Source organism: Vibrio sp. 070316B, assembly GCF_013114115.1.
GTDB classification, from domain to species: domain Bacteria; phylum Pseudomonadota; class Gammaproteobacteria; order Enterobacterales; family Vibrionaceae; genus Vibrio; species Vibrio chagasii_B.
This window is the reverse complement of record NZ_VTYC01000028.1, coordinates 1-57,671: the sequence shown is the minus strand read 5'-3', so window position 1 is coordinate 57,671 and position 57,671 is coordinate 1. Positions and strand designations below refer to the sequence as shown.

At 44.6% G+C, this 57,671-nt stretch carries 32 protein-coding genes and 1 pseudogene (1 of these 33 running past the window's edge); 17 read left to right on the top strand and 16 right to left on the bottom strand.

Annotated features, from left to right (window positions below; genetic code table 11):
* The 6 genes in view from F0251_RS18635 to F0251_RS18610 are tightly spaced (at most 3 nt apart) and all read right to left on the bottom strand, a layout consistent with a single transcriptional unit that may run on beyond the window.
* Positions 1 to 831 carry the beginning of an ATP-binding cassette domain-containing protein gene (locus F0251_RS18635; RefSeq protein WP_171731562.1) on the bottom strand. Its footprint begins 1,308 nt before the window's first position, so the window shows 831 of its 2,139 coding nt (coding positions 1–831); the start codon lies at positions 829 to 831; its stop codon lies off the left edge, out of view.
* Positions 828 to 2,414, bottom strand: a complete 1,587-nt coding sequence (locus tag F0251_RS18630; RefSeq protein WP_171731561.1) for an ATP-binding cassette domain-containing protein — start codon at positions 2,412 to 2,414, stop codon at positions 828 to 830. The genes F0251_RS18635 and F0251_RS18630 overlap by 4 nt, the downstream gene beginning before the upstream one ends.
* Positions 2,404 to 3,828: a TolC family protein gene (locus tag F0251_RS18625; RefSeq protein WP_171731560.1), complete on the bottom strand. Its 1,425-nt coding sequence runs from the start codon at positions 3,826 to 3,828 to the stop codon at positions 2,404 to 2,406. The genes F0251_RS18630 and F0251_RS18625 overlap by 11 nt, the downstream gene beginning before the upstream one ends.
* Positions 3,803 to 6,034, bottom strand: a complete 2,232-nt coding sequence (locus tag F0251_RS18620; protein WP_171731559.1) for a response regulator — start codon at positions 6,032 to 6,034, stop codon at positions 3,803 to 3,805. The genes F0251_RS18625 and F0251_RS18620 overlap by 26 nt, the downstream gene beginning before the upstream one ends.
* Positions 6,035 to 6,037: 3 nt before the next feature.
* Positions 6,038 to 7,387, bottom strand: coding sequence for an HlyD family type I secretion periplasmic adaptor subunit (locus tag F0251_RS18615; protein ID WP_171731558.1), 1,350 nt, complete (start codon positions 7,385 to 7,387; stop codon positions 6,038 to 6,040).
* Between the two features lie 3 nt (positions 7,388 to 7,390).
* Positions 7,391 to 7,753, bottom strand: coding sequence for a hypothetical protein (locus tag F0251_RS18610; protein WP_171731557.1), 363 nt, complete (start codon positions 7,751 to 7,753; stop codon positions 7,391 to 7,393).
* Between the two features lie 184 nt (positions 7,754 to 7,937).
* Here F0251_RS18610 and F0251_RS18605 point away from each other — a divergent pair, with 184 nt between their 5' ends.
* Positions 7,938 to 28,310: a tandem-95 repeat protein gene (locus F0251_RS18605; protein WP_171731556.1), complete on the top strand. Its 20,373-nt coding sequence runs from the start codon at positions 7,938 to 7,940 to the stop codon at positions 28,308 to 28,310.
* Positions 28,311 to 28,503: 193 nt separating this feature from the next.
* The gene (locus F0251_RS18600; RefSeq protein ID WP_171731555.1) at positions 28,504 to 28,857 is read left to right on the top strand and encodes a hypothetical protein; all 354 of its coding nucleotides are present in this window, start codon (positions 28,504 to 28,506) and stop codon (positions 28,855 to 28,857) included.
* Between the two features lie 100 nt (positions 28,858 to 28,957).
* Here the strand turns inward: F0251_RS18600 and F0251_RS18595 are convergent, their stop codons facing one another.
* The 5 genes from F0251_RS18595 to F0251_RS18575 form a co-directional block, all read right to left on the bottom strand.
* Positions 28,958 to 29,854 (bottom strand): RNA polymerase sigma factor RpoD/SigA, encoded by an 897-nt coding sequence (locus F0251_RS18595; protein ID WP_171731554.1) that lies wholly within the window; start codon positions 29,852 to 29,854, stop codon positions 28,958 to 28,960.
* 403 nt (positions 29,855 to 30,257) lie between these two features.
* Positions 30,258 to 30,590 (bottom strand): Hpt domain-containing protein, encoded by a 333-nt coding sequence (locus tag F0251_RS18590; RefSeq protein ID WP_171731553.1) that lies wholly within the window; start codon positions 30,588 to 30,590, stop codon positions 30,258 to 30,260.
* Positions 30,584 to 32,173, bottom strand: a complete 1,590-nt coding sequence (locus F0251_RS18585) for a response regulator (RefSeq protein WP_171731552.1) — start codon at positions 32,171 to 32,173, stop codon at positions 30,584 to 30,586. Before F0251_RS18585 ends, F0251_RS18590 begins: the two co-directional genes overlap by 7 nt.
* A 270-nt stretch (positions 32,174 to 32,443) precedes the next feature.
* Positions 32,444 to 33,994 carry a DHA2 family efflux MFS transporter permease subunit gene (locus F0251_RS18580; RefSeq protein WP_061031019.1) on the bottom strand — a complete coding sequence of 517 codons (1,551 nt, stop codon included), beginning with the start codon at positions 33,992 to 33,994 and terminating at the stop codon, positions 32,444 to 32,446.
* Between the two features lie 3 nt (positions 33,995 to 33,997).
* Positions 33,998 to 35,062 (bottom strand): HlyD family secretion protein, encoded by a 1,065-nt coding sequence (locus tag F0251_RS18575; protein WP_171731551.1) that lies wholly within the window; start codon positions 35,060 to 35,062, stop codon positions 33,998 to 34,000.
* 127 nt (positions 35,063 to 35,189) lie between these two features.
* Here F0251_RS18575 and F0251_RS18570 point away from each other — a divergent pair, with 127 nt between their 5' ends.
* Entirely contained in the window at positions 35,190 to 36,092 is a 903-nt protein-coding gene (locus tag F0251_RS18570) for a LysR family transcriptional regulator (protein WP_171731550.1), read from the top strand.
* Positions 36,093 to 36,133: 41 nt separating this feature from the next.
* Here F0251_RS18570 and F0251_RS18565 read toward each other — a convergent pair whose 3' ends face one another.
* The 4 genes from F0251_RS18565 to F0251_RS18550 all read right to left on the bottom strand — a co-directional run bounded on the left by F0251_RS18565 (position 36,134) and on the right by F0251_RS18550 (position 41,450).
* Entirely contained in the window at positions 36,134 to 38,455 is a 2,322-nt protein-coding gene (locus F0251_RS18565; protein WP_171731549.1) for a glycoside hydrolase, read from the bottom strand.
* Between the two features lie 142 nt (positions 38,456 to 38,597).
* Positions 38,598 to 39,416 carry a DUF2861 family protein gene (locus F0251_RS18560; RefSeq protein WP_171731548.1) on the bottom strand — a complete coding sequence of 273 codons (819 nt, stop codon included), beginning with the start codon at positions 39,414 to 39,416 and terminating at the stop codon, positions 38,598 to 38,600.
* On the bottom strand, positions 39,413 to 40,063 hold the full coding sequence (locus tag F0251_RS18555) for a response regulator transcription factor (RefSeq protein WP_171731547.1): 651 nt from the start codon (positions 40,061 to 40,063) through the stop codon (positions 39,413 to 39,415). Before F0251_RS18555 ends, F0251_RS18560 begins: the two co-directional genes overlap by 4 nt.
* Positions 40,041 to 41,450, bottom strand: a complete 1,410-nt coding sequence (locus tag F0251_RS18550) for a DUF3404 domain-containing protein (RefSeq protein ID WP_171731546.1) — start codon at positions 41,448 to 41,450, stop codon at positions 40,041 to 40,043. Before F0251_RS18550 ends, F0251_RS18555 begins: the two co-directional genes overlap by 23 nt.
* Before the next feature lie 275 nt (positions 41,451 to 41,725).
* On the opposite strand from F0251_RS18550, the gene F0251_RS18545 reads away from it, so the two are divergent.
* The 12 genes and pseudogenes from F0251_RS18545 (at position 41,726) to F0251_RS18490 (ending at position 54,083) form a co-directional block, all read left to right on the top strand.
* Positions 41,726 to 42,259 (top strand): YbhB/YbcL family Raf kinase inhibitor-like protein, encoded by a 534-nt coding sequence (locus tag F0251_RS18545; protein ID WP_105058141.1) that lies wholly within the window; start codon positions 41,726 to 41,728, stop codon positions 42,257 to 42,259.
* Between the two features lie 34 nt (positions 42,260 to 42,293).
* Positions 42,294 to 43,079 carry a helix-turn-helix transcriptional regulator gene (locus F0251_RS18540; RefSeq protein ID WP_171731545.1) on the top strand — a complete coding sequence of 262 codons (786 nt, stop codon included), beginning with the start codon at positions 42,294 to 42,296 and terminating at the stop codon, positions 43,077 to 43,079.
* A 133-nt stretch (positions 43,080 to 43,212) separates the two neighbouring features.
* On the top strand, positions 43,213 to 44,544 hold the full coding sequence (locus F0251_RS18535) for a D-serine ammonia-lyase (protein ID WP_171731544.1): 1,332 nt from the start codon (positions 43,213 to 43,215) through the stop codon (positions 44,542 to 44,544).
* Between the two features lie 159 nt (positions 44,545 to 44,703).
* Positions 44,704 to 45,507 (top strand): annotated as a pseudogene (locus F0251_RS18530) (hypothetical protein).
* A 230-nt stretch (positions 45,508 to 45,737) separates the two neighbouring features.
* Positions 45,738 to 46,760 (top strand): tryptophan--tRNA ligase, encoded by a 1,023-nt coding sequence (trpS, locus tag F0251_RS18525; RefSeq protein ID WP_171731543.1) that lies wholly within the window; start codon positions 45,738 to 45,740, stop codon positions 46,758 to 46,760.
* Between the two features lie 214 nt (positions 46,761 to 46,974).
* A complete protein-coding gene (locus F0251_RS18520; protein ID WP_128164175.1) occupies positions 46,975 to 47,331 on the top strand; it encodes a hypothetical protein in 357 nt (118 codons plus the stop codon).
* Positions 47,332 to 47,731: 400 nt separating this feature from the next.
* A complete protein-coding gene (locus F0251_RS18515) occupies positions 47,732 to 49,786 on the top strand; it encodes a M4 family metallopeptidase (RefSeq protein ID WP_171731542.1) in 2,055 nt (684 codons plus the stop codon).
* Positions 49,787 to 49,985: 199 nt separating this feature from the next.
* On the top strand, positions 49,986 to 50,363 hold the full coding sequence (locus F0251_RS18510) for a VOC family protein (RefSeq protein ID WP_128164177.1): 378 nt from the start codon (positions 49,986 to 49,988) through the stop codon (positions 50,361 to 50,363).
* A gap of 201 nt (positions 50,364 to 50,564) precedes the next feature.
* Complete coding sequence (locus F0251_RS18505) at positions 50,565 to 51,035, top strand: hypothetical protein (RefSeq protein WP_128164179.1); 471 nt, start codon at positions 50,565 to 50,567, stop codon at positions 51,033 to 51,035.
* A 372-nt stretch (positions 51,036 to 51,407) separates the two neighbouring features.
* Positions 51,408 to 52,268 (top strand): delta-class carbonic anhydrase, encoded by an 861-nt coding sequence (locus F0251_RS18500; protein WP_171731541.1) that lies wholly within the window; start codon positions 51,408 to 51,410, stop codon positions 52,266 to 52,268.
* A 255-nt stretch (positions 52,269 to 52,523) separates the two neighbouring features.
* Positions 52,524 to 53,150 carry a LysE family translocator gene (locus F0251_RS18495; protein ID WP_171731540.1) on the top strand — a complete coding sequence of 209 codons (627 nt, stop codon included), beginning with the start codon at positions 52,524 to 52,526 and terminating at the stop codon, positions 53,148 to 53,150.
* Positions 53,151 to 53,540: 390 nt separating this feature from the next.
* Complete coding sequence (locus F0251_RS18490) at positions 53,541 to 54,083, top strand: MSHA biogenesis protein MshA (RefSeq protein WP_216610961.1); 543 nt, start codon at positions 53,541 to 53,543, stop codon at positions 54,081 to 54,083.
* 94 nt (positions 54,084 to 54,177) lie between these two features.
* Here F0251_RS18490 and F0251_RS18485 read toward each other — a convergent pair whose 3' ends face one another.
* Positions 54,178 to 55,560 (bottom strand): MATE family efflux transporter, encoded by a 1,383-nt coding sequence (locus tag F0251_RS18485; protein WP_171731538.1) that lies wholly within the window; start codon positions 55,558 to 55,560, stop codon positions 54,178 to 54,180.
* A 941-nt stretch (positions 55,561 to 56,501) separates the two neighbouring features.
* Here F0251_RS18485 and F0251_RS18480 point away from each other — a divergent pair.
* Together F0251_RS18480 and F0251_RS18470 are read left to right on the top strand one after the other, a co-directional pair.
* A complete protein-coding gene (locus F0251_RS18480) occupies positions 56,502 to 56,831 on the top strand; it encodes a hypothetical protein (protein ID WP_011080397.1) in 330 nt (109 codons plus the stop codon).
* A 145-nt stretch (positions 56,832 to 56,976) separates the two neighbouring features.
* A complete protein-coding gene (locus F0251_RS18470; protein WP_171731537.1) occupies positions 56,977 to 57,549 on the top strand; it encodes a hypothetical protein in 573 nt (190 codons plus the stop codon).
* The last annotated feature ends 122 nt before the right edge of the window (positions 57,550 to 57,671 follow it).

Genomic DNA, 57,671 nt, shown 5'->3' with positions numbered 1-57,671 from the left:
AAACGTATCGATATCTTTTAAACGAGCGAGTTGAGATGAGACGCCGGCGGTTGAGGTCATCGCGTAGGGCAGCCATAACAACTTCGATATCACCGCTTGCGATATATGCACCGCAAGATCTTTCCCTGAAGTGGCGATGATGTTGACCCGCATCTTCTTGAAGAAGTATTCAGAGAACCCAACAATCACGGCAAACAGGGTCAACCAATAGAGGGTAGCTTCAGAACTAGACGTCAAGGCGAAGTTATACACACTCATGATGAAGAAGGGTTGAAGTGCACCTAAAATACTGATCACAAAGCTCAATATGATTAGGCTCTTGAGTTCGTTGTTGTATCGATAGAACGCGTATTTAATCCAGTTACTTCTGTCTTGTGATTCTGGTGGTGGCTCTCGGAATAGGCGCGAGTACTCACTGATGGAAATCAGCAAGCAAGGCTTTTTACACATCGGATATTCGATGGTGTTGTTGTTTGTGTAATCAAACAGCATTAACTTGCCATCTTTGGTACCAAGAAAGATAGCGCTAAGGTTTTCAATCTCGATAAAACATGGATGTGGGTGTTTATCGATGTTCTTGAGTGTTTTTAACTTGGTGACATCGCAGCGGTAGCCCAGGCGCTCTATGGTGGCGGTAAAACTGTCGCTGTCTTTTGGTTTGGGAATGAATGCATCACTGAGTATCGCTGGCGTGCCTTCCCATTCGAGGGCTATTAAGGTGTAGGCCAAGCCCCGAATTAGAGGTGATTGACCATAACGCTCGTCATAACCACTGGCTTCAAAATCGAGTACTCGCTGCGGAACATTGTTGAAATCAACTAGGATACTCATTGGTCACCTCCTGTAAGTTTTACGCGCTTGAGGCGGTGATTCAGTTTGTCCATTTTGTTGCTGGCGATGATGAAGATCTTATCGTTTGCACGGTAAGCGGTACTGGTGAGCACTAAGCGGGCGAACTCATCGTCGTAGACACAATCGATGTCATCAAATATTAAGACACGTTTGCTTGCCAATAACGCACGAACCAACAATAGGGCGTATCCCACTTGGCGTGAGAACGGGTTTCTCATGTGGCCCTTGAGTTCGGTATAAAAGCCAGCAGGCAGCCCATCGATTTGTGCCTTAATGTTCATGGTTTCGCACAAAGCAAAGGCTGTGTTATTTAAGCTTGGGCGGAAACAGGTCAGGTTATCAATAATGGTGCCTTCTACGAAGGAGCTGGTCTTATCAACCATCAATACGCTGTTACGCCAAACGTTGTAGTTCAGCTCATCTAATGGTGTGTCGTTGATCATTATCTCTAATTTGCTGTCACTGTTTTGCCGAGTGATACAGTTCGCTAAGTGCGTTTTACCTGCGCCACTTTTCCCTGTCAGTAAATACGCTTGACCGCGCTCAAACTCGATGCGTTGTTTGTCTGAGTATTTAACCGATATCCGCTCAACTTCTGTCGTCTCATGCTGCTGTTCAACAGAGGCTGCGAGCTCAAGCAGTTCTGCAATACGCTGAATGTGGAGCTTGTTGAGCTCCCAGCGACTCGCAGTTCGCATCACCTGTTGGTAAGGGGCGAAGTAACGGTTAGTCAGCATGATGATTGCCGCCATGATGCCTTGGCTTGATTCCATGTTGATTACGGCTGTCGCCAAAACAACTACCACACAAGCGATAGAGAGCTGTTGAATGAGCGCTAATATCAAACTGAAGTTAGATTCAATCTGCTCGTATTTAATGTTCTCGACTTCACGCTCTTCGACCATTTGTGTCATCAAGCTTTCTACGCGGTACTCCATATTTCGCGCTTTGATATCCAGCGGGCTTGATATGATTTCAATGATTTTAGATGTGGTTAAGCCTTCGATGTCCGACTTGTTTTGCAAGCTACCAATTTTCTGTTTAGAAAGACTCCAGGCGAATATAGCCAAGATCAGCGAGGCAATGAGAAGGGTGATACCTGCCCATATGTTGATTAATCCTATGATAAGAATGGTCAGTACACTTACTGCAAGGTTGATGAGCGCTCTAACCGATTCCCCGCCAAAGAAGGTTTTTAGTTCGGGGATAGTGGCGATGCGTTCGAGATATTCCCCTGGCTCTAGACGACGAAATTTTGATATTTCAGCTAAACAGATGGATTGGAATACCTTGTTGGTTAGGTTTGTCTCAAACTGCCTCATGATGACGGAGGAAATTTTCTCCTCCTGATTTTTTAGGTGGTAGTCGAGGAATATCGAAATCAAAATGATCGCGAACAGCAAGAAAAGGGTGTCTTGTGCTTGGTTCGGCAATACTCGGTCAAAAATGATCAGAATCGAGAAGGGCAGTACCAAACCAAATAGTGTTGAGATAATGGTAGAGAAAGTGAGATAGCACTTATCAGCCATATTGATTTTCTGAGAAAACTGCTCAGTTTGCATTGCGACCTCCTTTCTTTAGCGACTCGGTTGAGAGAAGGTGTTTCGGCACTAAATCTTGGTTATCACGTCCTTCGATGTCGCTCATTAATTGCATAATGCTCTCAATAGACTGAATCGACAGTACGCCTTTAATTTGTTCAAGCTTGATCGTCTCAATGATGTAGTCGTAACGTGCACTTTCGTAGTCTCGCAACGCACTAAACAGTTTGCTTTCTGCGGCGAGTAAATCGGTGATAGTACGCGTGCCTAGTTGATATGCGCGTTGAATCCCTTTGTAAGAGGCATAGTTGGCACGAATGATGTTTTCATAACTGCTGATCGACTGAGAAAAGTCGTTAATGTTAAGAACTGATGTGTTCACGCTATTACGAGTGGTGTAGAGCGAGTCTTGATAAAGCAACTCTGTGCGCTCGATGGCCGTCGATGATTTTTGATAACCATAGTAGTCCGAGCCACCCGATAGGATAGGTACGGCTAGGTTTAGTCCAACACTGGTTGAGTTACTTTCACCAGTGGCAGTGATGTCTGTTTTGTCGTAGTTATTGGCATCGTCATGGCGGTAACTGGCTGAAAGAGAAACGGTTGGTAAAAAGTTGGACCCACTCTCTTTTAAGCTACGACGGCTTCGTTCGACGTTTTTCTTAGCGACCAGTAGATCGTTATTGAGTTTTAGCGCTTGGTCCATAATTGAGCGTTGTTCTGTCTCACTTATCTCTTTTAGTGGAACACTTTCGTAGATGTCTTGTGACGGAGTAATAGGGTACTGAATCTGAATCGATAACCCGTTAAGAATAACGCGTCGGTCTTTTTGGAGCGTTCTTAATCGGTTAGCGACTCCTTCTTTTTGTGCAATAACCTCATACAGCTCACTGGCTGCGGTGTTGCCTAGCTCTACGTTACGTCGCATTTGATGCTCTCGCGTTTCAGATGATTTAAGTTCAACTAGGGTCGCTTTGATTTGCGCATTGTTTTTTAGGTATTCAAAATACTGAGACCCGATTTCTGAAATGGTGCTTTGAATTTTGTTTTCGTGCTTAATTTCTTCGATATTGAAGTCGAGCTTTGCGGTGCCGTATTTGAAAATGTCACCAAGGTTAAATATCGATTGAGAAAGGGAAAGGCTATAGCTGTTAGAGTTATAGCTAGAGGTTTCATCAGGAGCTCCCGATAACAAGGTCTCGTTTTCATTCCATGTGGTATCGGCGGCACCGTTTAACGAAGGGAGAAACTTAGAACGACTAATACCAATATTGTATTCGTTTTCTTCTACGCCTTTGTCGCTGGCTCTTAGGGATAGACTGTTTTGCAGGCCGAGCTCTACCGCCTCAAGCAGGGTAGTTGCCATTGCCGAAGGAGTCGTGCTGATTGCAAGTGCAGCAATAATGCTGCTAGTTAAGCTTTTGTACCGCCACATACTTGTTGATCACCTTGATGATTTCATCGCTCTTGTAAGGTTTGCTGATCACGTAATCCATCCCTGCTTCTATACACGCTTGATGTTCATTACTGCTGGTCAATGCGGTTGCACCAATGATGGTACAAGGGTTTTTCTCGTTTTCTTGTTCAAATTGACGAATGCGTTTGGTTGCTTCAATGCCACCCATGCCCGGCATAATGCAGTCCATGAAGATGATGTCAGAACGCTTGTCCATGAAGTGCTTAACCGCATCGGCACCATCGCCAACCGTATCCGGTTCGTATTCTTGTTTTGTTAGAATTCGTTTGAGAAGAATTTGCTGAACTCGATCATCTTCCACGATTAGGAATGAGCTGTTTTCCATCTGTTCTTCCGAGGCTTCTGCTTCCATGATGGCAAGTAGGTTCGGAATGAATTCATACGGAATAGCAGGAGAGTTGATGATCTTGTCGACAAAACTGTGACACTCTTGTGCATGTTGAGTATTCGTGACAGACAGTAGTAGCTTGGTGTTCGGGTGGTTCTTGAGTTGAGATTTCACCGTTTTGCTCAATGACGGTAGCTTGTTAGGTTCAAAGGTGTCAGTCAGCATAATTGCGTCATAGTCACCAAAGGTTTTAGCTGCTGAGAACAGTTCGTTTGCAGTGCGAACTTCGGTGATATCTAGTCCTAAATTTACGAGCATCTTTTTCATCACATCAATACGAACTTGAGTGTTAGCACATAGCAATAAGCGCTTGCCATCGAAGCGAGTTTTCTCTGTATGGAAGTTTTTTGCTTTGAGATCTAGTTCAATCTGAAAGCGCTCTTGTGCTCCAGATTGGAACCAATGGCTTTCATAATAGCCATAGTCTTTTAGCACGCTCTTAGCCAAGTCATCGGTGTTGGTTGTGTGGTCTTTATGAGCACTCCAGTGGAGTTTGTTTAACTTTGCCACCGATACATCAAGGGTAGAGAGAAAGTTGAGGTTAATCGTGACGCGCGTGTTTTCCATATCGGATGCTGCGCCAGATTCAATGGTCACGAATAACTTCTTGTTTGATTTAAGTTGAATGGCGTTTGAAAGCTGTAGAAACAGAATCCAGAACAAGCTGGTGGATTGACCTTCAACGCGATTGGGTAAATTGTCGGAAATGAAGCAGTCGAGCTGCCCCTCATTACGTTGTACTTTTGCGCTGATATGTATCATCAACTCAGACAGTACATTCAATAGCGAAAACTCTTTCGATTTACTTTCTGTCCCTTGAGAGATCAGACGGTTGTAGTTTTCAGCCAGCTCAGAAAGGGTATTGGAAGCTGAGGTAATGTCTTTCGCCATTAACACGCCACTTTCATTCGTTTCTTGAACCAGGTATTGGACACCGCCGTTGATGGTGTTGGTAATACCGCGGATTTCATAACCGATGAGCGCATACAGCTGTTTATAGAGGTCGTTATTGCGTTTTTGATCTTCCAATTTGCTGAAGATCAACTTGAGGTGAGAGTATATTTGTCGCTGTTTAGGGTTGATGCTCACTTCGTTGAGAAGCTCTTCAAGTCTTTGTAAATCTAGCTGCTTTAACTCCTGGTATAGCGCATCAAATTCATAGTCTATGACTCGTTCATTTGTGCTGGATTTTTTAAGCTTAAATATCGCCACTAAATTGGACAACACGCTAATTACAGCCAAAACAGCTACCACCATGAATAACCACACGAAAAACCCATTTTTCTCAGCCATTAGGTCACTTGCATGGTTGTTAAACATGGTGCGATAGTTATCGTCCATCTGTAGGTAGTTGTTAGTCAGTGAAAGGTACAAGTCGAGTACGTCATTACGAGCTTTTGGGCTGTCAGAAAAGCGGTTAATCGCCAATTCAAGTTGTGTATATTCGGTCGCACCAACCAAACTAAATTCAGTTTTATTCAGAGAAGCCAAAGAACGAAACTCGTCAATCTCACTCTTCAGGTTGGATAGGCTTAAATCACTCTCGCTACAGTTATCTGCCTTTAAGCAGCGCTGTAAGGTTTGTATGCCTAATTCAATGGTTTGGTTCAGCTCTTGGGCTTTAGTAAGGAGTGGGGCATTTTGTACTTGTGATACCGAGTCAACCTTTGACCAAGAGAAATACAAATAAAAGGCAAGCGCAGCTAATACCACACTAAAGAGTATGCTTAGGCGCAGCGCTGGGACCGATATATTGTATGATGGCTTTCCGCTCATTCACTACCTCTCATCGAATGCATCTTCGATGGCTGACATTACAGGCTTGGCTGCATATTCGATGACTCGGCGTGAGCCTGTTTTGACATCGGCAGTAAATTCCATATAAGGGGATAGTTTGTATTGTGTGCCTCCTCGCTCTAGAAAATTTTGGCTTATTTCAATCTCTGCCAAATAGAACTCAGCGTCTTCCTCTTCGTAAGACGATCGACTGATAGAGGCAATGGTCCCCTCTACAAAGCCATACTTGGCAAAGTTATACGTATCCATTTTCACTTTCACTGCTTGGCCGATCTCTACAAACCCCATGTCTTTACGAGGGATTTTTGCTTCGCCGTGAAGGGAGTTATTGATCGGTGCGATATCAGCGATACTTTCGCCCGGAGGAATAACCGCCGAGCGGAAGTTAAAGTGCAATTTATCGACCACGCCATCAACTGGTGAATAAACGACTAGGCGGTCAACTTTGTCTGAGTGCTGAGGTTGTAGGATTCGTTTCAGCTTGAGATCTTTGTTCGCTTGAATGATTTGTGCTTGATACTCTGAATTTCGATTCTCAACTAAATCACGATGTTGCTTTTCTAGTTTGTCGAGTTGGAATCGCTCGTTCATTACCGACTCATCCAGATTCTCTATTTCACGCACCATATTGGACTCTTGAACCTGCATATTGAGAACATCTACGTAAGAAGCCATTTCTTCTTTATAGAGGGTGTTTTTGATATTGAGCTGTTTACGAATCAAAGAAAGTTGATTCTCTGAACTTTTACGGCGCTTTAGCATGGAGCTGATAAGGGAGTTTTTGTGCTTTATATCATGAGTGATGAGCTCTTCATTTGAGCGATTTTTAGAGAACTCTTGTCGCCAAGTGTTCATGTTGGTTTGCACTTGTTCAGGATACTGCTCAATGAAAGCGGTGAAGTCGGGCTCCACCATATCGCGCAAGCTTTCGTAACGAATCTTGTCTAGTTCAAGTTGGATTATCTCTGTGTTCACCGTATCGAGCTGAGTATTGCGGTCGAGTGAACGTATTCTCGCGATGGGTTGCCCTTCATAAACGACTTCACCTTTTCTTACGAGCAACTCTTCTAGAATCCCACCTTCTAGGTGTTGAACTTTTTCTACATCAGATTCCAAAAGCAGTTCACCACGAACAGAAACCACAATGTCTATGCGTGCTTGCGATGCCACAGCAACTGCAATCAGTGCCAGCATGAATATAATAAGCAGTGTTTTGTGAACACTAGTCATTGCACTTGCTAGCACTATTGTGTCGTCTGCTGTGACCTTAGTGGCTTCTGTATTAGAAACAAGGGCCTTTCTAAGGTGATGCTCAATTTGATTATTGCTCATGACCTACCTCGATACCTTGTCATCTGGGACGGCTTCTAGCTCTAACAAATGATTTATTTGTCGATTAACGTTTAGCAATTCAGCTTTTATATCCTTTATAAGTTCTTCCGGAGCAGGGAATTCGTGTTTACTTAAATGTTCCAGCTTCGCCATCTTAGGCGGTAAATCTTGGTCGCATAGCAGGGCTAAGATTGTCTTCAACTTTCTCGAGTAGTGGTTAAGCTCATCGAAACGATGACCTTTATGAAGCTGCTCGATGTTTGCTGCTGCGCCAGAAAAGTCCTTGTAAAAATCTCCCAACAGCAATTGAAGACCTTTGTGGTTGTTGTCGATTGAACGCAACAAATCTGTCATGTCTATCATCATTCCACTGCCTTAATTGCTTTAATGACAATAACTAAGGATCTTTAAAGGAGGATTTCAAATTTTTTTTGTATCTTTATTTGTAAAAATAAAATTATGAAAAATGTTGTATAAAAATTTGGTTTTCCGAAATGGTGTCCTTTAATGCCTGTAAACGATCAGTTAGCTAGTAGCAACGGAGGCTGTAATGGCAGGCGAAAATAACCAAAATAACCAAAACGAAGATCTCAATGATGCTGTCGAACAAACGGACACGAATGATGCTGGTACTCCCTCTCAGCAGCAGAACCAACAGAATCAACAGAATACGATCGCGTCAACAATAGCGACTGGTGCTGAAAACACGGATGTAGCTGACGAAGTTAACCAAGCTCTAGCAGATAACCCAAGTGGCGCTGGTAACGAAGAAGAGGCTTCAGCTTCCGGTGGTGCTGTTCAAGAAGAAACGCCTGAAGGTGGCAGCGATTCTGATGATGCACAGTCGAATGTGGTTGGCGGCGCAGCTTCTGATGCGGGGGCTGGAGAAGCGGCGGGTAGTGGTGGCGGTTCTGGTGCTGGAGCTCAAGCTGTAGGTGGTGAAAGCAATGAAGCTTCAGATGGCGGTGCAACTGCAGAAGGTAATGAAGAGCAGGGGCAGGCAGCGAGAACATCAGCATCACCAAGTGCAGATTCATCCGAAGCACCAGAACAACCAGTTGATGACGGCCTTGATTCACAGACAGTAGAAGAAACGTTTGCTGTTGATGTTCAAGCTTCAGATGAAGAGACCATTAGTGAAGTTGAAGACGACTTTGATTCAGAAACGGTAAGCGAAACCTTCAAAATCAAAGTAGAAGGTGAGAATGACGCACCAGAAGTAGAGCAAGATCTTGCTTACATCATGGATGAAGATGGCTCCATAACGTTCACTCAAGAACAACTACTCGAATACGCAAGTGATGTCGATGGAGATGACCTAGTTGCATCAAACGTTCAAGTTGGTGCTGATGCTACCGTTCAGGATAATGGTGATGGTACTTTTACCGTTGTTCCTTTCGCAGATTTCAACGGTGAGCTTGACCTAACATTTGATATCAGTGATGGCCAAGAAACCATTAGCAGCGCAATTGATCTAACGGTTCGTCCAATAAATGATGCGCCAGTTCCCGAAGATAAAACGTTCGAGATCGAAGAAGATGGCACACTTATCTTCACTGATGCAGACCTACTAGCAGGTGCGACGGATATTGAAGGCGACAACCTTACTGTTGAAGGTGTGACCTACGATGGCGGCGACGGTATTCTTACTGACAATGGTAATGGTACATACACCTTTGCACCGAACGAGAACTTCAATGGTGACGTCAACTTTAGCTTTGATGTGTCGGATGGCACAGACACAGTGTCTGCCAACATCGATGTCAGCGTAACAGCTGTCGATGATTCGCCAGTATCAGGCGACCTAGCATACTCAATTGATGAAGACGGTTCGATTCGTTTAAGCCAAGAACAGCTGCTATCCCAAGCTTCTGACGTAGAGGGGGATGATCTAACTGCTATCAGCCTAACGGTTGATGGGGATGCAACAGTTGTTCAGAATGATGACGGCAGCTTCACCATCACACCGGATGAGAACTTTAACGGTGACATCGACATCAGCTTTGATATATCTGATGGCACCAACACCGTTCAAGCGTCTGCCGACCTAACAGTTAACCCAGTTAACGATCTGCCAGTGCCTCAAGACCAACAATTCAGCGTAGAAGAAGACGGTACACTTGTCTTTACCGATGCAGACCTACTAAACGGTGCAACTGATGTTGAGGGAGATAACTTAACTGTTGAAGGGATCTCTTATGAAGGCACTGATGGCGTACTGACCGATAATGGTGATGGCTCTTATAGCTTTGCGCCAAATGAGAACTTCAATGGCGATGTGAGCTTCAGCTTCGATGTATCGGATGGTACCGATACGGTATCAGCGAACATTGATGTTACCGTGACTCCTGAAAACGATCCGCCTGTGGCAGGGTCTACGTCATACACGGTTAACGAAGATAACTCGATTACTATCTCTGATGCGCAGCTGTTGGCAACATCTTCAGATATTGAAGGCGATGTATCGATAGATAGTGTTACTTACTCTGGTGGTGACGGTGTCCTTGAAATTAATGGTAACGGCACGTATACCTTCTCTCCAAACGAGAACTTTAGCGGTGAGATTGCACTTGATGTTGTGGTTGCCGATGAAGACGGCGCAACCGATGCAACAACGGCTGGGATCACCGTTCTAGAAGTAAATGATCCACCTGTAGCTGGTCCAACGTCGTACACGATTGATGAAGATTCAGTTCTAACATTCAGTGAATCACAAGTACTACTGAACGCTTCGGATGTGGAAGGCGATGTCGAGCTTGTTGGCATTAGCTACGACGGCCCAGATGGTATCTTCTCTGTAAATGGCGACGGCACTTGCAGCTTTGCACCAAATGAGAACTTCAATGGTCAAGTTCAACTTGATGTCACTATACGAGATGAAGACGGTGCAGAAGTCGAAACCGTTATTAATGTAGACGTATTGCCAATTAATGATGCTCCGGTGTCAGGTGATTTGGCATATAACGTAAACGAAGATGGCTCAATCACCTTGAGTCAGGAACAATTACTGTCTCAAGCATCTGACGTAGATGGCGATGACCTAACGGCGAGTGACCTAACGGTTGATGGTAACGCAACGGTAACGGCCAATGATGATGGCAGCTTCACAATTGTTCCTGACGCGAACTTTAACGGTGACATTGATATCCAATTCAATATCACTGATGGCACAGATACCGTTCAAGCCACAGCGGATTTGACTGTTAATCCAGTTAACGACCTACCGGTTCCTCAAGATCAACAATTTAGTATTGAAGAAGACGGTACCCTGCAATTCACAGATGCAGACTTACTGTCTGGCGCAACTGATGTGGATGGCGATGACCTCACAGTAGAAGGCATCAGCTACACAGGTGGTGATGGTGTACTTACCGACCACGGTGACGGTACTTATACTTTCGCACCAAACGAAAACTTTAATGGTGATGTGAACTTCAGCTTCGATGTATCTGATGGCACCGAAACCGTTAGCGCAAATATCGATGTCAGTGTCACTCCTGAGAATGATCCGCCTGTCGCTGGTTCAACCTCGTACATGGTTAATGAAGACAATGCGATCACCATTTCTGATGAGCAATTGTTAGCAAACTCTTCGGACGTTGAAGGTGCGGTGTCGGTTGATACTGTGACCTACAGTGGCACCGATGGTGTGTTCCAAGATAACGGCGACGGCAGTTACACCTTCCTTCCTAATGAAAACTTCAGCGGTGATATCAGCCTTGATGTGATTGTTGCAGATGAAGAGGGTGCAATTGATGAAACCACAGCTGGCATTACCGTTCTAGAAGTGAATGATCCACCAGTTGCGGGTCCAACGTCTTACACCATTGATGAAGATTCTGTTCTAACGTTCAGTGAATCTCAGATCCTTGTGAATGCTTCAGACGTTGAAGGTGACGTTGAGCTTGTCGGTATCAACTACGACGGGTCAGACGGTATATTCACTGTCAATGGTGATGGCACATGTAGCTTCGCACCAAATGAAAACTTCAATGGTCAGGTTCAACTTGATGTTACGATTCAAGATGAAAGTGGCGCTACCGTTGAAACGCACATCAACGTTGATGTACTGCCAATTAACGATCCACCAGTATCCGGTGACTTGGCTTACACCATCAACGAAGACAGTTCAATTACGCTGACACAAGATCAATTGCTAGCGCGAGCAGGCGATATTGATAGCGATAATCTTGAAGCGATAAACTTATCGACGGATGAAAACGCGACTATCCAGCAAAACGAGGATGGTAGCTATACCATTACTCCTGACGCTGATTACAACGGCGACCTAGACCTAAGCTTCGATATCATTGATAACGATGGTGGTGAGGTTCAAGTTGGTCTCGATATCACTGTCAATCCACTGAACGACTTGCCACAAGCGCAAGACCAACAATTCACCATTGAAGAAGATGGCACATTACTGTTTACGGACGAGGACTTACTTGCTGGCGCATCGGATGTTGATGGTGATGAACTGTCGATTGAAAATGTACTTTACACAGGTGCAGACGGTGTTCTGAGTGACAACGGTGACGGTACTTACAGCTTTGCACCAAACGAGAACTTCAATGGTGATGTTCAATTCTCATTCGATGTTTCTGATGGTACCGGATCGACGGCTGCTGTTATTGACGTGAGCGTGACACCTGAGAATGATCCACCTGTTGCAGGTTCAACGGCTTACACTGTTCAAGAAGATGGTCAAATCACTATCAGTGCTGAACAGCTACTGGCGAATTCGTCAGATGTTGAAGGCGATGTTTCACTATCAAGTGTGAGTTATGGCGGTGATGATGGCACATTCGTTGATAACGGTAATGGCACATTTACCTTTACGCCAAACGAAAATTTCGACGGTGATATCTCACTTGATGTTGTTGTCGTTGACGAAGATGGTGCTACTGCCACAACCACTGCGGGTATCGATGTTATTGCTGTGAATGACGGTCCTGAGACGTCAGGCATTCAAGCTGAAGTCGATGAAGACAACGCAATCACTATTACTCAAGAGCAGTTGCTAGCGAACGCAACGGACGTTGAAGGTGATGATCTAACGGCGTCTAACCTGCAAACCAATGACCCTGACGCGACTATCGTTGCAAATGACGATGGTTCTTTCACTATTACGCACACCGAGAACTTCAATGGCGAGTTAGATTTCACATACAGCATCAGCGATGGTGAAAATGAAGTCCTGACCACACTGGATTTAACCGTTAATCCTGTAAATGACGCGCCAGAAGCGGGTGAAGAGATCTTCATCCAAGCACAAGAAGATCAAACAGTTGGTTTAACGCTTCGTGAAGAGCCTGCATTACGTCTAGATCAAGCACCAGAAAACGGCATTATTGAAGCTAATCTTGATAATGAGTGGGTAGTACTGGAAGTTGGTCAAGAAGTACCGGCTGACACGGAAGTACGTTTCGTGCCAAGTGAAGATGCTTTAGCAAACGGCACTCATACAACACAAATTGGTACCTTCGATGATAATGCGAGCGTGGATGACTGGGGAACAGAAGTTGACCCATATACTCGTGAATTCTCGGATGGTGACTTAACGGTTACGGTTCAAAGTAACGATGATCCGCTGGGTGCATGGAATGGTAATACTCATATTGGCCACGGTATCGGTGATACCGACCGCCAAGGTCTGAGTGGTGATGAGAAACTGACCATTTCTGTTGAAGGCCAAGACATCAACGAAATTAGCTTCCACCTAGATGGTTTGGGTGGTTGGTTCATGGAAGAGTCGCGTCACTTTACAGAAGTAGAAATTCGCGCCTTCAATGAAGACGGAGACATGATCGACTCGATGACTTACCACAAAGAAGATCGTGGTACGTTCGAGACCGACTACACATTAACCGTTGACCAACCTGTCTCTTACTTTGAACTGGGTACAGTGCAAGGCAATGGTACTTATGTTGTTCAAAACATGACAGTGTCACAAACTTGTAATGATGAAGCTGTGTTTACATCGATTGGTGTAGATGGCTCAGAAATCACTGAAACCGTAGAGCTGAATATCCATGCGGGTGACAACGAAATCGAGCTAACGGCTGATCTTCCTAATATCACTATCGATACTGAAGGTTCAGCTCAGTTTGCTTCTGTTGTGATTACTGAAGAACAACTGCTAGCTCAAGCATCAGACATTGATGGCGATGATCTTGATATTCAAAATCTTGAGCTGGTGGGTGAAAACTCAGAGCACGCGACGCTGACTGATAATGGCGATGGCACTTGGACGGTAACACCGGATGAAAACTTCCACGGTGAAATCGAGCTAGGTTACCAAGTTAGTGATGGTGAGCTAACTGACGACAACATCATAAACATCAACTTCGAGTCGGTGAATGATGCGCCAATCGTTTCTGGGCCAATTGTTCTATCGACGGATGAAGACCAAGGAGTCACGTTCAGCGCTGATGATTTATTGGTGAATACTACAGATGTAGAGGGCGATACGCTGTCTATTTCTGACATCACTTATGGTGGTGATGATGGTGACTTAGTCGACAATGGCGATGGTACATTTACCTTCATGCCGAATGAAAACTTCAATGGTGAAATCGACATCGACTACAAGGTGTTCGATGGTACCGATGAAGTGGCAACACACCTAGACCTAACGGTTGTGCCTGTTAACGATGTCCCAGTTCCAGGTGAACCGCTACACACCCAAATGCTTGAAAACGGCACTATCGTCATTGAGGCGAAAGACCTGCTATCTGGCGCAACGGACGTTGATGGCGATATCCTACATGTAGAGAACCTGTTACTGGTCGATCAAACTCAAGGTACGTTGACCGATAACGGCGACAATACATTCACCTTCGAGCCAGCAGAAGACTTCTATGGTGAAGTGAATCTGACTTTCGATATCAGTGACGGGCAAGCAAGCGCACCAAGTACAGCAAGAGTCGACGTTGAAATTGTCAATGAAGGCCCAGAGGTAAGTGGTCCGATTGAAGCGGCGGTTGATGAAGATGGCGCAATTACCATCACTCAAGAAGACCTATTGGCGAACGCGACCGATGTGGATGGCGATAACCTAGAAGCCGTCAATCTTTCAACGAACGATCCAAACGCTGTCATCGTGGAAAACGCAGACAGCAGCTTCACGATCACACCAAGCGAAGACTTCTTTGGTGAGATTGAGTTTACCTACGATGTGACCGATGCAATTGAAACAGTCGCAGCAGACCTCAACCTAACCGTTAACCCAATCAACGACGCTCCAGACGTACCGGATATGTCTTTCACGACGGAAGATGGTCAAGCGATTACGATTACTGAAGCTGAGCTATTAGCACAAGCAACCGATGTCGAAGGCGATGAGCTGTCTGTTGTGAATGTTACAAGCACCAGCGACACAGTTGAAGTCACCGATAACGGCGACGGTACATATACATTGACGCCAGAGCAGGGCTTCTTCGGTAATGTTGATTTAGCGTTTGATGTGAGCGATGGCACGGATGTAGTTGCAGCAAACATCGACTTAAAAGTTGAATTCGTCAATGACGCGCCAGAAGCAACGCCAATGGTTGCCAATGTCGACGAAGATGGTTCAATTCTAGTGACTCAAGAGATGCTACTAGAAAATGCGACCGATCAAGATGGCGACGAGCTGTTTGCAAGTTCATTGGAAACTAACGATCCAAATGCAAGCATTGTAGATAATGGCGATGGCTCTTACACGGTGACACCTTCGGAGAACTTTAACGGTGATATCGCATTCACTTATGAGGTGAGCGATGGTGAGCTAAGTACTTCTAATGACATGACATTGACCGTGAATCCGGTGAATGACATTCCAATTGTTGCTCCAGGCATGTACCACATCGAAGAGGATGGCAGCATCCTGTTCACTCAAGAAGATCTATTGAGTGGTGCGATTGATATTGATGGCGACGACCTAAGTGTTACCAGCATCAACTACTCTGGTGATGAAGGAACGGTTACCGACAATGGTGATGGCACGTTCAGCTTTGTTCCTGAAGAGCACTTTAGCGGTGACTTACAGTTCAGCTTCACAGTGACTGATGGTACTGATGAGGTAGAGCAAGATCTGTACGTGAATATTGAAGCAGTCGCAGATGCGCCGGATCTTGTGATTACCGATGGTGATGGCGTTAACGTTGATGACCAAGCGATTCTGGTTGAGCCAGGCGGTATTGTTGAACTGAATATTGGCGCTGCGCTTGTCGACCAAGATTTATCAGAAACACTCACGGTTACGGTTGATGGTGTGCCAGAAGGCTCGGTTATTCAATACGATAACGAAGGCGTTCTGAATGACCAAGAAAACGGCATCACAAGTTACAACGACACAGAAATTACAGTAACGTTTGAAGGTGAAACAGCCGGTTTCCAAAATGCGGCCGGTTACTACAAAGTTGATGAAGACGGCAACATTACAGGCGTTGAAGTGGTGTATGAGAATGCATCACAAGTTGGCGGCGGTGGTGACCTAGTCTCTGGGCAAGATCAATTCAGCTTCCAAATTGAAGAAGGTGAAAGCTTCAACCTGTTCTTGATTCCAAATGGACATCAGACGAATAACTTTGATGCAATGCAGGACGGTCAATATGAATTCCGCGCTGCAGACGGCTCGCCAGCTACCATGGATACGGTTGATCCTCAGCTAGTATTCGTAGGTGCTGACGGCTCTGAGACAGTTGTTCAAGGTCAGAATGGAGACGCGATCTTCCACGGTGGTTCAAGCGCTCAACTAAACCAAGATGGTATCGAGCATACACGAACCACGGTTAATGAAGACGGCGAACTGGTTTATGGGTTTGAAGATCTTTATGGCGGCGGTGACGCTGACTTTACCGACTTCAACTTCACCATTGATGTCGGTGAGGTGAACAGCCAAATCTATAGCGGTGAAATTACCGTTGGTCCTGATGGCTCAGTTGATATACCAACAACAGCTATTGCACAAGAGCTGCAGATTCAACTGCCAGAAGATTTCAATGAACAAATTGAAATCAACGTAACAGCAACCGCAACCGAGCTATCAAACGGTGACTCTGAGACGGTATCTCAAACCATTCACATCAATGCGACAGGTGCACATATTGAACATGCTCCTGAAGCACTGCCTGTTGCAGCAACAGTAGAAGAAGATGGCTCAATCATCATCACTCAAGAAGACCTGTTAGCCAACGCTCGCGATTTAGATGGCGACCAGTTAACAGCGCTGAACTTAGCAACTGACGATGACAGTGTGACTATTACAGATAACGGTGATGGCACATACACATTGACACCAGATGCTGACTTCAACGGTGATGTAAGCTTTACCTTCGACGTATCTGATGGTGATGATGTTGTTTCAACTAACCTAGAACTGACTGTTTCACCAGTGAATGACGGTCCTGACGCGCAAGATCAAGCCTTCACAGTAAACGAAGATGGTGTATTAACCTTCACTGATCAAGACCTACTAACAGGTGCGACGGACATTGAAGGGGATGACCTGAGTGTTGAAGGCGTCACATACACTGGCGCAGATGGTGTATTAACTGATAACGGTGACGGTACATACAGCTTTGCGCCGAATGAGAACTTCAACGGTGATGTTAACTTTACGTTTGATGTGTCCGATGGCACAGACACGGTTACTGCTAACGTTGATGTAAGCGTAACACCTGAGAATGATCCTCCAGTTGCTGGCAGCACGTCTTACACCGTTCATGAAGATAACTCCATCACGATCAGCAACGAACAATTGCTTGCGAACTCGTCGGATATCGAAGGGGAAGTGGCGATTGATAGCGTTACGTACAGCGGCAGTGATGGTGTACTTGAAATCAATGGTGACGGTACGTACACCTTCTCTCCGAACGAGAACTTTAACGGTGAAGTCAGCCTTGATGTTGTTGTCACCGATGAAGATGGTGCCACTGAAGCAACCACAGCCGGAATTACGGTTCTAGAGGTGAACGATCCTCCGGTTGCAGGCCCAACGTCTTACACAATTGATGAAGACTCAGTACTGACATTTAGCGAATCTCAAGTGTTGTTGAACGCGTCAGATATTGAAGGCGATGTTGAGCTTGTTGAGATCAACTACGATGGTCCAGATGGCATCTTTTCAATCAATGGTGATGGCACTTGTAGCTTTGCACCGAATGAAAACTTCAACGGTCAAGTGCAGTTGGATGTAACCATTCAGGATGAAGATGGTGTTCAAGTTGATACTTACATTACGGTAGATGTATTACCTATAAATGATGTACCGGTATCGGGAGATTTGGCATACAGCGTTGAGGAAGATGGCTCTATTACTTTGAGCCAAGAGCAACTTCTTTCTCAAGCGAGTGATGTTGAAGGCGACGCGTTGACCGCATCTAACCTAGTGGTTGATGGCGATGCTACGGTTACTGCTAATGATGACGGTAGCTTCACCATTACACCGGATGCTAACTTTAACGGCGATATTGACCTAACGTTCGACATTAACGATGGTACAGACACATTAGTCGCTACGGCTGACTTAACGGTTAACCCTGTTAATGACCTGCCACAGCCACAAGATCAAACCTTCAGCATTGGCGAAGACGGCACCTTGGACTTCACTGATGAAGACCTGCTAACAGGTGCTACCGATATCGATGGGGATGACCTATCAGTCGAAGGTGTAAACTACACGGGCGCTGACGGTGTGCTTACCGATAATGGTGACGGCACATACAGCTTCGCGCCAAACGAGAACTTCAATGGTGACGTAAACTTCAGCTTTGATGTGTCAGACGGCACAGATACAGTTCAGGCCAACATTGATGTAAGCGTGACACCGGAGAACGATCCGCCAGTTGCAGGCAGCACGTCTTACACCGTTCATGAAGACAACTCAATCACCATCAGTAACGAGCAGTTGCTTGCAAACTCTTCAGATATTGAAGGGGAAGTGGCGATTGATAGCGTGACTTACAGTGGTGCTGACGGCGTATTTGAAGACAACGGTGATGGCACTTACACCTTCTCGCCAAATGAGAACTTCAACGGCGAAGTTAACCTTGATGTTGTGGTGACAGACGAAGATGGTGCAACCGAGGCGACTACCGCTGGAATTACGGTTCTTGAAGTTAATGATCCGCCAATCGCTGGCTCTACTAGCTACTCAGTGAATGAAGATGAAGTCATCACCATCAGTTCTGAACAACTGTTGGCTAATGCTTCAGATATCGAAGGTGAAGTAGCTATTGATAGCGTTAACTACACGGGTTCAGACGGTATCTTTACTGATAATGGAGATGGCACATTCAGCTTCGCTCCGAACGCTAACTTCGACGGCGATGTCAGCCTTGACGTAGTCGTGACTGATGAAGATGGCGCTACTGCAACCACCACTGCAAGCATTGATGTTCTGCCTGTGAACGATGCTCCGGTATCGGGTGAGTTGGCGTACAGCGTGGATGAAGATGGCTCGATTAATCTAAGCCAAGAGCAGTTACTTGCTCAAGCGGGTGACGTTGATGGTGACGACTTATCGGCATCTAACCTAACCGTTGACGGCAATGCGACAGTAACAGTAAACGACGACGGTAGCTTCACTATCACGCCAGATGCTGACTTCAATGGCGACATTGATTTGAACTTCGACATTACAGATGGTGATGCGACGATTCAAGCGACGGCTGATCTAACGGTTAACCCAGTCAACGACCTACCAACCGTCGGCGAGCCACAATTTGTGACTCAAGAAGACACCAGCTTCACCTTCACTGAAGAGCAGCTACTGCAAAATGCAGGTGATATTGATGGCGACAACTTGTCGGTCGAAAATGTGGCTTCAGATAGCGGTTCATTGGTGGACAACGGTGACGGCACCTACACATTTGCACCGAATGAAAACTTCGATGGCAATGTGAATGTGACGTTTGATGTTAATGACGGTACGGCAACGGTACCTGCAGAAGCGACGATTGATGTTCAATCTGTGGTTGATATGCCAGAGCTGTCGATTGTGTCTGACTTGGTGATTGCTACCGATAACTTCGAGTCTGGCTCGAATGGTTGGAACACGGGCACAGAAAGCTCACAAGGCTTCGAATCGGGTGACATGTTGGGTCGTATCGGTGGCACAGGCGGCGATGAAGCCGTCAGCAAAACCTACGACATTCCAAGTGATGTGAGCGAAGTTAATATCTCGTTTAGCTTCTACGAAATCGACTCTTGGGATGGTGAGTCCTTCCAAATCTTTGTTGGTGGCGAAGAGCTAACTACATTAGATAATTCTGCGTTCCGTACGCAAGATGGCACAACAACGCTTTACGACTCAGAAGGTAACGAAGTCGGCGAAGTGGTTCATGGTGTGTCGCAAGGTGAGGGCTTCAGTGGATGGAATGACCAAGCACACCAAATCAACCTAACGGTGCCGGTTGAAGACGGCCAACTTGAACTTGGCTTTGGTTCAACCTTGAATCAAAGCGTCAATGACGAGTCGTTTGGTATCGACAACATCGAAATATCAGTGTCTGACGCGGATTACCAAATCATTGGTACCGAAGACACACCAGTTCCACTGGATATTGATGCTGCATTAACGGATACCGATGGTTCAGAAAATCTCGCTATCTTGATTGAAGATGTACCAGAGGGAAGTTCACTTTCTGCAGGTACCGACAACGGCGATGGCACATGGTCTCTACAGCCAGAAGAACTTGCAGGGTTAGAGTTTATTCCTTCAGGTGATTTCAATGGCGATGTGGTGTTGACAGTTAATGCGACATCAACAGATGTTGATACCGGTACAACCGCAACGGCGACGCAAGATGTGACGATTCACATCTCGCCTGCGAATGATGCACCAGAGGTAGAAGGTGATATCAGCGCAGTCACAGCAGAAGACAACAGCATCACGTTAACGCAAGAGCAACTAATAGAACACGCTGTCGATATTGATGGTGATGATCTATCCGCAATCAACTTAACCACCAATGATGAAAATGCGACCGTCGAAATGAACGACGATGGCAGTTTCACCATTACACCAAGTGAAAACTTCAACGGTAATATCGAATTTAGTTACGATGTCACCGATGGAGAGGATATGGTGGCAGCGGGCTTAGACTTGACGGTAACACCAGTCAATGACGCGCCAGAGCCACAAGACCAAACATTCACCATTGGTGAGGATGGTGTTCTTAACTTTACAGATGAAGACCTACTAACGGGTGCTACGGATGTTGAAGGTGACACACTAGCGGTTGAAAGCGTGACATACACAGGCGCTGACGGTGTGCTTACTGATAATGGTGATGGCAGCTACAGCTTTGCACCTAACGAGAACTTCAATGGTGATGTGAACTTTAGTTTTGATGTGTCAGATGGCACAGATACGGTTCAAGCCAACATTGATGTGAGCGTGACTCCTGAGAACGACCCACCGGTGGCAGGCAGCACGTCTTACACGGTCCATGAAGACAACTCAATCACCATCAGCAACGAGCAGCTGTTAGCTAACTCTTCTGATGTTGAAGGTGAAGTGGCGATTGATAGCGTGTCTTACACTGGCAGTGATGGTGTGTTCGAAGACAACGGTGACGGCACCTACACCTTCTCGCCAAATGAGAACTTCAATGGCGAAGTGAGCTTAGCTGTTGTTGTTACTGATGAAGAAAGTGCAACTGAAGCGACTACCGCCGGAATTACGGTTCTTGAGGTTAACGATCCACCAATTGCTGGCTCTACGAGCTACTCAGTGAATGAAGACGAAGTTATCACCATTAGTTCAGAGCAGCTGTTGGCAAACTCTTCAGACGTTGAAGGCGAAGTCGCGATTGACAGCGTGAATTACACAGGCGCTGACGGCATCTTTACGGACAATGGCGATGGAACATTCAGCTTCGCGCCAAACACAAACTTCGACGGAGATGTGAGCCTTGATGTAGTGGTAACCGACGAGGATGGTGCAACGACCGCCACAACGGCAAGCATTGATGTTCTACCAATTAATGATCCACCAGTATCGGGCGACTTGGCGTACAGCATTGATGAAGATGGTTCAATTACTCTGACTCAAGAGCAGTTGCTGTCTCAAGCATCGGATGTCGATGGTGATGATCTAACAGCCAGCAACCTCAGTGCAGGGGATAACGCGACCGTTGTTGATAATGGCGATGGTACCTTCACGGTCACGCCAGATGCTGATTTCAACGGCGACATTGACCTAAGCTTCGATGTATCAGACGGCTTAGAAACGGTACAAGCTGGTGTTGACCTAACCGTTAACCCAGTGAACGATTTACCAACCAGTGACGATGTGTACGCTAACGTTGATGAAGATAACACCATCACGATCACTCAAGAGCAGTTACTCGCGAATGCCGCAGATATTGAAGGTGATGACCTTGTTGCTTCCAACTTAACCTTGGTGGGAGACGATGCAACAATTGTTGATAATGGTGATGGCACGTACTCAATCACTCCAAGCGAGAACTTCAATGGATACATCGATGTTGCCTACAGCATCAGCGATGGCGACACTCCAATTGCAGCTAACTTAGGTTTGACCGTTGACCCAGTTAACGACGCGCCGATTGTTTCTGCTGATGTAGCGATAACCATCGAAGAAGACGGTTCGTATACCATCACTCAAGATGAGTTGCTGCAATTCGCGACTGACATCGAAGACGATGACATGACAGCGATTATTGGTGCTGCAGGTGATGAAACTACGGTCACGGGTACAGTTTTAGACGCTGAAACCAGTAACCCAGTCTCTGGCGCTGAAGTGACGTTAACCGACAGTGCAGGGCACAGCTACACCACAGTTACTGATGACTCAGGAAACTACTCGGTGACTGGCGCTGTCGTCGACCAAGGTACCGTAACCATTGAGCAAGAGGGATCTATCACCAGCAGCTTCATTGTCCCTGCGGGCGAGGATGTGAATGGTGGCGTGACCGCAATATCTGAAGTGCTTGAAGAAACAGATATGCGTATCGTGGTCACATGGGGTGAAAGCCCACGTGATATGGACAACCATCTATGGCTCTACGATACAGAGAATGGTAACGAGCTAGACCATATCTACTACCGCGACATGAGCCATGATCTTGGTGAAGGTAACGTAGTTCAGCAAGACGTGGATGACACGAATGGCGGTGGTCCTGAAACCATCACTATTCCAAATTATCAAGATGCAGACATGCACTATTCAGTACACAACTACACCAACAGAAGCTGGGATGTGGATGGTGTTGAGGATGTGCAAGTTCAGGTGTTCGTTGGCGATACGCTGGTAGAAACCTTCAGCCCGGATTTAGCGGACAACCCATCGGGTGATCACTGGCATGTATTCGATATCGTGAACGGCGTGATTGTTCCAAGCCAAGATGTAGGCACTCAAAATGCATTCGACTTGCCAACGGCAGAAGAAGCACTCGCGAATGAAAACAGTATTGATATCTCTGAATTGCTAACCGGCGACGAAGATGGCGACTCTGTTGATACCGATGGTAACGAACCAAGTGTTGGTGGTATTTCCATCGACAACGCGCTAATCACTGACAATGGTGACGGCACTTACACCATTACACCGGAGGAGAACTTCAACGGTGAATTCTCCATTAGCTACAACGTGGATGATGGTAACGGTGGGGTGACGCCTGCTGAGCTAGATGTGACCGTAACAGCAGTCAATGATCTTTCTGTGATTTACGATCATGACTACACCATTAATGAAGATGGCTCACTAACCTTCACTGATGAACAGTTACTGGCTGGTGCAACGGATATCGACGGCGACGACCTTTCTGTTGAATCTGTTAACTACGAAGGCACCGACGGTGTGTTCACGGATAATGGCGATGGTACTTATACCTTCGCTCCAAACGAGAACTTCAACGGTAACGTCGAGCTAACTTACGATGTAAGTGATGGTACTGATGTTGTTTCAGCAAACATTGATGTTCAAGTTGTTCCAATCAATGACGTACCAGTTGCGGGTACAACCTCTTACAGTGTTGCAGAAGATGGCAGCATTACCCTCAGCGACACACAACTACTGGCGAACAGCTCAGATGTAGAAGGGGAAGTGTTTGTTAGTGACGTAAGTTACAGCGGTACTGATGGTGTATTTACGGATAATGGTGACGGCACTTACACCTTCGCGCCAAATGAAAACTTTAACGGCGATATCAGCCTTGATGTATCCGTTATGGATGAAGATGGTGCAACTGCAGAGACCACGGCTGGTATTGAGGTTATTGAAGTTAATGACCTACCAGTCGCTGGTTCAACGACCTACAGCGTTGATGAAGATAACGTGATCACGATTTCTGACGCTCAGCTTCTTGCGAATAGCTCAGATATCGAGGGAGATGTGTCTGTTAGTGATGTGTCTTACTCAGGCACAGACGGTATCTTTACTGACAATGGTGACGGTACTTACAGCTTTGCACCAAACGAAAACTTCAACGGCAATGTCAGCTTAGATGTCACTGTGGCTGATGAAGATGGCGCAACGGCTGAAACCACTGCTGGCATTGAAGTTATTGCAGTGAACGATGCTCCGGTTCAAGGTGAGCAGGCTTACACGGTGAACGAAGATGGCTCGATTACTATCAGCCAAGAGCAACTTCTTGCGGGTTCAAGTGATGTTGAAGGGGATGACCTAACTGCTTCGAACCTGACTGTGGATGGTAATGCAACGGTTGAAGCGAATGAAGATGGTTCATTTACCATCACGCCAGATGCGAACTTCAACGGCGATATCGACATGCAGTTTGATATCACCGATGGTACCGACACCATTCAAGCAACCGGTGACTTAACGGTTAACCCTGTTAACGACCTACCGACTGCCGACGATGTGAGTTACACCATTGAAGAAGACGGTTCACTAACCTTCACTGATGCAGATCTACTTGCTGGCGCTGCGGACATTGATGGTGATGACCTATCTATCGCTGATGTGTCTTACACAGGTGCAGAAGGTGTGTTCACTGACAATGGTGACGGCACATACAGCTTTGCTCCGAATGAGAACTTCAATGGTGATGTGAATATTGGTTTCACAGTCTCTGACGGTACGGATACGGTTGATGCCAATATTGATGTAACAGTCACGGATGTGAATGATGTACCAGTGGCGGGCGCAACGTCTTACCAAATGAACGAAGATGGCACCATCACATTAAGCCCAGAACAGTTGATTGCGAATAGCTCTGATGTGGATGGCGAAGTGTCACTCGATAGTGTGAGCTACTCGGGTACCGATGGCATCCTAACTCAGAACGAAGATGGCTCAGTCACATTCGCTCCGAACGAGAACTTCAATGGTGATATTAGTCTAGATGTTGTCGTTATCGATGATGACGGTGCAACGGCTGAAACAACCGCTGATATTGAAGTCATTGCTGTTAATGATGCTCCAGTTGCGGGCAACGTGGCTTACTCAGTTGATGAAGATGGTTCAATTACCCTAACTCAAGAGCAGCTATTAGCGAACGCATCGGATGTTGATGGCGATGACCTAACTGCTGCCAACTTGAGTGCAGGTGACAACGCGACGGTAACGGCGAACGATGATGGTTCATTTACGATTACACCGGATGCGGACTTCAATGGTGACATCGACCTAAGCTTCGATGTATCGGATGGCCTTGAAACCGTTCAAGCTGGTGTTGACCTAACGGTGAACCCAGTTAACGACTTGCCAACGGCTGAAGATCAAAGCTTCACTGTTGAGGAAGATGGAACGCTGATCTTCACGGATGCGGACCTACTAGCAGGTACTGCGGACATTGATGGTGATGACCTATCTATCGCTGATGTGTCTTACACAGGTGCAGAGGGTGTGTTCACCGATAACGGCGACGGCACTTATAGCTTTGCTCCGAATGAGAACTTCAATGGCGATGTAAACCTTGGTTTCACAGTGTCTGACGGTACTGATACGGTTGACGCCAACATCGATGTGACAGTCACGGATGTGAATGATGCACCAGTGGCAGGTTCAACGTCTTACCAAATGAACGAAGATGGCACGATAACCATTAGCCCAGAGCAATTGATTGCGAACAGCTCAGACGTTGATGGCGAAGTGTCGCTAGAGAGTGTGACTTACTCGGGCTCTGATGGCACCTTAGTTCAAAACGATAATGGCTCAGTGACATTCACACCAAGTGAGAACTTTAACGGCAATATTAGCCTAGACGTAGTAGTAACCGATGATGACGGTGCAACGGCGACAACAACGGCGGGTATTGAAGTTCTGGCTGTGAATGATGGACCTGAATCAGAGGATGTGAACCTAACCACAGCCGAAGACAGCACCATTCTTATCACACAAGACATGTTGTTGGCTCAAGCGACGGATATTGATAACACAGCAGACGAACTAGAAGCGTCAGGTCTACAAATAGACCCTAGCTTCGGTGAGTTGCTAGACAACGAAGATGGAACTTGGTCGTTTACACCTAACGAAAACTTCAATGGCGATGTGCCAATGACGTTCAACGTTAGTGATGGTCAGGAGACAATTTCTGTCGATGGCAACATTGATGTTACGCCTGTCAACGATGCGCCTGAAGCACCTACGATTGAGATGCAAGGTGAAGAAGATGTCGTGATGGTCATTGACCCAGCGTACATCGCGGATCAAGTTACGGACCTTGATGGTGATGAGATCAGCATCGAAAGCATTACGGTTCGAGCTCCTGCAAACGCAACCTTAACTCAGCAACCAGACGGCATGTATCACTTAGTGACTACTCAAGACTTTAATGGCTTAGTAGAACTAGGGTATCAAGCAACTGATGGCGAAGAAGTGGTAGATGGCTCGTTGAACGTAGACGTTATTCCAGTTAACGATGCGCCGTTCAATGTCGGTAACGCAATGATGACGACAGACGAAGATGGCGCGTTCACCTTCGATGCTGGCGACTTAATGAATCTGTTCGGTGACATTGATACCGCTGACCTTGTTGTTTCACGCATTATCACTGCAGACGGTGAAGATGGCGGTGAAGTCACTGACAATGGTGATGGCACTTGGACATTCACACCAACGGGCGACTTTGCAGGCGTTTCTGACCTACAAGTTGTGGTGAGTGATGGTGAGTTTGAAACGGTTCTAGATGTTCCTGTGTACGTTCGTCCTGTTGCGGATGGCGCGGTGATTACAACCGACCATGACGGTCCACTTGTCTTCGGTGAAGATGAAACGGGTCACCTAGGATTGAACGTTGGCTTAGTCGATGATTCAGAAACCCTAAGTAATCTAGTGATGACTGGTTTCCCTGTTGGTTTCGAAGTGACTGATGGTGTGAACACCGTAATGATCACTGAACCGGGTCAATACATTGACTTGTTCGACTGGGATATTTCAAACATTCAAATGACGCCTCCTGAAGACTTCCACGGCGAGTTCTTCGTAACCGTAAGTGCAACAACCGTTGACTACGGCGATGAACCAGAAGCGTTTGAAGATGGTATTGATTCAGGTGATTTTGAAACTGTTGCGGGTGACTCGATTATCCTAACAGCGGATGACCTAATTGGACTTGCTGAAAACGTTAACGCAGATGGTGATGATGAAGTGAAACTGGTTCACCTAGCGGACCGCAGCCAAGGTGAGATTGTCGATAATGGCGATGGCACTTGGACGTTTACACCAGCTCCTGGCTTTACTGGTGAAGCAGACATTGCGTACGTGATTGACAAAGATGGTGTACTTCATGATGAGCAAACTGGCGTAGTCGTTAAAGAGGGCGACTCACAAGAGAATGCTGCACCAGAAGTAAACAGCATCACAACCACCGAAATCGCGGCAGATGCTACCTTGTCGTTTACTGACGAAGATATGTTAGCGAATCTGAGCGATGCAGAAGGCGACAGCTTGAGCATTGAATCAGTGAGCTTGATGGAAGGTCAGGGCGTAATAGAAAGCGATAACCAAGGTAACTACCAATTCACACCAGCCGAAGATTACACCGGCGATGTTCAAGTTGGATTTATTGCTACCGATGGCGAAAACCGCATCGAAAGCTTCTTCAATGTGGATATCCAAGGTGGTGATGAAGCGGCTGCGAGTGACGGTTATGCATTAGCCGACGATGGTTCATTAACTATCACAGAATCGCAGTTGGTGGATGAACTTGGCGTGAGCGAAACGGCAGAAGTCGTCGATGTTGCAGACGCGAACGATGCAGGTTTCTTCGCTGAATCTGGTGAAGGTGAGTGGACGTACTGGCCAAATGAAGACTTCGATGGCAACTTAGCAATGAATGTCGAAGTTAATGACGGTGGTGAAGTATCGAGCCATAGCTTAAGCATCCAAGTCGCTGATGATTCAGTTCAAGGTGATGAACCACAAGCAGAAGCTGCTCAAGCAACAGAAGAGCAGCAAGTGGAAGTCGCACAACAAGCTGATGACCAAGCTCAAGATGCTGAAGCAGAAGACAGCGTTGCTGACGTAACAGCCGCACCGGGCGATACTATCTCTATCTCGATCCCTGATGACGTAAGTGGTAACGAGTCGGTGGATTACGCAGAAATGTCTGGTTTACCTGAAGGTTCTAGCGTGAGTAATGCGTTGGATAACGGTGATGGTAGCTTCACTATCAGTGGTAACCTTGAGCAACCGGTATCGGTTGAGCTTCCTGAAGGTTATGAAGGCACTAGCGAGATCCAATTCCAAGGTTACGACGAGTTGGGTAGTTCGATAGACGGCGCAAGTGGCTCTGTGGAAGTTGAAGTTGATGATCAATACACCATGCAAGGTTCTACTCAAGAGCAGCAACCAGACATGGCAGGTATGGAATCAGGTGGCAGTGACTGGACTAGTGCTGGTGGTCAAGACCAAGGTGTTGACTTCACAGACGACTCTGGAAGCTTCGACTCAGATTCGCAATCTGGAAACGATCAAGGCAACGACTTCGATCAAAGCTCAATCTAAACCAAAACGTTGGTATTACTTGATCCGACAAGTTAACAGGGCAGCGTAAAGTTGCCCTTATCGAAAGCCATGCTGGGCTACCTTGCATGGCTTTTTATTTGCCATTAATTCATCGATTAGTTCTCTATAAAAACTTGAGAACGCATAAAAATGTCCTTAATTATTAAAAGAGTCATTTATAAGGAGCGTTGACATGTATCGATATGTTAGTTCGCCACAAGCATCTAAATACATCGTGCCACCCCCACAACATCGAGAGCTATCGAATGTGGACGTGCCTGAGTGTGAATTAGAGATGCGTGAAATTCTAAATAACTGGTTTGCAGACGGATTAGCGCCAATTATTGAAAACGACGCAAGCTACATATCCGAGAGTGAACAAGCAAGGTTTGAGAAATTAAGTAGCACGGTTGGCATGCTATTGAGAAATAAAGATTACTATTTTGCGGCGAAGCGAATCCTATCTTTGTGGGAGCAGGACCGCTTTGAAACCACTTATGTTAATTATCTTATCTTACGTAGTGAACGTTCTACGCTCTATAGGTGACGTATTGTTTGGTAACGCTATTCAGCCTTTAGAAGGCAGCCATAAAAAAGGGCAAGCCTCTAAGCTCACCCTCTGACAGTATAGTTATATAGGTTTTGATTTATACCCATCCATCAAATTGCAGCCGCTTTTGAATCCTTTCAACCGCTTCTTTTTGCATCTGTCTTACTCGTTCGTTGGAAACACTCACATCTAACATGCTTGCCACTTCAGATAGTGTTTTAACGTTATTATCAAACAGCCCAAAACGGTGAATTAAGACTTTCTGTAATTTAGGCGGCAAAGTACCGATAATTTGCTCCAAAGCTTGTGTGAACGATTGAGCTTCCAGATCTTGCTGGGGATCGGTGATATCAAGACTTTCAAATTGATCCAAAACTAATGGTGCATGGTTGATATCGACAGTGGTGGTAACATCGATAAAACCGCTTAGTGCGACAAGTTGATCAACGCGTTCAGGATTGATTCCTGAATTGTCAGATAACTCTGATATGGAAACCGATTTTCGCATTTTTTTGCTTACATCGAGCTTCTTAGATGCAAGGCTATTTATCTCTTTGCAAACATGCGCAGGCAAACGAACTGTACGCCCTTTATTCATCAAGGCTGCTTCAATGTTTTCACGAATCCACCAAACGGCATAAGTCGAGAAACGATAACCTGGTTCTGGGTCGTACTTATCGATTGCTTTAATTAAGCCGATGTTACCTTCTTCGATAAGATCGAGCAGTGTGAAATTATTTCCTTTTCGTTTGAGATAACTTTTTGCGATCTTAACAACAAGACGTAAATTGGACTCGATCATCACATCACGAGCATTTTTGTCACCCTGACGATTTAAACGTGCGTAGTACAGTTCATCTTCACGAGATAGTAGGTCAATACCTACAATGTCCTTCAAATAATGTGCATAAGGTTCTGAAGTTGTGGAAAATGATTCATTAATAGGGGTGTCATCCGTGAGCCCTTGAAACGCAGCAATGTTCTCGTTGTTCATTTCCTTGTCCTTATCTAGCCGACTGAACGTTTTTTTATTTATTATTATGCCACTGTGCGATTAACGCGTGGTTTCATTAGAGTGTAGATAAGAGTTCTATCTTTACCAATAAATAAAATGCAATTTGGTATGTGAACGTCACAAAATACTCAACAAATAATTAACCAAATTACATTCTGATGAGAGTTTGATTTTTACAATAAAAACAATTATATGATGATTTTATAAAGAGATTGTTATGTGTGTGGAGTCTAGATAAATCACGTGAATTTATAGGTGGTAGGAAAGGAGTGATTTATTTATAAAAATGACAAGTGTTGAGGTTCTGTGAATCTACAAAACCTCAACATTCATCGTCATTACTTGTGGTGGGAAAAATGGAGTAAGCGGGACGACATCCAGATTAATAGGTGCTGAGTACTTCATCTATTTGTTGATTAATAATTTTCATCTCACTGTAGATGAGTGAAAGGTCTTCAGCTTCAGGAGCCACTTTGTTAAACGTGTTCTGTTCAACTCTTTCTAGGGCAACGGTTGCTGTCTCTTCTCCAAAACTGGCCAAAATGCCTTTTAAGGTATGCACCGTAAAATGAAGCTTGCCCCAGTCTTGCTGTTGTACCAGTTCTTCGATCTCTTGTAACGAATTGCCATGGTCTTCTTGGTAGGTTGATAACACGGCAAAAATTACATCTCTATCATTGTCTAGGTAGGCATTTAAAGCATCAAAATCTAGCATATAGACTCCTGTCGGCTGCATATTGAAAATGGGCTGGGCGGCTTAGTGGAATAACCATATTTTGATGAGTCACTAATCCATTGATTCCATTTAGGAGGAAGGTCTAACTGAATAAGATCTTCCACGTATTCGTCGCTAAGGTCTGTTTCAACGCATGCGTTATTGACAGCGTAAAGATAGTCTAGCTTAGCGGCGACTGAATAAGGGTAATTGCAAATAAAGTCGCGTAGTTCTTGGATCGACCCTGAATTTTCAATGTTGATACAATTCGAAGGATCATCTATGCGAGACTCCAGTTTATCGTTTATTGTCTCACCGCGTGATTTCAAACACTCCTCAACGATGTGATACAAAGAGTATTCACCAAAGTGGCAGAACAAAGGCAGAAGTTGCGATAGCAGTGAAGTCGGTTGATTGTAAAACTGATTAGCTAACAATGTAATTGCTCGTATCACTTTTTTGTGTGCAACGAACGGGCTGCCTTCAATCAACAATATATTGCTATGAAAGAGGGCGAGGCTTGCTAACACTTGTTGTTGAAGCGTGGCGGGAAGCTTCAAATTGACCAGCTCGGTAAATTGGTTGGCATGCTCAAGCAAAAGACGCTTATTCTGTACTTGAGTTTCTCTTTGGTACGTCGCTTTAAGAGAATCGAAGTGAGTTCTAATAGAATGTATTACGTCGATATCGGCGGGTGAAATATGACTTGCGTACATCTCACCAAGCTTAATAAGCATGTGTGTATTGTCAGCGTTCTCAGCCAAATCGATCGCTCTGATTGCGCGATGGCTAATACTTGGCGTCATCTCAAATGCGCGAATAGCCAACTTTAACGCGGGCAGTAGCATGTTGTGTTTTTCATAAATGCAGCTGAGGCAATCAATCACGTTTAACGATAGTGGTTGCACGATAAGGTAGTTGTGCAGTTTCTCTATTGCCAAGTTCGGCTTTCCCAAGCTGTCTAGAATTAAGGCTTCTGCGACCAATTTGGTTGGGTGCATGTTAGTTTTAGAGTGAGTGATGAGACTAGAGAGCAGTTGCCACTTCTTCCCAGCGATTAAGTGCTCAATCAGTGTTGCCTCGAATTGAACGTTGGATTTCTCGCTGGTTATTTCTAATGCCTGTTTGAGTAATTCCGGTGTGGTAATGGGATATAGGTGATTGAGTTGGTCTATTTGTCTTGACTCGAATACGGCACTTTTGATCTTTTTACCTAATGCCTGAGTGTTAATTGGCTTAGAGATAAAATGGTGAGCCTCCCCTGATAGGGCGGTAAGCACTGTTTCTTGACGCATATCTCCAGAGAGTAAAATCGTAGCAACCGTGTGGTCGATAAGTCGATTACGATACAGAATACCTAGTAGCTCAAAGCCGGTAAAAGATTGCTCTAAGTGGTAATCAATGAGAAGTACATGAAACGCATGCGTTTCGACAGCCTTAATGGCTTGTCGATAATCCGTCGCAATGAAAATACACTCGTGCGCAATACCTAAACTAGCTAGCTGTTGTTTGATCAGAATCGTCGCGCTTTTAGAGTCGTCGACAATTAAAACCCTTAGGTCTCCTGGTAAGGTCAAATCCATTTTCCTTTATACCAAATGATATTTTTAATTTAGGTGTCAGGTTGCACATTGTCAAGATGCTCAGCTCACATATATATGGTCAATAAGCTATTGGTAATTAAAGAGTATTCACAAACAATCGAGAGTGTTGCTCCTCGGCTACTGTTTTTCCCTTGGTTTTGTGAGGTTAACACTTGTTTGAGCAAAAGAGGCAAGCGGTTAGGCTTGCCTCTTTGTTTAATTGGAACTGTATTTATCTACGATTCAAACGGCATTTGTAAGCCTTAAAACTTAATCACGCATACTAAGAATTAACACTGCAGCTAATGCCAAGAATGCGGTCATCATGAGAAACACATCATTGTAGGCCATGATAGCGGCGTCACGTTGCATGGTTCCTAACAGGCTTGCCTGTGCTTGCTGCATCGCTGTCGCGGCATCACTGCCAGATTGGATAAAGAACGCTTGTTGATCTTTGAGTGTTTGCCAACCTAACTGACTTACTGAAGGTAGTGATTCTTTAATATGTGCTAGATGCTCACGTGTCTTGTTGTCCAAAAGGGTAGCGATGATCGCAATACTGAACGCCCCGCCTAGGTTACGCATAACGTTAGTTAGTGTAGAGGCGTCAGGCGTATCCATTTTGCTGATGTTCTTCATCGCCACTAAAGAGAGCGGAACCATGATGAACGGGCTACCAATCGCACGCAATACCATAGATAAGATCAACTGTTGCCCACCAAAATCTATGGTCATGTGGGTATTTACGTAACAACTGAAACCAAACATCGCGAAGCCAAAGGTCACTAAGTATTTCGGCTTAATGATTTGAGTCAGCTTAGGTACGATTGGAAATATCAACAGTTGAGGAAAACCCATCCACATGAGTACTTCGCCGATCTCCATCGCGTTGTATTGCTGAATCTGTGTCAGATACATTGGCAACACGTAGATAGACCCAAGCAACGCCATCCCTAGAATGAGGTAAGCGATACAAGACATCGCAAACTGCCCATTTCGTAATAGCCGTAAGTTGACCAATGGTTTTTTGTGTTGAAGCTCATTTATGACGAAGTAGACTAAGCTCACTGCAGAGATAATGCTCAACGTAATGATAAAGCTTGAACTGAACCACTCTTCACGGTTGCCTTCTTCTAGCACCACTTCTAAACAACCAAGTCCAAGTGCCATGGTAGCGATACCGAACCAATCGGCTTTCTTCAGCGTACCCAGGTCGAGCTTTTCATCATCCAAGCCGTATCGGATCATGGTGATCACGAGCAGGGCTGGTGGGATGTTGATGTAGAAAATGTAATGCCACGAGAAGTTCTCGGTTAACCAGCCACCAAACGTTGGGCCAATAGATGGAGCAAACGTCGCAGTAACACCAAACAGAGCCATGCCGACAGCACGCTTGTTAATGGGCAGTAGTTGAATGACCAGTGAGAAGGCGAGTGGTATTAAAGCACCACCACTAAAACCTTGCATTGCACGGAACACGATCATCGAGGTCATGTTCCACGAGAACGAACACAGCAACGATGAAATAGTGAAGATAGCCGTGGTCCATGTTAGGTAACGACGTTTACCTAATGCTTTTGAAAGCCAACCACTGAGAGGAATAGCGATCATTTCTGCGACTAGATAAGAGGTCGAGATCCATGAACTTTCATCCAGGGTAGCAGATAGCGCACCTTGAATATCTTTAAGCGACGAGTTGGTGATCTGGATATCCAAGATAGCCATAAACGCACCGATCAAGCCGCCAAATAGGGCGATCCAATGGCGAGTTGATACTTTGTCCTCATCATGAGTTGAGTTGATAACACCAGCGCTGCTCATGGTCTAGCCTCGTTTATCGATGGTCGCAACCACAGACAAACCAGGAAGCAATCGACCTTTTAACCCTTGCTGGTCTGGAATCGTAATTTTTACGGGTACACGTTGAACGATCTTCGTGAAGTTACCTGTTGCGTTCTCTGGTGGAAGTAGTGCGAACTTAGCACCAGTTGCAGGTGAGAAGCTATCGACAACACCTTCAAGCGGTTGTCCTGGGAAAGCGTCGAGTTCGACTTCAACCGTTTGGCCTTTGTGAATGCCACTAAGTTGCGTCTCTTTGAAGTTCGCCTCAATCCACACTTGGTTGTTTGGCACTAAGCTCATAAGTGGAGCACCAGCTTGAATCAACAAGCCTTCACGTACGCTTCGTTTACCAATTACACCGTCTGTTGGTGCGTAAACTTTGGTGTAATCAAGGTTTAGCTGTGCCTGTTCTTGTTGTGCTTGGGCTTCAGTGACCGAAGCTTTGGCTTGTTCTATCTCGCTGGCAATTACGGTTAATTGATCATTGCTAGCCACAAGGTTTGCTTTTGCTTCTTCTAAGTCAGCAAGAGTCACTTTTTGTTGAGCGACCATGCTATCGACTTCATCTTGAGAAGCATAATTACGTTTTAACAGGCTACGCGAGCGCTGCACTTGTTGAATCGCACGTTCGTATTCTGCTTCTGCTGAATCGACGCCACTTTCTGCTTGACTAATTTTGCTACGTTGTAACGTCTGTTGGGCGATTAGGTTCTTTACGTCAGACTGAACGACGGCTAGGTGAGCATTAGCCTGAGCAAGCGTTGCTTGGTAGTCACGCTCATCGATTTGAACCAATAGATCGCCTTCCTTAACAGATTGGTTGTCCGTTACATAGGACTTAACGATATAGCCAGATACCTTAGGGCTGATATTGGTAATGTCGCCTTGTAGGTAGGCATTATCGGTCGACTCAAAGTACTGACCGTAACCGTACCAATATCCAGCGCCAGCTAAACCCAATGACAGCATGATCGCAGTGGCAATAAGCGGGGCTTTTTTACGTTTTTTTGTGCTTACTGGTTGCGAAGCGGTGTTGTTCTCTGCCATTTCTCTTTTCTCATTTTGTTTTTATTTGGATGTAACGAATTGTAAATGAATCTGATTGATTGATAAGATAGGAAAAAAGGGAAACACTGTTGCAAAAATCTTACTAATTATAGTTTTCGGAGGTCTTATGGACTTAAATGCTGTGACTGTTTTCACACAAGTGGTTGATTGTGGGAGTTTTACACACGCAGCTGAAACGTTGAACATGACGAAATCAACAGTGAGTCGAAAATTAGCAGAGCTAGAACAGCATTTAGGTGTGAGGCTGATCACTCGTTCGACTCGCAGTTTGATACTCACGCCTGAAGGAGAGCGCTTCTATCAGTCGAGCCTTCAAATGCAAGAGATCATGAATCAAGCGGAGTTAGAAGTCTCTGCAAACCAAGACTTGATTCGTGGTCTATTGAATGTAGTACTACCGGTAGAGTTGGGTCATCAAGTGCTTGCTAAATACATCCATAGCTTTCTGCTTGAATACCCGAATGTGACGATGAACTTGGAGCTAACCAACCGAGAAGTTGACATCATCGGCGAAGGGATAGATCTGTACGCGCAGATTGGTGAGCTGGTTGATTCAAGTTTAGTTTCTCGATACCTGACAACCTCTAAACGTGTGTTAGTGGCGAGCCCTAAATATCTAGAACAAGTTGGCCCAATACACACGCCAAAGGACCTTAAGATTCCGTTTCGCATGATAGAGGTGGTAAACAAAGCCGCACGTTTACCTAAGTGGGAATTGCAATTAGGTGATGGGGAGTCTGAATTGATTCAGCTACCAAGCCAACTCAGGGTAAACACGATTACCGCCTGTTTAACGGCCTGTGTCGATGGCCTAGGGTTAGCAGTGTTACCGGAGTTCATTTGTCGTGAGCATTTCAAGACGGGTCGACTGGTGAATCTGCTGCCGGAATACGACATGCCACAAGTTTCGGTAAGCTTGGTGTATGCCGACAGACAATTAATGCCGAAACGCAAGAAGGTGTTTATCGATTATCTACTCACAGCGTTTCAGAGTGAGAAGCGCAAGTAGCTTGGTTTTCTGCTAACCGCTAAGGGACTAAATTAATCACTTTAGTTAAGTTCGGCTTTCCACTTTATGACTTCTCCATTGCTTAATATCGCATTGATGGAAGCCGCAGCCACATCGATGTCGCCTTTATTAAACACTTGGTCTGAGAAGTTGGCGATGATCTTACTGCCATCACTGAACGTGGTTTGTTGGACGGTACCGTAGTTATTTAACCATGAGAAATCAATCAACGCTTTATCCCACAACTGTTCGTGTATCGGCTCAAACCCATCTTGGTAGTGTTTTAAGGCTTTGAGCCTCGGGCTTGTACTTTTGAGAGCTTCGTCTCTGGTTAAGTGAACCATTGCGGGCGTGTTATATAGCATGGCTGTTAAGTCACGGTTGGCCTTCACATTGGTAAATTTGAGACTGTCTGAGTGCCAATGGTGCGTATTAATCACTTCATCATGGAATACAGTTTGGTATAACGGTACACGATATTGCGGCGAAAACAGTAGCGACTTATAGGGCTCTTTAACCTTTGCTGGTTTGAAGAAAAAGTCCGGCTTATGATCAGGATACCAACGGCCTAAAAAGTAGGGAGATTGGCGGTTTTCTTTCATATCTTTATCTGTCCAACCAAACCCTACCGTTTCCAAGCCGTGTGCAAACGCAATGCCCTTGGTGGTCAAGCTGTTGCCGTCTTCAGAGCCCAACGCCAGAGACGGTTGTTCGCTAAGCCCCTGCATTCGGTTATTAAAGGAAGAAAGCATCTCCGACTCACTGGTATTGTCACTGTAGTCCTCACGCGCCATTGCCGTTGCATCGACATCTAAGAACAAACTATTGAAGTGACCAAAGTTCATGATGTCTTGGGCGCGCTGTTTTACGTAGTCCAAATGGCAATTGGGATTTAAGTAGAAGCCGTTACCACGAAATCCTTTTTTCAAACTTCCATCGGCTAGCTCAATTGCGCATGTCTTTCGTATTGGATCTGGTAGCTGAGCGGTTAACCAGCTGTCATTTAATTGAGCCGGTATCGCGGTGTTATAGGAGTCGTAAGTCCCAACCAAGTAACCAGATTGTTTGGCTAACTCGACCGCGTTTGGCTGATAAAAGGCAGGCATCCAGTTATCAAAGCCCAACCAAAGCTTGTTCAATCCGGCGTTATTTAGATTATCGACCATGCCGGATGATAAAGCTTGCCCCCAAGTATCTGGTGAGTTAAGAAATGACGACGCGTGTTCAGACAACCAGTTTTTTCGATTTTGCGCCGCGATGTATTGCGCCTCAATCGTGTTATCAGCGAGTGTCGGGGATGCGACGGGGTATAAGCTTTGTAGATATTGGCTAATAGAATCCAACAGCAACTGTTTATGATATCGGCTCAACCAGTCCTTACCTTTAGACAAAGTGGATAGCTCACGCTTAGCTTCATCGGATATGTTGAGCTTAGAGCGTTCAAAGTACCACTCTTTTAGTCCCCACCAGTCTTTCACATCTTGGATACTCAAAGGATCTTTACCAAACAGGTAGACATGACTTGCACCAACCAGCTTGCTAATATCTGGATTACGCGCTTGCTTTGAGGCTAGTGATTCTGACAACCCATTGGCGATGCGCCAGTCGCGGTATTGCTTGGCACCATCGAGCATTGAATCGCCGAGCGTTATGCGAACAGCAAAAGGTTGTGATTGATTTAGCGTGGTAAATTGATGTGATGCGCTCATATCAATAAGGGACTTCTTCTTCGAGCTCGATCCAGAAGTGACATCAGTAAAAAACAGTTGGTTATTGGTTGGGTTGATCAACTGGTAGCTGATGAACTGATCGCTCTGCTGCGTGGTCCAAAACGGCATCTTTAAGCCTTGAGTGGTGTTACTTCCAGAGTGGTTATTGGCGAGGTAGCGGGCCCATAACTTATTGTCGGTAGGTACGCACATACCTTCACTAAAGGGCAGTAGCAGTGTTTGTGTTTCTTTTTCTGCAAGGTCAAACCAAGCCAGTTCGATTGGTTGGTTGCGTTTTACCTTGATATCAGAAGGTAGGGTGAATTGCAGGTCTAGCTCACCTTGGTTTAACTCCGCTTTTACTGCGATTTTGCTTGGCATTAACGTCCAAGCGGCGCTCGTTGAATCCCGGGATATCTCGGCTATTGTTTGAGGGATACCGTCAACGGTTAGCGGAGCATTGTTAACGCTCAAGCCATTCCAATCTATCGTGAGTGTTGATGGGTCTATTAGAACAGTATTGTTGGTGTTGTCACCACTGTGGTCTTGAAGTGAAAACTCACTCCCTTGTGTCTCTGTTGAAAAAGTACAAGCGGTGAATAGGGCTAACATGGCCCAAGATGAAGCATTTAATTTATGGTGGATATTCAGCATGTTTAGATTCCGTGGTAGTAATTACGGCTATTACATCTAAGATGCGTTAGTGTTTTGTCACCTATATGTCTCTATTTCTGCCTCGTAGAAGCATCAAAGCTATCCACCAAAGAAATCCATCAAAGTTATACAACAACGCTTTCTAGAAAGGGACAGCGACACGTTGAACGTATTGGACCTCAATCGCGCCTTGGTACTCGAACATTTCCACTGATGCGCTTAGGTGCTTGGCCTTTTCTCCGGCTGGGCTTTGTGTAGGAACCGCAACTTGCTTTGCCTTGATCGGCACTTTGAAACCTAACATGTTGTAGTTGCCATCAAACCATTGCCAACTTACGTGGGTACTAGGGCAGTTATCGATAACCTCTGGTGGCGTGATCACAACGTGTGCGTTATCAAGTTTATTCTCCAGTGCTAACCAACGATTGCTGTCATCCAACGCGACAACAATGGGGTAGCTGTTCGTCCCAACGGTTAATTGATAAACACCAGATTCAGGCTTAATGAACATCTCATTGGTTTCGATTTCTTGATAGTCGACGCCCGAGTTGAACTGTCCTTCAATCATCGTAAGACCATCAGGAGCGATGAGTGTGACTGGCTGTGCTTTTTTATTTAGATCACTGCTGCGTGGCTCGGCTGAGATTTTAATCTGATAGCCTTGTGACGAAAGACCGTAACGTTTAATAAAACTCACTTGGATGTGGTGGGTGGGTACATCGCTTTGTTTAAGTGTTCTTCCACATTGAGTTCTAGTGAGTATTTCTTGTTTTACGGGCAGCCAAAGGTGACTATCAAGCGATTCTTGATTGAGTGCGATTTGTAACTCTTGCCATGCAAGCTGCGGTTGCTCATTAAGTAGCGATTGATAAGATCGCTGTAAAGGTGTCTCTGTAAACCAAGTCGCATGACTCGCAAACGGTAACACACACAGCAAAGCGGTTAACGATGTTACTTTCATTTCGAATCCCCAACTAAACGATAACCAACACCGCGGTGAGTTTCTAAGTGGAGTGTCGGCAGTTTCTGACGCAAGCGGAGTATGTGATTGTCCACGGTTCGGGTGCTTGGAAAGGCTTGATAGCCCCAAATTTTGTTGAGCAGTTCGTCTCGATGAAACACCCGCCCTTGGTTTTGAATAAACAGAACCAGTAACTGAAATTCCTTAGGTTTAAGTGCGATTGGGCTTTCATCCAGATACGCGATTCTTTCTGACAAGTTGATTTGGATGTCGGCGTAATTTAGGTGGCTCACACCCAGCGGACGCAGTTGAGTGATGACCCGCGCGAGCAACTCTTCATTAGAAAAAGGCTTAGTCACATAATCTTTTGCTCCTGCCATTAAGCCCTCAACACGTTGTTGAACTTCTACTTTAGCGGTTAACACAATCACAGGTAGTGCCTTTAGAAGTAACCAGTTTGGAAGATGTTGTAAGCTGTCGCCATCCTCAAGCTGCCTATCGAGTACTACAAGGTCGGCACGTAGCCATAACTTATTGGCGCGCATAGTGTCTTGTGCCCAAAGACATTGGTAACCATTGGACTCAAAGAAGCTGACGAGGCCTTGTCCAAGTAGTGGATCATCTTCAATCAGCAATAGGGTGTTCATAAGCTATTTCCAAAATACATCGGGTTGGATTACGGAGAATAATGAGGCGTCCATTCGCCTGTTTCATCAAGTGTTCAACAATGGTGAGTCCAATACCCATGTTATCGTGTCTATGCGCATCATTTGGAGTGACTCGGCACAAGGTTCGTTCTACTAATGAAGGGAAATGCCCTTGATCTTGGACCTCAATTCTTAGCTTATCTTTAAGAGTGACGGTAACCGTTACTTCGCCTTTACCGTGTTGCTTGGCGTTCTTGATCAAGTTATCTAAGCAAATGGTCAGCCAGTAATAGGGCAGGTTAAGCTCTACTTCGCCGGAATCACATTGATAGCCGATGTTGTGCTTTTCGCATACATGTTCAAGCCACTCTTCGAGAGAAGCGTTTTGCTTTAATAGAGGTTCGGCGTTTTCTGTGCTCAAGTAAACCTTACTGTTTTCAGTCAGTTGAGATAGCCTCTGATAGTCAGATATTAAACGCCAAACTGCATCTTGAGTGGCATCAGGGAACTCGTCATAGCGATTTCTGAACATTTCGACGGTTAAACCAAGGCTGGTAATTGGTGTGCGAAGTTCATGAGTCAGTAGCTGCAACACAAACTGTCTCTCTTTACGCTGTTTTGTTCTTAGAAATAGCGATCTTGCTAGTATTGAAAATAGAACAATCAGTAAAGAGAAGATCATCACTTTCATGAAAAGAGTGTCGTTGTTCGTTTCACTCATGCAGAGATTACTGTATCGAAACGAACAGCTTTCTCCAGATAAGGTCATGCCTTGTTGGTTCGCAATTGGCTTCCAAACATCCTGCGAGACCACTTTCCAACCTTGCTCACCACTTAACCAAAGTACATCACCTTGTTGCCAGGCTCGGTATCCATCAAGCAGCGCTTCCCTTCCTTCTGCTGTTAAGGGTTGTAGTTTGGTGTACAGCGGGTGCAGTGGGTTGGTAATCGTTAAAAACGGGTGAATCTGTTCGCTTGTCTCTGGGTAATGCGCCACATAACGGTCCGCGAAACTTCCACCAGCAGGGTGTTTTTTAGAATGGGCGGCAAACCAGATTGAATCTAAGGTTTGTTGCTGACATAAAGCAAGCTCGAACTCGATGGCATCGTTTAACGCAGAATTAGAAGGTTCAATCGCTTGGCATGTTTGCTGAATCTCAGCCAATAAAGCAATATCTTGCCATGTGAATTTTTTGAAATTTGGGTAACGGCTGTTGTCTTGAAGCAGAGCCTTTGGGTAATGAGATAACTCTTGCTGAGAAACAAAGATCGGAGACGCCTGCCAACTCAATTGGTACAGGGACTGCCATTTATCTTGCAAGCTTTGGGCGTTGGCTAGCGTAGGGAGCCAAAAGATCAAACAAAGGGCTAATGTCAGCCTGCGCATCCAGTTATTCTCATTAAAAGTCATTAGCGCGAGTCTAAAGAATTTTGCTCGAGATTTGTAACCTGAATGTCAACAAGTGTCCCCACTTTATCAATTTGTGACCGCGAGTAGCGAAATTAGCGATACATCATCAATCGATGATTTCTTAAAATAATGGTTCTAAAGTGCAGAAAGTATCATTTATTTGAATTTGATTAGATAATTATGTACTTACTGTTACTTATTAAAGGGTGGAACTGATTATACTGGATTTAAACCTAACAAGAGGAATCATCATGAGAACAATGATCAGATCAGTATTGGCAGCGAGCATCTTGGCTGCAAGCTCAGTTCACGCATTTGAATTAACCAGTAACGATATTCAAGAAGGTCACCCAATGGCCAAGACGTTTGAATACTCTAGTTGGGGTTGTGATGGTGAGAACTTATCACCTCAACTAATGTGGAAAGACGCACCGGCAGGCACCAAAAGTTTTGCAATCACGGCTTATGACCCAGACGCACCAACCGAAAGTGGTTTTTGGCATTGGGTTGCATTTGATATTCCAGCAACCGTGAATGAATTACCTCGCGCAGCGGACATTACGAAGTTGGGTGGTAAGGAAGGGCGCATCGATTACGGAACGGTCGGTTTTGGTGGCGCTTGCCCTCCTGAGAAAGACGGCATGCATCGTTATCAATTTACGGTTTGGGCGTTACCAACTGATAAGTTAAACCTCGATGAGAATACACCATCAGCTGTCGTGGGCTTTACACTGAATAGCATGGCGTTAGACAAAGCAAGGTTAACCGCAACTTACACCCGTTAATTTGCTATAGACAAAAAACAAATAAGGGGATGAGATGAATCATCAATATCAAGTGACAGTGTTTCGAGCTGAGCAGTTACAAAAGCTGCGTAATGTGAGGATTCTATCCCCTAGTATTATTCAGATCATCACAGGCAGTAAGCGTTTGTTTTGGAAAGACTCGGCAGCAGAGCTTACTCATTCTGAGTTGTTGCTGTGTGAAGCTTCGGCATCATTGAGTTTTGAGAACATGCCACATAAAGGGCGATTTCTGTCCCGCGTGTTTAGTTTTCATTTTCAACCCACTCAAGCGATGCTCGAACTGAGTGAACAATGTGCTGCCGAATTCGAATACCCCACTTTAGAAGCAGACCGCAGTTTACAAGATACTTTAAATGTCTTGTTTACGTTTGATCGTCAAAGTATGAGTGAAACCACACAGCAATTTTGGTTGCAAGGTTTGTATCAACAGCTTGCAGAGAAGGGGGTGTTACATCGGTTGTTTACTCGTTCAAACGTCTCTTTCAGCCAAAAACTCAGTCATTACTTATCTCATTCACCAGACGAGAAGCACCCTTTAGAAGATGTTGCAGAACGTTTTGCAATGAGTCGTGCGACGTTGATCCGTAAGCTCAAACTCGAAGGCATGCAGTATCGTGAAGTGTTAGCGGAAGTGCGTTTGAGCCATGCATTGTATCTTATGCAAAATGGCCAACAGAATGTCACGATGCTCGCTCAATCTTGTGGTTACCAGTCTGAAGGGCGTTTTAGTCAGCGCTTTAAGGGTAAGTTTGGTCTGTCGCCAAGCGAATACATCAAGACAGTCGCCTCAAGGATATAGAAAGGGAAATACCATCCTGTTGACGTTACGCGCAAGCTTAGGCTATTGAATCATTTCTTGATTACGGCTCTAATAGGCTACGCACCAAGTGATTGAAATAGCGCATAACGCTCAATACCAGAGAAGGTAGCTCATGACTGAATTGAATCTAAATAACCTCATCAACGACTTTCCATTACTAAATAAACTTATGGCGCTCGAAGAGGTGGTTTGGTTTAACCCAAATGTCACAACACTAGAGCAAGGGTTACCTTATGTCGGCTTAGATGAGAAAGACATTCTTGATGCGAGTCTACGTTTACAATATTTCGCCCCTTATCTAGCAAAAGCATTTCCTGAAACTCAATTATCCAATGGCATCATTGAATCTGACTTGGTTGATATTCCAACGATGAAAACCGCATTGGAGGCGCATTATCAATTGCCTATAAAAGGGCGGTTGATGATGAAGAAAGACAGTCACTTGCCTATCTCTGGGTCTATCAAAGCCCGTGGCGGCATATATGAGGTACTGACTCACGCTGAGAAACTCGCGTTTGAAGCTGGGTTACTAAGTGAAAGCGATGATTACAGCAAATTGCTAGAACCCGAGTTTCGTGAGTTCTTTAAGCAATACAGTATTGCGGTAGGTTCAACAGGGAACCTAGGCATGTCGATTGGTATCATGAGCGCGAAATTAGGCTTTACCGTATCCGTTCATATGTCTGCCGATGCGAGAGCGTGGAAAAAGAATAAACTGCGAGAGCACGGCGTTAATGTGGTTGAGTATGAGCAAGATTATGGCGTAGCGGTCGAACAAGGACGGAAAGAAGCAGAGCAAGATCCAAGTTGTTTCTTCATCGATGATGAAAACTCGAAAACACTGTTTCTTGGTTATTCTGTCGCTGGAGATAGACTCAAACAGCAATTTGAGCAGCAACAAATTGTCGTCGATAAAGCGCACCCGTTGTTTGTCTACTTACCGTGTGGCGTAGGTGGCGGCCCTGGTGGTGTAGCGTTTGGTTTGAAGATGGCGTTTGGCGACCATGTTCATTGTCTGTTCGCCGAGCCTACGCATTCACCTTGTATGTTGTTAGGCGTTCACACCGGTTTGCATGACGAGATTGCAGTACAAGATCTTGGTATTGATAACCTTACTGCAGCTGATGGGTTAGCCGTGGGCCGCGCGTCAGGCTTTGTTGGCAGAGCAATGGAGCGCTTATTGGATGGTTACTACACATTAACGGATGAACGCATGTATCAATTGTTAGGTCAATTGAATCAAGCAGAAGCCATCAAACTAGAGCCCTCTGCATTAGCAGGCATGCCAGGGCCTATCCATGTAGAACACAACACCGAATATATGACGAGATTAGGTATCGATGATTCGACGTTATCCAACAGCACGCATCTTGTTTGGGCGACGGGTGGAGGCATGGTACCTGAACAAGAAATGGCGATGTATCTTGCCAAGTCATCTATTTGATGGGTAGAGATACAAATGCGGGTCGTAGTTGAAAGCTCCTAAATCAATCCATTTATTGCACAGATCGTTATCCAAAACACAGATTTTATAAATTGTGTTTAGTCGTTGCTATCACTCTCAGTTAGGTTGAATGGCATTCAATTTGACAGGGATAGCACGATGCAAACCGATAACACCATTCGACAGCCAATCACATCACAAGAACTTACCCCAACAATGCTGCTACAACGCTTGGATTCTATTGGGCAGTGTTTAAGAGCTTCAAATAAGGCGCTTGCCTTGTTGGGGCTTGGTTCTGTTGGTATCGAAACGGAAAGACTGGACCAATACTCAGATGTCGATTTCTTTGCGATCGTATAGGCAGGACAAAAGCAGCACTTCTTAAACAATTTAAATTGGTTATCTGATGTCCATCCAATCGACTATTCCGTGCGAAACACGGTCGATGGTTATAAAGTTCTGTATGCCGATGGAATCTTTTGCGAATTTGCGGTCTTTGAACCCCATGAATTAGCGCATATTCACTATGCCACTACAGGTCGTATTGTTTGGCAGGAAGAGGCGTTCGATGCTAGGTGCTGTGTACCATCGAAAAAAAGTGCTCCACAAGCTAATACCCAAGAGTGGTTGATCGGGGAAGCACTGACCAATCTTTATGTGGGTATGTCCCGCTATAACCGTGGAGAAAAGCTCTCTGGGAGTCGATTTGTTCAGTCTTATGCATTGGAGCGTTTGATTGATCTTGTCGAACAAACAGAAAATCCACAACCTGGCTATGTCGATGAGTTTATGTCTGATAGAAGGTTAGAAGCGCGGTTTCCTAAGTTTGCTCAACTGCTTCCAAGCTTCAATCAAGGCTACGAACACACCGCAGAGTCGGCTTTATCGCAGCTCAATTTCTTGAACACTTACTTTGAGATTAACCAAGCCATGCGTTCTAGAATTATAAATTTATGCAATTAATACAGTTAGTTAAATTGAATTAATAAAATGTGTTGTCGTTAACCAATAATATTGATACGTTTTAAGAATGAAATTTAATCCCTCTTTAACTTCAGTTTTCTTCTGGTGGTGCTCTATCTAGAGCAGCACGGAATACTCACATTCTTACGCTGCTGGAAGGTAGCTAAGAATGTCATCAAGATTGTCGTCTCTTTATATCTCCAGTAGCCTTTTTAACTTGGAGATACTCAATGAAAACAAATCAAAACGATAACAAATCAGAAATTATTCTTACTGGCGACCGTGCGACAGGTCCTTTGCATTTAGGGCATTACGTGGGCTCTCTCAAACAACGTGTATCCTTACAACATGAGCACGACCAAACGATATTGGTTGCCGACATGCAGGGCTTGACTGATAACGCGCATAATCCTGCAAAGGTCTCTTCAAACATCCTCAATGTGGTCGCCGACTATCTGGCTGTTGGCATCGACCCAACTAAAACTACAATTTGCCTTCAATCTCAGCTTCCCGTATTAGCTGAGCTGACCATGTTTTACAGCAACCTTGTATCTATAGCACGTTTGGAACGTAATCCTACCGTCAAAAGTGAAATTCAAAACAAGGCGTTTGGTCGCTCTATTCCTGCTGGTTTTCTCACTTACCCTATATCTCAAGCGGCTGATATTACGGCGTTCAATGCAACGTTAGTCCCTGTGGGCGATGATCAACTGCCAATGCTAGAGCAGACAAACGAGATTGTTCGAAAGCTAAACTCGCTCGCTGGTAAGTCTATTTTGAACGAATGTAAGCCGCTTCTGAGTAACGCATCACGACTTCCAAGTACGGATGGGAAAAACAAGATGTCCAAGTCGATGGGAAACGCCATTAACCTGGGAGCGACTGAGAAAGAGATTCGAACGGCAGTAAAGTCCATGTATACCGATCCAAACCATTTAAAAGTTGAAGATCCGGGTCAAGTGGAAGGGAATATTGTGTTTACATACCTTGATGCGTTTCATGGTGATGCACAATATGTCAGTGAGTTAAAGAATCATTACCGCAGAGGTGGGTTAGGGGATGGACAAACAAAGAAGGTGTTGGAGGAGTGCTTGCAGGAGATGTTAAGGCCGATAAGGTCCCGTAGAGCAGAACTGCTAGATGACAAAGCGCAGCTGATTGATATTTTACGCAAAGGTACGCAAGTATCGAGAAAAAAAACGGAAGCTGTTTTGTTCGACGTAAAGGGCGTGTTTGGTCTTAATATACTCTGATCGATAGGTCGCTTTATAGGTAAGTCCTGCCGTTAAGGTACTGATTAACATTAATTTCCATGTGAGCTGCATGTAAATAAAGTCAATTAAATTGAATGGGAATAACAACTGATTTATAAAATCGTTTTTGTTACGGTACTTGTCACTCGGAGCTGTTCTTTATTTGAATACAACTAAGAGTGGCTAAGGCCTTATCTTCACATGATGGAATTAAATGAAAATCAAACTGTTACTCCCAATTTTACTTCTACTGTCTGGTTGTTCGGAAGTGGTCAGCGATGAATATGCAACTTACGAGCTGGCTCAACAAGATCGCTTGTTTGATAGAGGTTGGTTGCCAGATATCGTGCCTAATTCAGCTGCACAGATTGAAGTAAATAACGATTTAGACACCAATACTTCGGAAGGGAGTTTTCGTATAGATGAGTCTCAGCTAACCGAGTTCATCGGCAATCTGACACCAACTTCGTCCAAGGATGAATATCACTTTACTAGCGGTGACAGTACTTGGGTGTTTAAGCTAGGCGAAGATAGTGTAATCACTTACACACTCAATAAAGCCGAAGGCTAAGCCCCACCTCAACCAACATACTCATCGCCAACACACCTCATCATTATTTTAATTGGTCCCTTATAGTGGGAGCTTTGAATTTTGTGATAGTGAGTTGGCGTTGCTATTTTAAATCGATATAGCCGCTTAATTTCGTAGCGATTTGAAGTACCAAATTTCAGGAAATTATCAAAATTTGATATCCCTTCATATTTTAGGTTTATTTACTGAGAGTTTTCTAAGTGCACGTATTTATTGGTTTTTTTGACTTACATTCTCATTTTATAGTTCGTGAAAGGTTATCTTCTGAATCAATATCACATATAAAGCCAGATGCATTTATTCATACACCTAATCTATCGTTAAGATGCGCGCTCATCCGGTGGGTGAATTTATAAAAACAAAATTATAAAGGTGATGTATGCGTGGTACACATTTGCTAATGCTATTCCCAATAGCGTTTACTTCTCAAGCTGCCAATGTCGTGAATTATTCCGATGTCGATCTATCAACTGTTCTAAATCAAAAAAATCAGGGCTTTAGTTCAGTAAATCAACCACTTGCTTACCAAGAAGCAAGTCGAGTTGAGACGGGCAAGACAACACTCTTACGTAAGCAACAGATTCATTACGGGGTGCCGGTTTACGGCCATTCAGTCGTTGTTGATCTATCTCAACGAGGTATCGCTCAAGCCGTTGATGGAGAAGTGTTAACGGGTATTGAAGCTGATATTGGTTCTACTTTGCCAATGATCAACGCGCAGCAGGCCATTGACATAGCTAAGTCTCAGCATAAAGGCATTGCAGCGATGACAGTGCGCAACCCTAATGCTGATCTTTTCATTTGGCTTGATGACCAACAACAGGCTCGCCTAATCTATAAGGTCGATTTTCTGCAAACCAAAGGTATGGCACCTTCACGCCCAATTACGCTCGTTGATGCAAAATCTGGTGAATTAATTGATCAGTGGGAAGGGATTGCTTTCATTGAAGCGGAAGGCCCTGGTGGTAACCAAAAAAGTGGTCGCTACTACTTTGGGCCAAATACCCAGTATGGTGGATTCCAAGTTAATTCATATTGCCAGATGGACAGCCAAAACGTCGTCACCATGAACATGAATAATCGCCAAGATTACGGTCAGGTTCACCAGTTTGCCTGTAATGGTAACTATGGTAGAAACGTCAATGACTATCGTGCGATTAACGGCGCATATGCGCCGATGAACGATGCTCATTACTTTGGCCAGCGTGTTTTCGACATGTATAAAGAGTGGTTGAACACTCGTCCTATCCAGCAAAAACTAACGATGCGTGTGCACTACGGATCGAACTACGGTAACGCGTTCTGGGACGGTCAACAGATGACGTTCGGTGATGGCAACCAGTCTATGTATCCATTGGCTACCTGGGATGTGATTGCGCATGAAGTAAGCCATGGCTTTACGGAACAGAACTCTAACCTTGAGTACCGTGGTCAGTCAGGTGGTATGAATGAGTCATTCTCTGATGTGGCAGCTGCGGCGTTAAGTGAATATGTGCATGGCAGCTTTAACTGGAAGATGGGTGAGCACGTCATGAAGTATAGCCCAGCAATGCGCTATTTCATTCAACCTAGCCAAGATGGGATGTCTATCGATCACGTTAACCAATACTACAATGGCATCGATGTTCACCACAGTTCAGGAATCTTCAACAAAGCATTCTACCACTTAGCAACCAGTAACGGCTGGGACATTAAAAAAGCGTTCATGGCTTACGCAACAGCTAACCAACTGTACTGGACGCCAAGATCTAACTTCCAAGCTGGAGCCGATGGAGTTTGTAAGGCAGCGCAAAAGCTAGGTTACGAAGCATCAGCGATACGTACTGCATTTAGTCAGGTTGGAATTAATGTTCAAGATTGTGGTTCCGGTCAGCCGAATCCGAACCCTAATCCGCCAACACCAACACCAACACCAACACCGGGCATTACGGCTCTCGAGTTTAATGTGCCTGCACCTGTGTTGAGCAGCGGTAACGATCAGCAGCAATTCGTTCTAAAGAACAGCTCTCAAAGTGATGTTTGGATCCAAACTTACAATGGTTACGGTAACGTTGATTTGTATGTTGCTATTGGTCGCCCTGCATCCTTGAATGATTATGATTGCTCGTCGACTAACTTGGATAACTATGAGTATTGTGGCTTTGGCGGTATACAAGGGGATGATATCTACGTAATGGTATCTGGTGCACAAGGGGCAACAGACGCTTATGTAGCGGTAAGCAGTGTATTGGAACTGCCTCAGCCTCAGCCTGAACCACAGCCAGAGCCAGAAGGTTCTTGTGTTGATATTCCTGAGTGGAGCTCAAACATTTTCTATCCTGCAGGCGCTACCGTTCAGTATTGGGGGAACCGTTTTACTGCCAACGTTGATAACTGGGGATCAGATCCATTCCAGAGTTACTGGCATTGGACATTTGACGGGATGTGTAACTAACTTAACCCGTTAATCCAATAGAAAAATCGAACAAAGGGAGTGCTTAAAAGTACTCCCTTTATTCGTTAATAATGAGAGGTAACGACGCATAAGATGCTTGTGTCACTCTTCTAGGCGCTAGATTATGAGTGGCGAACATTCAGGGCTTCTATAGAGCGGTTAAACCAGGAAGTCGGTTATTCATGGAGAGCCATCATATATGGAAGTAAGTCATCTAGATCACCTTGTATTAACTGTTAAAAATATCGAGATAACAGTAGATTTCTATCAGAGAGTGTTAGGAATGAAACCTATACAGTTTGGAGAGGGACGCTGGGCATTATCGTTTGGTAACCAAAAGATAAATCTCCATCAGCGAGGGAAAGAGTTTGAGCCTAAGGCTAGGCATGTTCAAGCCGGGAGTGCAGACCTATGTTTCATAACCAATACACACATTGATAAAGTATGCGAGCATATCAATGGACAAGGCGTCACGATCGAAGAAGGGCCAATCGAGCGAACGGGTGCAGTGGACAAGATCATCTCTATTTATCTGCGAGATCCTGATGGTAACCTAATCGAAGTATCGAATTATTAGAAGGTCGATATGGATTGATTGTGCTATCCATAAATCAGTTACTCTATTTAAGCTTGAAGTAAGATTTCGTAAACCCAAGAGCCTCTAAGCAGTACGTAATTATGTACACATCTCGTTACGAGAAAATAAGCGCGTAACTGGAACTTCTGACCTAAGTTACTTACAATCGAACAATGTTTTATTAATCCAGTCCCAATCGTCATGGTCAGAAAATTAATCACAATAACTATTAGCCTGTTGCTTTTATCTGCTTGTGCGACAACCAGTGAAAATCAAACTGACGAAAATATCTCAAGCAATGAAAAAGTGATAAACAACAGTGTCGAAGAGGGTGTGGTCAATGAAACGGCAAGTGAAGCGCTCATTGAGCCTTCTGCAAATAACGTTAACGACAGCTCCGTTATTACTCCAGAAGACAGTGATATCAATAGCGATGAAGGTTCGGCTTCTCATGAGCCGAGTGAATCTCCTGAAGCTAATGAAAATAGCCAAGAGGCAGATAAACAAGCCCCTGAGGAGCATGCTCAGGTTCATAGCGAAAAAGGCTTGGGCAGTCATATATTCAATAACGGGCCTACGAAGCAAGTCGTCAAATCATTGGAGGGGGTGACAGATGCTTTGAATGTCATGACTTTCGGAATATTTGCTTCAGGAACGCGACCAGCACAATAGCTAGATTTCAAAAATCACTTACAAACAACATAGGCGAGCCAATGGGTTCGCCTTTTTTGATCCTGAATTTGGTGACTGGCAGCAAATTAGTAAGGATTATGTAAGGTCTTGTTTCTGTTCTCTAACACAACAAGAGTTGGATTTGAGTAAGAGGCAGGTCAGCGCAGCTCGGTATTTACTTGTTATGGAAGGGAGTCGCCGTATTTAACCAATTGATCTTGTTATATGCACTAAGGGTTTGAATACTCTCCCAAAGTAAGCATTGAAATCTAATCTTACAAAGACAATGTCTTATATTCACTCATGAGCATAGTAATATGCCGTTGTGACACAGTCAGTTAGGTTTAATTAAAAAGAGTCTAGGGAAGAGATATGAAAAACAAAAGTGTGTTTTTAAGCGTCGCCATGGTTATGTTATCGACACAGGCGAGTGCGTCAGGTGCTAGCCATGAGGCGGTTTCAGACAGCGTTATCGCCGAACAAAGGGCACAACTGTCCGAAAATACACAAGGCAAAGGTTTTGGTCCGCAGGCACCACGTGACCTAGGTTCATACGAAGGGACTAACGAGCGCCTGTTCTCTGATGCGCCGGATTCATCAGCGATGAACTTATGTAATATTCACTTTCATAAAAATGCAGAGCACAAAGGCGGAGAGTTTACCCAGTATGCAGGTAACGGAGACGGCAAAGGTTTCCAAAGTGGATTCAAATACACGGGTAAGCTAAGTGAGGCAGAACTGAAGCCATTCGGTCATGATATTTGTCCGAGTGACCATGGTTCACTTCATTCTGGTGATACTATCGAAGTGCATTATGTGTACTCAACGGCACAAGTGGAGCCGGGTGAAACATTGGGTGCGTGTTTCAATGATGCGATTACCAACCCTCAGTTGCGTGTAGAAACCCAAGTTTACGTCTTAGTGAACGACGACAAAGCGCTCGATTTTGAAGAGCTAGCTAAACACTCTAAAGTGAACGGTTTGCACCAAGCGACCAACATTCCACAAAACACAGGCTCTGCGATTCAATATGCGGGTTCTACAACAGGCCCTGGCTACAACGAACAAGGTTCACCATTCCAAGTAACATGGAGTGTGAGACCACAAGTGGCGAAAGTGAACATCGCAACGGTTGGTAGTTGGTGTGAGGGGAACGACTTTAATGAAGACCACGCACACGGTGTGAGAAACTTAGTCGTAAACCCTAAGTTGCTGTCACCAATCGCGAACTAGTTAAGTTTTTTTTAACTGAAGCGGAAATATAAAGAGCGAGCCATACGGTTCGCTTTTTTAGTAATAAAGATTTTTGAGTGTTGTTAATTAGTGAGCGACTGTCATTAGAGGAATATCCTAAGCCAGTAATATAATCAGATTTAAACGCTTTGATACCGTTAATAAAGAATCGGTGAATAGTTTCTTTACACCGCTTAAGATCGCATGTTACGTTCAGCAAATATTATGTTGAGCTATATAAATAAGGTCAAACTAATGTCATTAGAAGGCGCAGTTACATTCTTTATTGCCATGTTTATATTTGGCATTACTCCGGGGCCAGGTGTATTTGCGATTTTGGCTCGTGGTATGGTCGATGGATGGAGAAAGTGCATCTCCCTATCTGTAGGTATGATATGCAGTGACCTGATTTATTTGGTGCTTGCTTGTTTTGGTTTAGCAACCATTGCGGAGAACTGGTCATTTGCTTTCGAGGTCATTCGTTATGTTGGTGCAGCTTATCTGATTTACTTGGGCTACAAGATGTTCAAGAGCCTACCTGAAGTGCAAGGCTCAGCGGAGCTCGCGGCAAAACAAAGTCAGAAATCAGAACTCGCTAGTTTCGCGCAAGGCTTTTTGATTTCGGCATCAAACCCGAAAGTGATTCTGTTCTATATTTCATTCTTACCGACGTTTATTGATCTGACGGTTTTACGTTCACAAGATATTGTCTTGGTTTCTGTTTTAGCGGCGGTTGCTTTGATGTCCGGTTTAATGATTATTGCAATGGGTGCGGGCAGAATGGCAAGTTTGCTTAAAACACCACGCGCACATAAAAGATTAAACCAAAGTGCTGGTGGAATAATGATTGCGGCTGGCTCATATTTAGCGATAAATCGATAGACATAGCTTGTTAAGCTCGTTTCTTTAAAAAAGGCGAACCAAATTGGTTCGCCTTTGCGTTATCTGTATGCATTCTCTATTTAGTCGTTCATGCGCAAGCTCAAATATTTGGATTAAAATCGATCCCTGTTTAGCCTCAGCTAACTCAACAGAACTACATGTAGAAAACCGATTTAACCCTTGTGTGATAACGCTTCAAAGAATTATATCAACTTAATGTATATAAAATGATTTGAGGTTGACTGTGTTATCACGCTCTAAGTCGAGTTTTAAGTGCGCTATTCAGGATGTATAGTTAATGATAATTCATTAAGTTATCTAATAATTGAGTTATCGAATCTTTAAGTTGTCGCTGATGTGGGTGTTATGAAGAAAAACGGCTTTACGTTAATGGAATTAATCGTTGTCATCGTGATACTCGGTATTATTGCTGTAACGGCAGCGCCGAGGTTTCTTAATATCCAAGAATCAGCAAGAGAAGCGGTGCTTGAAGGTGTTGCGGGTGCAATGGAAGGGGTCATTACACAAGTAACGTCTAAAGCTATCATCGCTGGACTTAATCCAGATGCATCAAACCCAGGTGATCAGAGCAACTACGTGATCGACTTTGGTATCGGCAGTGTTGAGGTTGATTGGGGAACACTTTGCCCAGAAAGCCGAGGCGAGTCGGGCGACAAATTAACGATGATCGATTTTATGACCTTGTCTGATGATGACAGCTTAACTTCTGATTTTGGTAATCGACACACTGTGATCGGGTATGACTACGACTTTACCCAAGCTGAATTAGATAGCACGAACATAACGGATGCGGATCTAGAGTCGCGCCAAGGTTGCTTTGTGCTTTATGACTCTTTTGGCCGAACGAATGGCAGCCAGTGTCCTGCTGAAGGGTGTGAGTGTACAGTTCGTATTGTGAACAACAACTGTTAAACAAACGCATCATTAGATTTTAAGACAGAATAAAAAAGCGCGTTATCGCCAGTGGGCAGTAACGCGCTTTTTTGTATTAGTCGATTGGTTTAACTCAATTTGTCGCCACGGCATCTGCTGGTGGCAAGTCACGTTTCTTAATCACGTATCGTAAGCGAAGTAGAATCAGAGCGGCTGACACACTCAAGCCCGTAAGAATACCAATCCAAAAGCCTTCTTCGCCCATTGCTGGAACCACGTAGTCGGTTAAGCCCAACACCATACCCATTGGTAGCGCTAAGCCCCAGTATGAAGCGATAGCTAAGATCATCGGGATCTTGGTATCTTTATAGCCACGCAGAGCACCATTTGCAGAGGTTTGCAGAGCATCACTGAATTGGTACATAGCGGTAAAGGTCAATAATACAGCTGCCGTTGCGCTGATTACTGGGTCTGTTGTGTAAAGCCTAATGATTAATTCAGGGAACAGTAGGAACATCGCTACCGAAAGCAACGAGATTAATGCTGCCACCAAAATACCGACTTTGCTGCGCTCAATCGCGCCAAGTTCGTCTTTTTCACCTAAAGCGTGACCAACACGAATCGTAATGCCAAACGAGATACTCATTGGGATCACGTAAGTCAGGCTCGATATATTGAGAGCGATTTGCGCCGCTGCCACGTTCTCTGCACCAATACGGCCGATCATCAATGCGATGACCGCGAAGATACTGCCACACACAGCGATGTTCATACCGATAGGTAAACCAAGCTTTAGAAGATGAAGCATTTCTTTTGCTTTTGGCTTCGCATCGGCAAAGCTGATAATGGTTTTGTAGTGGTGATGACCTTTAATGTAGGAATACAGCATTCCCGACATCAACCAATACACCAAGCTCGTCGCCCAGCCACAACCCACAGCACCCATTTCAGGGAAGCCAAACTTACCGTAAATAAGCACGTAGTTGACTGGAATATTAATCAGCAAACCAATTACCGAAATGATCATCGGCACTTTGGTGTTGTTCATACCTTCACAGAAGCCATTCAAAGTGTAAAACAGGGCAATACCCGGCACACCAAAGGCTAGGGCAAACGCATAGTCACTACCGATAGGAATAATCTCAGCAGCCACCCCAATCCATTCTAAGATTGGTTTGGCACTTACGAGGTAAGCGATGAGTAGCACGCTCGCAATTAATGCAAGCCATACCATTTGGAAGAACTCGACAGAGATACTTTGGAAATCACGAGCGCCACGGTGGTAAGCGACAACAGGCGTTAACGCCATAATCACACCACGTAGCAACAGCAACACGGGAATCCAAAGGCTAGTGCCAAGTGCAATAGCAGCAAGATCGGCAGGGCTTACTTGGCCAGCCATTGTCGTATCGACAAATCCCATCGCTTGGGTAGCTATTTGAGTCAAAATGATAGGAATCGAAAGATGCATAAGCGCACCCGATTCACGAGTAAAAGGACGAAGTTTCGTTAGCATGGAAGTTCAAAACACCAATATAAATGCACCAGTGATGGCAGGATGGCCGGCGTGCATTTTAGGATGTGCCCCGTTGGGCGGGCGACAATATAAACACCTTACCGTATAGGGTCAAGCATTGGATTTACAGGGGCTAATTTGCTCTGGAAGAACGCCAGATTTGCATGGTGTTAGATACTGTTTCTATGTACATAACCTGATGATTTTAATGTGAATCATACTAGATAGAAAGTTTCTATATTTGCTTGTTGAATTTCATGCGCACATCATAAGTCACTGTTATGGAAGAACTAAATTTAGTACAATTGATGGCATAAGAAACTAGATAGAAAAATTCTATATTTAAATGCAGAATTTTTCTGTCTAAGAACTGTTAGTACGGGTTTGACATCAAGGGTCATCAGTTTTGGTGTTTATCTGTTTTGGTGCTCGTCTTTACACCTTTCAGCTTGTACCTTTCACGTTCTTTCCGGTGGCACTATATGCGGAGTGTTCGCTTTGATTTCATCGTTTACGGTTTCTAACTCTTAATCTATTTCTTTAGTGCTTCTTCATTTTTGTGGCGGCTTCTGTGTGAATCTTGGGTGCTATTGGTGTTGCCGTCGGAGTGCGAGGACCGAATCCTTTTCTAATTTGAAGTTTGCAAAGTAGGGCGGTTCAGTGCGTTTTTCTTCTAGCCCACTTTTGTCTCTTAATCGAGTTTAAGTTTTGTAGCTGCCCGTCTCACTTCAGTGTTCAAAGTCTTTCATATTATGCTACTTTTCAATATCTTGGAGCGCACAAATAGAAGTAGCGCATGTACTAACAAATTGCTTAAGAGTGATTCGTAACGCGTGGCATTTTTACTATGCGGTGGCTTATGGTTATTAAGGCATCGTGCGGTAGCTTTTGTATTGCGTTACTCACACCTTAGCAAGGCGTTATAAAACAAGAGGGCAAACATGGAAAAATCTGAATATGGTAAGTGGATTCATACTGCTTTTACTGGCGCAAGTTTTGCCTACTTTCTAGCAGTCATTGATAAGGTTGACCTGATTGTTTCAAGCTACTCGTTAGCCTTTTCTACGTTGTCATTTGCCTTAGCATTAGCTTTAAACGCTATTTTTGCAATGGTTTACTATGGTTTCGACGGAGAACTAGATGTTACTGAAAAACTCTCTAAATATTGGTTGCTACGACGTTTCAACAGTTTGTCCCAGTGGTCGTTTATCTTTGCTGTGATTGGGTTGGTATATTTTGTCATTGAGCCAGTGGTGAGAATTGTTTTATAACAAACTGTTTAAGAGTGATTCGCAACGCGTGGCATTTTCACTATGCGTTGATTTTAGTGTTTAAAGTGGTATGCAGCGGCATCGGTATTGCGTTGCTCACACCTTAACAGGGCGTTAGTTGCTTTCAGAAATAATAGGTAAGTACATGAAAGATAGATTGGTCTCATTTGATCTTGAAACAGATCTTGTTATGTCATTACGGTGCTTACTTGATGCTTTACCTCAAATAGAAGCAGGGCAAAACTCGTATTTTAAATGGGCAGTAATATACGGACATAATTCGGTTCAATCGGCAATGTGTTTAGCTCTAATTGCTTCAGATTCACGTCTGGTACGGAAAAGAGACAGCTACCATGCTGATTATGGCGATTTAGATAATATTGAATGGCTCTATGAAAAATTGCGTAAGGAGGATTTTCTCCCTTACATGGGAAGTCAAATCATTGATAACCGGCGATTTAAAAAGGAAAGCGTCAGTCGCTTACAGACAACTCGGAACACATTTATTCATCAACATCCATCACAGTATGTCTTTACATTTAAGGAACTAGCCGAGTTACTATTTTTATCAGTTGAGCTAGTTGATTTCCTCGTTAATGAAAGTGAACGTTTAGCTATAGACGGTCATACACAAAGTCAAATTAAGGGCTTGGTGGGCGAGTTGAGTACGCAACTAACAAACTGTTCAAGAGGGATTCCCAACGCTTGGGATTTTTGATCCCAATTTGAGTATTGTGTGATCTGCTCCAGTAAGACTGGACACCGCATTAAGCGACATATTGTTTTTCAAAGTTAACTGGGCTTAGATACCCAAGAGCACTGTGCCTTCTTGTTCGATTA

Coding starts and splice junctions, on each gene's coding strand:
- F0251_RS18540 (WP_171731545.1), top strand. CDS start 42,294: ATGAATCATCAATATCAAGTGACAGTGTTTCGAGCTGAGCAGTTACAA.
- F0251_RS18560 (WP_171731548.1), bottom strand. CDS start 39,416: ATGAAAGTAACATCGTTAACCGCTTTGCTGTGTGTGTTACCGTTTGCG.
- F0251_RS18610 (WP_171731557.1), bottom strand. CDS start 7,753: ATGATGATAGACATGACAGATTTGTTGCGTTCAATCGACAACAACCAC.
- F0251_RS18570 (WP_171731550.1), top strand. CDS start 35,190: ATGGACTTAAATGCTGTGACTGTTTTCACACAAGTGGTTGATTGTGGG.
- F0251_RS18575 (WP_171731551.1), bottom strand. CDS start 35,062: ATGGCAGAGAACAACACCGCTTCGCAACCAGTAAGCACAAAAAAACGT.
- F0251_RS18485 (WP_171731538.1), bottom strand. CDS start 55,560: ATGCTAACGAAACTTCGTCCTTTTACTCGTGAATCGGGTGCGCTTATG.
- F0251_RS18550 (WP_171731546.1), bottom strand. CDS start 41,450: ATGCGCAGGCTGACATTAGCCCTTTGTTTGATCTTTTGGCTCCCTACG.
- F0251_RS18535 (WP_171731544.1), top strand. CDS start 43,213: ATGACTGAATTGAATCTAAATAACCTCATCAACGACTTTCCATTACTA.
- F0251_RS18615 (WP_171731558.1), bottom strand. CDS start 7,387: ATGAGCAATAATCAAATTGAGCATCACCTTAGAAAGGCCCTTGTTTCT.
- F0251_RS18600 (WP_171731555.1), top strand. CDS start 28,504: ATGTATCGATATGTTAGTTCGCCACAAGCATCTAAATACATCGTGCCA.
- F0251_RS18515 (WP_171731542.1), top strand. CDS start 47,732: ATGCGTGGTACACATTTGCTAATGCTATTCCCAATAGCGTTTACTTCT.
- F0251_RS18565 (WP_171731549.1), bottom strand. CDS start 38,455: ATGCTGAATATCCACCATAAATTAAATGCTTCATCTTGGGCCATGTTA.
- F0251_RS18590 (WP_171731553.1), bottom strand. CDS start 30,590: ATGCTAGATTTTGATGCTTTAAATGCCTACCTAGACAATGATAGAGAT.
- F0251_RS18495 (WP_171731540.1), top strand. CDS start 52,524: ATGTCATTAGAAGGCGCAGTTACATTCTTTATTGCCATGTTTATATTT.
- F0251_RS18630 (WP_171731561.1), bottom strand. CDS start 2,414: ATGCAAACTGAGCAGTTTTCTCAGAAAATCAATATGGCTGATAAGTGC.
- F0251_RS18490 (WP_216610961.1), top strand. CDS start 53,541: ATGGAATTAATCGTTGTCATCGTGATACTCGGTATTATTGCTGTAACG.
- F0251_RS18580 (WP_061031019.1), bottom strand. CDS start 33,994: ATGAGCAGCGCTGGTGTTATCAACTCAACTCATGATGAGGACAAAGTA.
- F0251_RS18480 (WP_011080397.1), top strand. CDS start 56,502: ATGGAAAAATCTGAATATGGTAAGTGGATTCATACTGCTTTTACTGGC.
- trpS (WP_171731543.1), top strand. CDS start 45,738: ATGAAAACAAATCAAAACGATAACAAATCAGAAATTATTCTTACTGGC.
- F0251_RS18500 (WP_171731541.1), top strand. CDS start 51,408: ATGAAAAACAAAAGTGTGTTTTTAAGCGTCGCCATGGTTATGTTATCG.
- F0251_RS18520 (WP_128164175.1), top strand. CDS start 46,975: ATGAAAATCAAACTGTTACTCCCAATTTTACTTCTACTGTCTGGTTGT.
- F0251_RS18505 (WP_128164179.1), top strand. CDS start 50,565: ATGGTCAGAAAATTAATCACAATAACTATTAGCCTGTTGCTTTTATCT.
- F0251_RS18595 (WP_171731554.1), bottom strand. CDS start 29,854: ATGAACAACGAGAACATTGCTGCGTTTCAAGGGCTCACGGATGACACC.
- F0251_RS18620 (WP_171731559.1), bottom strand. CDS start 6,034: ATGAGCGGAAAGCCATCATACAATATATCGGTCCCAGCGCTGCGCCTA.
- F0251_RS18585 (WP_171731552.1), bottom strand. CDS start 32,173: ATGGATTTGACCTTACCAGGAGACCTAAGGGTTTTAATTGTCGACGAC.
- F0251_RS18555 (WP_171731547.1), bottom strand. CDS start 40,063: ATGAACACCCTATTGCTGATTGAAGATGATCCACTACTTGGACAAGGC.
- F0251_RS18605 (WP_171731556.1), top strand. CDS start 7,938: ATGGCAGGCGAAAATAACCAAAATAACCAAAACGAAGATCTCAATGAT.
- F0251_RS18625 (WP_171731560.1), bottom strand. CDS start 3,828: ATGTGGCGGTACAAAAGCTTAACTAGCAGCATTATTGCTGCACTTGCA.
- F0251_RS18510 (WP_128164177.1), top strand. CDS start 49,986: ATGGAAGTAAGTCATCTAGATCACCTTGTATTAACTGTTAAAAATATC.
- F0251_RS18470 (WP_171731537.1), top strand. CDS start 56,977: ATGAAAGATAGATTGGTCTCATTTGATCTTGAAACAGATCTTGTTATG.
- F0251_RS18545 (WP_105058141.1), top strand. CDS start 41,726: ATGAGAACAATGATCAGATCAGTATTGGCAGCGAGCATCTTGGCTGCA.